The following is a 56,271-nucleotide window of genomic DNA, read 5'->3' on the forward strand; positions in this document are numbered from 1 at the left end:
GATAGCGGAGCTATCGGGGCGTTTCGGCAACGCCGCGAGGTGCCGTGCCAGGCGCCGCACCCCCGGCCATGATCCACCAGACACCCCCTAGCCCGTCCGGCGTCGTCCACCTCCCTGTCGTGGTCGCGTCGGCGAGCGCTGGTCCCTTTTTCGGTGGGGGAGTGTGGGAGCGCGTTCCGGGGGTATGCGCGGGAGGTTGATGTGGCGCTTCGGCAGTGAGGCGGACCGGATGTTTCTGGCTGTGCGAAATGAGGACCAGCGGCCTCGTGTGGGCTGCGGGATGACGGCTTCGGCCGTGTTCGATGGGAGCGAGGACATTGCGTCCGCCCGGGCCATGGCCCGGGATTTCCTGGCATCGTTGCAGGCCGTGTACGGGGTGCCGGTGTGGGCGCGGGCGATGGGCGCGGTCCAGCTGGTGGTGAGCGAGCTGGTGACCAATGCCCGCAAGTACGCGCCGGGGCCCTGCTCGCTGACGCTGGCGGTCGATGACGGGGCGGTGGAGGTCACCGTGTGGGACAGCGGTACGACGCTGCCGCTGGTCCTGGCGCCCGACCCGGCGAGGATCGGCCGGCACGGCCTGGAGATCGTCATGGCGGTGTGCCGCAGCTTCGAGGTGCACCGCGAGCCGGTGGGCAAGCGCATCAAGGCGTCCATTGCCCTGGTGGACGACGAGGCCGGCGAGGCGACGGCCACCTGACGCGACGACGCGGCCGCGCGCCGGAGCCGCTGCCGTACGGATCGCGGCCGGCGCGGACGTTCCGTTGCCCGCCGGACAGGAGAGCGCCGTCTTGGTTCCGGGCATCCGGCTTGGTTCCGGGCATCCGTCGCTATACACCGCCTTACCCCGGGGTGGCCGCCGGGCACAGGGGAAGCGGCAGTGCTCACGAGGGGAATGAGAATTCCCGCATAAGTTTTTTGTAAACAGATGCATCGCGGGTGTGTGGGCCGGTCGGCACGGGGCATTCGATGGCTCGGAGGTTGATAACTATGGTTCCCCTGCTTCTCGTTCTTCTGCTGGCTCTGATCCTTTTCGGTGCGGGTTTCGCGCTGAAGGCACTGTGGTGGATCGCGGTGATCGTGCTGGTCGTATGGCTGGTCGGGTTCATCGCCCGTCCCAAGGGTGGAAGTGGCCGCTGGTATCGCTGGTAGCCACAGGCCGGCCGTCAGCGCCATTCGGCGTGTGGGCTCCATACCGTGAGAATCGGTATGGAGCCCACACGTATGCCGATGCGAAGAAAAGCCGAACTGATGCGGAAAGCCGCATGGCGGCCCGGAAAACGACTCCAACGGCATATTGGCCCGTGCGCGGAGTTCCAATGTCGGCACGAACCCGACCGGGCGGCGTGTGAGCCGCGCCGCGGGCTCGGGCGACGCCCCGGGGTGTAGCCGGGACGGGCGGGGCGCCCGACGCGGGGAACGCGGCCACCACGCTGCTACGGGCCCCGGCCTGGTAGCCCAGCAGCGTCGAGTACGGTCCGGCGGTCGCGCGTCGGCGCAGTCGCGGGACGTGCCGGCCGAGCCCACCGCTGCCCGCCGACGTCATCAGCAGATCCAAGGCGCGGCCCTGCGCGTCCGCCGTCCGCGGCGCGATGCCCGCACCGTCCGGCAACGCGTCCGGCAGCCCCAGGGCGCGTGTGACTCTCAGCGATAACTGTCACGGAGGGGGGAGTCTGACCTGGCATCCAGCGATAAGCGACAGCACGCGACCGCGAGTGGCGACCTTCACCAGTGGTTGGCGGAATACCGCGCTGGTTGGCAGCGCTGAGCTCGATCCAGCAAGCGGCCGGCTGAACGCGGCCACACCGCCGGAGGCCCCAACGCGTCTCTACGCAGATAGACCGGCGAGGAATTGGGAGATCAGGCCGTACACGATGTCGGGTTGCTCCAGGTGCAGGTCATGATGGGTCTCGCGAACGCTGACGGACATGGTCGGGACGCGGCGGCGCATCAGTTCATCGACCCGTGCAGGCGGGATGAAGCTCGACTGGGCCAGCATGAGCAGAGTGGGGCAGGTGACGCACTCCCACTCGTGCACAAAGGAGTGCTTGGCGGCGTCCTCCACGGACTGAACCATCACGTCCCGGTCGAAGCGGGGCCACCATTGCCCACCGCGTTCCTCCAGGCCGTCCGCCCAGCCCATGCCGACCGCTCCGCCGCCGAAAAACTGGACCGCAGCATCGCGCGAGGGGAAAGAAGCGGGCCACGAGTCGAACCACCGGCGGATGTGAGTCGGCCATTCGGGGTCGGGAGCGGCCACGTCGGCTTCGATGGCCACCAGCGCGCGGACCAACTCAGGATGCCTCGCGGCGGCCAGGATGGCCGCGTGTCCACCCATCGACTGTCCGACAAGGACAACGCGCTCCAGGCCCAGCTGGTCTGCCACGGCGACGACGTCATGGACGAAGGCCGCCCTGGTGACGTCAGGAGGGAAGCGGTCGCTGGCGCCTTGACCGCGTTGGTCGACTGCGACCACCCGATACGCAGAGCTCAGGCGGCCTGCCAGTACATCCCACTCACCCGCATGGCCGGCCAGCCCGTGCAACAGCACCAGCCCTGGCCCGTCCCCGCCCCAGTCCCGGCATACAAGCCGCACGCCCTCCCGCTCAACCACACGCTCGGTCCACGTCACCGCGGCACCCTAGCGCGCGGAGATCTCCCCGCGAAACCTTCAACAAGGCGGCCGCCTCCAGGACCGGGAAGCCGCCGAGGTCTCAGACCGGGCACACCATGCCCGTCCGGTCCGACCTCCACGTCGCCATCCACCGACGTGTCGAATCCGTCCCGCAGGCCAGCTGTCCCGTCGCGTTGAGTCTGTCCGTGGATCTTGTGGTGGGCCGCGGGGTTGCCAGGTGGAGTGAGAGGGCTTGACGCGGGATTCTCAGTGCGCATGGTTTCCGCGGAATCCGGGGCGGTCGGCTCGTCGCTGTCTGGGCAGTCGGGCGCCGGGGGGTCGTGGCGCCGGGAGGTCAGGTGCGGAGCAGGTCGGTCGAGACCGCCCACAGGCGCTCGGCGGCAGCGGGATCGAGCGCCCATTCCTTGACGCCGTGCGGGTGTTGCGCGAGGTCGGCGTCGTTCGGCACGGTGTAGGCCTCCTGCGAGTCGTCGAGGTAGTGGCCTCCGAAGTGGGCGAACTGCGGGGCGACGGCCGCGACCATGGTGGTGGCGGCTCCCTGCTGGACCGTTTTGTACCTGAAGACTCCGGCGGCCTCGGCTGCGTCGAGTGACTGTTTCTGCTGCGCGGTGAAGTTCCGTTGCAGACCCGTCGCGACGCCGCCGGGGTTCACCGCGTTGGCGACGATGCCGTCGGACGCCCACAGGCGGGTCGCTTCGACGGCGAACAGGGAGTTCGCCGTCTTCGACTGGGCGTAGGCGATCTGCGGGTCATAGCTGCGCCGCTCGAAGTGGAGGTCGTCGAAGTCGATGCCGGAACGCATGTGCGCCGTCGAACTGACCGAGACGATCCGTGCCCCGTCGCGCTCGGACGCTCCGAGGGCCAGGGCGCGGTGCAGCCCGATGGCGAGTGCGAGGTGACCCAGATGGTTCGTCGCGAACTGCAACTCCCAGCCCTCACAGGTCCGTTCGAGGCCACCGGTGACCACGCCCGCGTTGTTGACCAGCAGGTGAAGCGGGCCGCTCCATGCGTCGACGAACGACGTGACGGTGGCCCTGTCGGCGAGGTCCAGACGGACGACGCGGGGGCGGATCCCTCCGGTCGAGCTCTCGATCGTTCCGGCGACGGCAACGCCCCCAGCCGTGTTCCGCACGGCGAGCGTCACTTGTGCCCCAGCTGCGGTCAACGCGCGCGCCGTCTCGATTCCGATCCCGGAGGAAGCTCCCGTCACGATTGCGCGGATGCCGGTGAGGTCGACGCTGCGCACCACCTCGTCCGCCGTGCTGGAGGCAGTGAAGGTCGTGGAGAGAGGTTCGCGAACCGTCATACAGCCAGGCTATACACACTAGACTGAACTTGTATAGCTAGGTTCCCGCTCCTATGCTCGCCCCATGAGCAGCCCCGCGGCCGGCCCCCTGTCGTCGCCAACCACCGATACCGACCGTCGGACCACGGTCCTGGACTCCGCTCTCGCGACGTTCGCTCGATTCGGCTACCGGAAGACCTCGATGGAGGAAGTGGCGCGGGCTGCGCACATCTCCCGCCCCGGGCTCTACTTCCTCTTCTCCTCGAAAGAGGCACTGTTCCGTGCCGCCGCGACCCAGGCCCTGGAACGCGACATCGCCGTGGTCGAAGACGTCCTGGCCGATGCCGACCGCCCTCTTGCGGAACGCCTCGTCGAAGCCTTCGACCAATGGGCGGGCCGCTACGTCGGGCCGCCGGCACGCGATATCGCCCTGGTCGTGGCGGACAACCCCGACCTCCTCGGAGAGATCGCACAGACCGCTCCACGACGTTTCGAGGAATTGATCACCGATGCGATCGCCGCCGAGTCAGGACAAGAGACGGCCGCCCCCGTCGCACAGACGATGATCAGCGCATCGATCGGCCTCAAGCACCAGGCCGCAACGCGGGAGTCCTACCTTGAGCGCCTGAAGGTAGCCATCGAGCTCCTGGTGCACTGAAGACATGCGGCGTACCGCTTGTGCCCAGAGCCGGTACCTCCGGCCCTCGCGCACAGCCGCAAGCGGCCGCGGCAGGAACGATGAGAACGCGGCCTACGGAGTGAGATCAAACCACCTGAGCGAGACACGACGCCCCGCCCGGCACGCGAAACGGTGAGCATCCGACAGCGCGGATGACGCGGAGTGACAATCCGCCATCAGCCATGCGACAGGACATTAGCCGCTCCTCATCAGTTGGCGACTACCGACGGTCAGTGACAAATACCGCTGCGAAGTGACAGATATCGCTGCGAGTCACAGGCGCGTGACCAGCGGCCCGTCACCGGATGGCTTCCGGGTGTGGCGAGCCAGTCGACACCCCACGCCGCGTCTCCCCGCACGGCGAGATCTCCGTCAAAGAAGACCCCGCGCGTATGCAGGGCCGGCCCCTGGCGCACCATCGCGGCCACTTGGGACACCGCACCGTACACATCGCGTGATCGGCCCTTCGCCTCACCCGTGGACCCTCGCATGTGTTCTGCTGCCTGGTGGATACCTCGCCGATCCATGCCTCCCCGGGACGTCGCGTGGCGGGCCCGGGCGGCCCGGCGCGCCCCGCACCGGTACCCCGCTCGGTCCATGGGCGGCCGCGGTGACCTCGCAGGGACGGCTCGCGGCCGTCCGAACGGACGAAGAAGACACTTCAGCGGACGAAAAAGACGCTTCAACGGCCGAGGCTCACCTATGTGGCCCCCCACCACGCGCGCCCGGTTTTCACTGGTTTGTCGCAGGGCAGTCCGACAGCATGGACCAGGAGGCCACGAGCCGGGCCGCTGTTCCCGACCCGTTCGCGTGCGGACGAGAAGGGATCCACACACGCCGGGCAGCAAGGCAGCGCCATCTCTGGAAGTGGACGCAGGACGGATACACATGGCCATGGGACTGAACGAGGCGATCAGCCTCGGCGTCGAGGAGGAGTACCTGTTGCTCCATCCCGTCACCGGCACGCCCGTGCCCCTGTCGGAGGAGGTCCGCCAGGAGGTGGGCCTGAAGGCGATCACGGACGAAGGGGAGGTGCAGCCCGAACTCCTCCAGGCGCAGGTCGAGGCGGCGACGCCGGTGTGCACCGACCTGACCCAACTGGGCGGCCACCTCCTGCGGTTGAGGCACGCCCTGGGCGAGGCGGCCGGCCGGCACGGGTGCCGACTGGCCACGGTGGCGGCGGCGCCGTTGGACAGCCCGGGTCCCGACGTGCCGGTCACCGCCGATCCGCGTTACCGGGAATTGCACCGACGGGCCGGGCTGCTGGTGGACGAGCAACTGATCAACGGAATGCACGTCCATGTGGGGGTGCCGGACCGCGACACCGCCGTCGCCGTGCTCAACAGGATGCGGGCCTGGCTTCCCACCCTGACGGCCATGTCCGTGAACTCGCCTCTGTGGCACGGCAACGACACCGGATTCGCCAGCTGGCGCACCATGGTGTTCAACCGCTGGCCCGTGGGCGGGCCCCCACCGCACTTCACCGACCTCGGTGACTACGAGCGACGCATCGCCGCTCTCATCGCCAGCGGGGTGATCATGGACACGGGCCAGCTGTACTGGGGAGCACGGCCGTCCGAGCGGTATCCGACCGTCGAAGTGCGCTGTCTGGACGTTCAGCTCGGTGTGGACGAAGCCGTCATGTTCGCCGGCATCGTACGGGCCCTCGCCGCCACCGCCATCGACGCGTACCGGGCGAAGGAGGCGGAGCAGGTGGCCCCGCCCGAGCAACTGCGAGCGGCCACGTGGCAGGCGGCCCGCCACGGCCTGACCGGTACGCTCCTGGGCCCCCGGGGCAACGCGCTGCCCGCAGCGGAAGCCGTGTCGATGCTCCTGCACCACATCGCCCCGTCCCTGGCGGCCCGCGGCGACGACCAGTACGTACTTCCCCAGGTCCAGCGTCTGCTGCGAGACGGCACCGGGGCCGAACGTCAACGACAGGCCGTGGCCTGCGACGGAACGGCCGGCCTGATCGCCCTCATCACCGAAAGCACATCCGACTGACCCGCGCCCCTCCGGCTTGCGTTCCCGGGCAGTTGACCACGCCGCTGGTGGATGGCGGCTCTTCGTCCAGGAGGCGGGGCGGCGCAACCGGCGTGAGGCGGGGGCGGCGCAATCGGCGGACGGCCGTCCCGCACGAGCCGAGCCCGGCCTGTTCCGAACGAGAGGCCCTGGCCGCCCGGCCCCGCTCGTCGTCCGAAGCCGACTGAAGCCGGTTGGAGCCAACTGAAACCGACTGAAGCCGACTGAAGCCGGTTGAAACCGAGGTGATGCCCCGCTGAAACCCGCCCCGCGCACTCTCATCACCACAACGCGGCGAACAGAGCCGCAGAAGACAACGAGTCGCGGGAGCACACCATGCAGAAGTTCGACATCACCACCCCGGTCACCGCCTTCCTCGCCATCCCGGCCGGCCGTGTCCGGATCGTCGCGGCCGACCAGGCCCCCGTCGCCGTCGAGGTGAAGGCCGCCGACGCCGCCAAGAGCCGCGACGTGAAGGCCGCCGAACAGACCACGGTCGTCCACTCCGACGGAGTGCTGCGGATCGAGACCCCGGTGAAAAACCAGTACTTCGGCGCCACGGGCTCCCTCGACGTGACCCTTCACCTGCCCGCGGGCTCCCGCGTCGAGGCCACGGCGGGCAGCGCCGAGTTCCGCACCGTCGGCCGGCTCGGCGACGTGACCTTCGACGGCGCCCACGGCACCGCTCAGATCGACGAGGCCGCGAGCCTGCGCCTCACCGTCCACGCCGGAGACGTCTCGGTCGGCCGACTGGCCGGGGACAGCGAGATCAGGGTGGCAGCGGGAGACATCCACATCGCCGAGGCCCTGCACGGCACCCTCACCCTGCGCACCGAATCCGGCAAGATCTCGGTCGGCGCCGCCCACGGCGCCTCCGCCACCCTGGACGCGGGCACGTCCCACGGCCGCATCCACAACGCCCTGAACAACACCGAGGGCGCGGCCGCGGAGCTGAACATCAACGCCACCACCGCGTACGGCGACATCACCGCCCGCAGCCTCTGAATGGCAGGCACACCACATGCGCCGTCGCCGCGCCCGCGGACAGCCCGGTGCCGCGCGGGACAAGCGACTCGGGCGTGGAGGCAGTACGGCGAGGCCCCACATGGGGCGCCGGACCTAGGGGGTGTCTGGTGGATCATGGCCGGGGGTGCGGCGCCTGGCACGGCACCTCGCGGCGTTGCCGAAACGCCCCGATAGCTCCGCTATCACGACGTTCCGGCGCCTTGCGATGCACCGCACCAGGCGCCGCACCCTGACCGACCCTGATCCACCAGACACCCCCTAGCCGTACGCTCCCGGGCCCCGTACCCGATGAGCCGCCGTACGCTACGACACCGCGGCTCACTTCTCTGCTCGGGTGTCCACCGGCGCTCCCGCCGCACGGCTGCGCAGGTCCGCCGTGCAGGCGCCCACCACGGCGACGGCGGCGAGGCACAGCAGACCGCCACTGACGAGGGCCGCCGTCCCCGAGGTGGCGTCCGCGACGAGGCCGCCGCGCATGTTGCCGACATCGGGGCCCGCTTGGCCGACCATCTGTTCCACGGCGCCCGTGCGGCCCAGCAGTTGGTGCGGCGTGTGCTTCTGGATCACGGTGCTCCGGGACACGACGGAGACGGTGTCGGCGGCCCCGGCCACGACGAGGAAGGCCAACCCGGCCCATGGCTCGGATGACAGCCCGAACAGGGTCAACGCCACGCCCCACGTGGCGGACCCGGCCAGCATGACCAGGCCGGGGCGGGGAAGCCGGGTGAAGGTTCCGGAGAAGACGGACGCGGCGACGCCGCCGACGGCCAGGGCTGTGAGGAACAGCCCCAGCGTGCGCGGGTCACCACCAAATCGTTCGGCGTTGACCAGGGGGAACAGGCTGATGGGCATCGAAAGGACGGTGGCGGCCAGGTCCGTCAGCAGGGCCCCGCGAATGACGGGAGTGCGGCCCAAGAAGGCGAGACCGTCCACCACTCCGCGCAGGCCGGGCCGCGCGGGTTCGGCGCCGGGCTTCATCCGCGGCAGGCCGAGCGCACCGTACAGCGCGGCGACGAACGTCAGGGCGTCCAGCAGGTAGCAGCCGCCAACTCCCAGCATTCCCACGGTCATTCCGCCCAGCGCGGGACCGATCAGCATGGCGCCCTGGAAGGAGACGCGTCCCAGCGCGAGGCCCGCGGCGAGTTGATTCTCGGGCAGAAGGCGAGGAAGGAAAGTCCGCGAGGCAGGACCGCTGCCCGCGACGAAGCAGGACTGGAGCGCGAGCAGTCCCAGCACCCCGGCGCCGGGAAACCGTCCGAGGACGGCCTGAAGCGCGAGAAGAAGCGAACACACGGCTTGGCCGCTGGTCGTGAGCAGATAGAACGCCCGGCGGTCCACCCGGTCGACGAGTGCTCCGGCGAAGAGTCCGAGGACGACGAGCGGTATCGCCTGTGCCAGTCCGACGGCGCCGGTCCAGGCGGTGCTCTTTGTCGTCTGCCAGATCTGGAACATCACGGCGACGAGTGTCATCTGACTGCCGAAGCCGGACAGCGTCTGGCCCGTCCACAGCCGCCGGAACGCTGGGGACGAGCGTAACGGGGCCACATCGATCAAGGCGTGTTTGAGCCCCCCGCGGGGCTTTGGGCCAGGTTTTCGACGACCCACTGGTCGACCTCCAGGATGAACTTGAGGGATGGATGCCCCGGCGGGACCCGTCACGGGAAGGCGTACGGGCGGGAGCCCCGGCGGCCCGCCCCGGGGCGAGGGCCGGCCCCCGCGGGGTGCGGGCGGGGGCCGGCCGGCAGGGCTCAGCCTTCCTGCCGTCTCTCGAAGTCGCGGCGCAGGGCATCGAGGCTCTGGGCGGCCTCGGTGAGGTCCGCCTTGCGCGCACGTGTCGCCGCCGTGTACAGGCGGCCGATGGCTTCCTTGCGGCGGCCGAGGCCCTTGCCCTCGATCAGCGCGGCGACGCGTTCGGCTTCCGCGCGCGGCACTTCACCGTGCTCGCCGCCCTGTTCGTAACGGGCGATGGCGGCCTCCGCCTCGGCCAGCGCCTTCGGGAACTGTTCCGCGTCGGCGAGCACCCGGGCACGGCGGTAGTGTACGGCGCCGGATTGTGCCCACGGCTCGAAGTCCGGTTCGTCATCCGGCACTTGAGTCACCATCGCCTCGGCCCGGGACAGGTGGTCCAGGGCCGTGTCCAGCGCGTCGGCTCCGTGGAACAGCATGCCGAGCCGCGCGAACTCGCACATCATGTGCGCGATCACGGACGGGTTCGGCGCCTCGGCGTGCGCGGCGAGGGCGCGCTCGTACACCGTGCCCGCCGCGTCCCAGCGGTCGGCCATCGCGAGCGCGGTGGCGGTCTCCGCCACCACCATGGTGTAGAGCGCGCTTTCGTCCTCCCACCCGGCGACGGTGTCCGCGAGCCGTAGGAACTCCTCGGCCGAGGGAAGGAATTCCTCCAGCTCGCGCAACCCGCGCGCCAGCAGCAACCGGGTCTGGGCGAGCAGCCGTTCGTCGACGCAGGAGGCCGCTTCGTCGCCGAGGACGGATTCGAGTACGGCGACGGCATCGGCCTGCCGGCCGCCGCGGGCCAGGACATCGGCGAGCTGGAGCCGCGCATCGGCGGCCTCGCCGTGCTGGGCGTCCTGGTCGAACCGGGCGGCCGCCTCCGAGAAGTGGCGTACGGCTCCGGCGAAGTCCCCGAGGTGCGATGCGGCACGGCCGAGCAGCGCGTGCGCGGGACCCAGCGCGAAAGGCGTGTCGTCGTAACGGACCGCGCCCGCCATCGCCTGGTGCATCAGCTCCTTGGCCTCGGCCGGTTCGTCCAAGGAGACGAGGAACTGGGCGAGCAGGGCGCGCGGGCGTATCGCGCGCCAGGGCTGGGCGGAGGCCTCCACGTCCTTCAGTGAGGCGCGCAGTTCCGCAACGGCGCGCTCGGTGTCGCCCCTGCGGCCGGCCAGGTCCGCGACGAACTGCCGTGCGCCGGCGACCTGATGAGGGACGGACAGGCGTTCCGCCTCGGTGTGCAGAATCCGCGCGATGGCCTCGAACCGTTCCACGGCGGAGCCGGCAGGATCGGGCAGCTGCCTGCGCAGGTCCTGGTACGCGGCGAAGGTGCAGGAGTACAGCACCGAGAGGTACGCACGGACGCGTTCCGCGTCACCGTGGGCCGCGGGCGCGACGTCCCCTTCTCCTCCTTCTCGCCCTTCTCCGCGGCTGCCGTCCGTGAACGGGTCCTCGTTCCTGAGGCGTTCCGCAGCGCGCAGGGCTTCGTCGACACCGGCCCGGATCGTCTCCTCGGCCAACCGCTCGGCGCCGTGGCCCGTGCCGTCGCCGTGCTGCGGAGCCCCGCCGTCAGGGACGTCGTCAAGGGCAGTGGACCAGGCGAGCACCCGAGTGCGAGCGGAGAGCGCGTGCCAGTCCATCCCCAGCTGCTCGAACAGCGTGGCCGCCCGCTCCAGTTCACTGATGCTTTCGGCGACGCGGTCCTCCCGCGAGAGCGCGTACGCCCGATGTTCCGCGAGCTCGGCCCGCAGCAGGTCCGCCGGGCCGAGCCGGTCGTCGTGCGCGGCGGAGCCGTCGGTGAGCCGTTGGTCGACGCGCAGCCACAGCCGAGCGGCGCCAGGATGGCCCACGCTCACCAGACGCCGTGCCTCACGAACCAGAGCCGTGAACTCCTCGGGAACCTCAAGCCCGGCGGCGGGCTCCTGGACGGCTGCCGCGTTGGCCGGCGCCGCGGAGCGCGGCAGGAAGGCACGCAGCCCGAGCGGCAGCGGTGCGTCGAGCAGCGGGCGCTGCGCGAGGCGCAGCCTGCGGTGCTCTCCCACCGTCGTGGTGCCGTTGCGCGCGTCGAACGCCTCGGCGAGGCGGTCCGCCTCGGTGCGCACCCGGGTGAGGAGTTCGCCCATGGTCCAGTTCCGGCCGGGCGGTCCTGCCACGGCGGTGCCGGCGTGACCGTCCGCCACGAGACGCGCGAGCAGTACCTGTGTGCCGGTGAGGAAATTGAGGTGGGCCAGCGGGGCGCCGGCCGCCTCGAACAGTGACCGGTTCTCCGCGAGGATTTCCAGGCCCCGGCCCTCATTGCGGGACAGCGCGCAGAACTCCAGGTGCAGGCCGACCTCGTCCTGCATGCCGGGATTGCCGCGGACCCGCCGGTAACCGGTGAGGTGATGGGAGCGGGCCTCGTCGACACGCCCGGTACGCAGCAGCGGGAGCAGGGCGCGTGCCTGGCTCATCTGCGGTTCCTCGGTGCAGTGCATGCCCTCGTCGAAAACCGGACGCCAGGTCTCAAGGGCTCCGCCGTCATCGCCCGCCAGTACCTGGTGCACGGCGAAGTGCCGGGTCTCGCAGGCCTCGCAGTCGCTCAGCTCGGTGCGCGGGCGGGTGGCCCACAGCTCGTAGGCTTCCGGCACGCCGACGCCCGTGTGCGTCGCCACGTGGTAGCGCATGGCCGCCACCGGCTGCATGCCGTGATCGGCCGCCGCATAGCGCGTGCGCATCTGGTCGATCCAGCCGTTGACCGCGGCCAGCGGCACCTCCGGCACCTGCAACAGGGAGGTGGTCACCCACTTGAAGCGCCAGAAGATCTGGTGGGTCTCCCACGGGCTGAAGGCCTCGGGAGCGGTGTCCCAGAGCTTGAGCAGCCGAGCGAAGACGACGGGCGACTTACGGTGTTCCCCGGTGAACTCGTACGCCGCCATCAGCTCAAGGAGAGCCGTGACGAGGACGCCGGGTTCCTCGAACGGCTCGGCCACCTCGACAAGTTCCTCGGCGGTGATGGTGCGTTGCCCGCCGTGCGGGCGGTCGTTGTTCTCGCGCAGGGCCTCGACCACGGCCTCGGGGGTGTCCAGCATCTACAGTTCCTTCCGAGGCTCGGAGCCGGGGGCCGCCGTGCCGGGATGGTGCATGGCGTGGGTGAGCAGGCCCATGAAGGCCCGGTTGAGCAGGGCGCTCTCGCTCGCCCGCAGCGGGCGGCGGCTGAGCAGCAGGGCCTGGCCGTACAGAGCCTCCGCCGTCGTGACCGCGAGGCCCCGTTCGGTGATCGTGACGGCCTGGCGGACCAGCGGGTTGAGGTGGTTCAGGACCAGCTGGGCGCGTGGGGACTCCTGGCGCAGCGAGCCCAGGATGTCGGCCCACAGGCCGTCGCTTTCGGCGGCGAGACTCGACCGGGTCCGCTCGTGGCGCGCCTCCCGGTTGTCCAGGAGCAGCGCGGGCGCGGTGACGGGCTGGAAGTCGCGCAGCACGACATCGCAGTCGTGGGCGGCGATGGTGTCACGGGCCACGACGAGGAACGCCGCGGCGCGGAGTTCGGCGGACGGGTCCACGGCGTCGAGGTGGGCCGTGACGGTGGCCGGGTCGAGATCGGTGACGACCGTGCCCGGACGGACCTCCGGCAACCGGTGGACGAGGTCGCGGTCGTAGGTGTAACCGCCGTTGACGACGCCGAGACCGGCGGCCGCCGCGATGGGGGCGACCTGGCGGAACTCCTCGACGCTGCGGGTCACCAGCAGGGCCGGATGAGTCCGCGCGAACTCCTCCAGCGTGACATTGCCGTCGGTGGTCTCGAACGGCAGCCACGGCAGCACGATGTGCAGCAGTTCGTCGTCGTAGCGTGCCAGCGCCTTGACAGCCAGGTGGTGTGTGTCGATGAAGCGGTGCAGCAGGGACGGGTCGCTGGCGGCGAGCCCGGTGAGCCAGTCGCGGATCCGCTCGCCCAGGGCGTCCCGCACCGCGGACAGTGTGCCGTCCTCGTACAGCGCCTCCCTGGACGCGGTCGGCCGCAGACTGGTGGTGTCGACCACGCACCGTACGAAGAACGCCCATTCCGGGAGGAGTTCGGGTGCCTGGTCGGTGAGCAGCATGCCTTTGAGATGTACCCGGTGGCCCGCTCGCTGCGCCGGGCTCACCGGTGTCGGCAGCACATATGCGACGCCTCGCAGGCCGGCCGCGGGGAGGTCGAGCTCGATGGTGTCGAGCGGCGTGAAGTCGAACAGGGCGCGACCGTACGCGGTGAATGCCTCGCGCCGGGCCAGCGGGGAGCGGTGGCTCTGCACCCAGGGCGGTGTCTCGTTTACCTTGTGGGTCTCACCCCGCGGTCCGACGACGGTGACCTCGTGCCGCAGCAGACCTCCGTAGTGCCGGGCCAGGGAGACGACCTGCGCCGGACTCGTCCACTCCGCGGTGTCCGCGCGCGGCACGAGCCGCACCGTGGTGCCCGGCTCCGGCACGGCGGAGGCGGGCAGAGTCCGGATGGTGTAGCGGCCGTCGGAGTGGCCGCGCCATTCGACGGCGGGCGCCGAAGGGTCGGCAGCGGTGCGGCTGAGCACCGTGATCTCGTCCGCCACGACGAAGCACGCGAGCAGTCCGATGCCGAACTGGCCGATGAACTCCCCACGCGCGGAGTCGAGTCCGGCGCCGTCAAGGCCGCCTTCGGAGGTGCGTTTGGAGCTGCGGCCGATGGTGGCGAGGAAACGGTGGACGTCGGCCTCAGTCAGTCCGATGCCGGTGTCCGTGATGGTGAGGGTGTCGCCGGTACGTACCGTGATGCTGCCGGCCGAACCGGGTTCGAGCAGCTGCCGGGCGGTGATGGCGTCCACCGCGTTCTGCAGCAGTTCGCGCAGGTAGACGCGCGGGCTTGAGTAGAGGTGGTGGGAGAGCAGGTCGACAAGGCCGCGCAGATCGACCTGGAAGGTGTGGGCTGTCTCGGAGTTGGGCACCTGGTGAAGTCCTTCGTCGGGGGCGCCCCGGGCGGCGAGAACACCGGCGGGGGTACGGTCGCGGGGGCGGGGAGGCTGCTGGATGCGTGGAACGCGTCCGGCGGGAGACCGACGGTCCGACGGCCGGGACGTCGGGTGGGCCCGTCGTCCCGAACGCGTCCCGCCGGGGAGCCGACTGGCCGGAAGGTCGGCTGATGGGCAACTGGCGTTCTGGGCACGGCCGTTGAGGCCCGTGCACTGCGGCACCGGCACCTGGCGTGCGGGGCGCGGCGCGAGGCTCGCGGAGCGGGACGTACCCAGGATCGCGTCGTATGGGTATGAGTGGGCGTCCCGGTTCAGCCGGGGTCCTGGCCCGCCGGCGTGCCGGTGCGCCGCCGGCCCGGGTCAGCGCCGTGCCGACCTGCGCTGCTCCCGGTAGGCCGCCGCGGGGTCGTCGTCGAGGTAGTGCCAGGGCGATGCGGTGACCCGGCCCTCGCTGGCCTCGAAGCACTCACGTGCGCCGACGTGATCACTGGCCAGCGAAAAGGCCATGGCGAAGGTGTTGACGACCTCAAGCCACCCTCCCGAACGGACGAAGTCCGGGTGACGGTAGGAGTGATCGGCGGCTTCCCGCAGCGAGGCGGTCGTCGCGGCGCTGCGCATGTACGCACCGCGCGAGCCCGGATCGTGGTCGATCCAGTGCTCGATGTGCGCCGTGGCGACGAGTTGGCCGAGCAGTGTTCCGCCGGGAGCTCGCAGCGCGGACTCGCGGGCGAAGGCGTGCATCTCCTCGTGCGATCCGCCCCACTTGTCGCAGACCTGCTGCACATGCTGCTGATGCGCGCCCAGATGGTACGGATCACGCCGCACGGCCGCCTCGAACCTGCGCCGTGCGACGGCCGGGCCGACCTGGAGGCCACGGCCGGTCATCTGAAGGCCGAGCCAGGGCGAGGTCCACAGCGGCTCGCGCTCCGCCGACTCGTACAGCCACTGCTCGGCAGTGCGCAGCCGGGAGTGGAACAGTTCGAACTGGGCGCGGGAGACCTGGGAGGCCATGGCGCGGGTGCGCGCCTCCCACCCCCAGCTGATGTAGCGGAATCCCCCTACGAGCCGGGGGAGTGGCGCATCAGGTTCCGCTTCGATGATCCCGGAGATCCAGCGCTCGACTCCGGCCGTGTCGCCGACCGCCCGCACCAGCTCCGTACGGTCCTCGCTCTCGGGCCGCGCTTCGAGTACGTCCCGGACCGTCGGCCAGTCCGCCGCCGCGGCCGCCTTCCGCACCCGCTCCACATCGGGATCGCCGGAGTCCCGCTGTACGCGTGCGATGGGCCGTCCGGCCCACTTCCCCAGCGTGAGCCCCCAGTCACGGAGCACCGCCATGTCCCCACCCCTTGTTGTGTGCGAACGGGGAGTTCGGACCCCCCAGGTCACTCCCTCGTGTCGTAGTGAATATCACGCACCACCGACAATCGCACGTTTGTTTCCCGCGTCGCGGAGGGTGACGCCACCGGGGGCGACGACCAGGATCCGGCCCGCACGGGGGCGGACGGACAGGGGCGGACGGACGGGAGGGACGCGGAGTGGCTGCGCCGGGTCGTGGCGGGTGTGGAGGTCGTCGGGTGGTTCGAGGACGGGGCCGGCCACTGACGGCGGTGCGGACAGGGAACGTCAGAGCGGTCCCGGGTGCTTTTCGGGGGCGCCGTCGAGGGGCGCGGTGATGGCCAGGAGGGCGGTGTCGTCGTCGACACCGGTGCCGAGGCTGTCGAGCAGGTCGCTGAGGGCCGCGATGAGGGTGGTGGCGGTCGTGGGGGCCAGGGATTGCGCGAGGTCGAGGAGCGCTTCGTCGCCGTAGCGGGCGCCGGACGGGGCCGCGTGGGCTTCGGTGAGCCCATCGGTGTAGAGCAACAGGGTCTCTCCGGGGCGCAGGCGGACCGTGGTGGTGGCGATGTCGGCGTCGGGCAGGACGCCGATGAGCTGGCCGCCGGGTGTGGGCAGGTAGTCGGCGGTGCCGTCGCAGCGCAGCAGAACCGCGGGCGGGTGACCGCCGCTCGCCAGAGTGATGTGGAAACCGTCGTGTCCGTCGGGGGTGAGCAGACCGAAGATCACGGTGCAGAACCGAGGGTCGATGCCGTTGTACTCGTGGTTGAGAACGGTGTTGAGGTTGCCGAGCACGGCCGCCGGATCAGGGTCGTAGACGGCCGCGGCGCGCAGCGTGTATCGAGCGAGCGATGTGACGGCTGCCGCGGCCGCGCCCTTGCCGCACACGTCACCCAGGAACATGCCCCATGTGCCGGAGCTGAGGGGAAACAAGTCGTAGAAGTCGCCTCCCACCCGGTCGGGAGAGGCGATGTGGTAGTACGCGGCGATGTCCAGGCCCGGCACGTCCACCAGGGCGGGCGGCAGCAGGGTCCGTTGCAGCGTCGTGGCCAGGCGCTGCAGACTTGCGCGTTCATGTTCTGCTTCCTGACGGGCCCGCAACAGCTCGGCCTCGTAGGCGCGACGCTCGGCCGCGTCGAACACGGTCGTGCGGATCAGCAGGGGTTGCCCGTCGCTTCCCGTCCTGACGATGGAGGTCACCAGGACCGGCAGACGTGTGCCGTCGGCGGCCCGCAGCTCCAGGGCGATGCCCCGGACCTCGCCCTGCATCTGGAGCAGAGGGGCGAAGTGGGTCTCGTGGTAGAGCCTGCCGCCGACGGTGAGCAGGTCGGTGAAACGCTTGCGGCCGACGAGATCCTCGCGCCGGTGGCCCAGCCAGTCGAGCAGCGTGCGATTGATCTTGGCGATCCGGCCGTCCATCAGGGTGGACACGTAGCCGCAGGGGGCGTTCTCGTACAGGTCCTCGACACTGTCTTCGAGCAATGCCGAGAACGAGCCCCGGTCGTCCCACAGCTCCTCGCCGGGGCCGTGCTCCCCTTCGCCACCATGCGCTCCGTCGGCCCCGTGGTCGCCGCCATCGGGGTCCGCGCCGACGCCGTGCTCTCCGCCGATGCCGACGCCGTACTCTCCGCCGATTCCGTGTTCCCCACCATCGGGGTCTGCGCCTGCCCCGGGGTCTGCGTCGACCTGGTGCTCCCGGCCATCGTGGTCGGCGCCGACCCCGTGGTTCTCGCCGCTTTCCTCGGGGCGCCCGGTGCCGTCGTCGGGTTCGCACATCACAGCCCGGCACCTCCCGAGGCGCACCCCGCACGGGCTTCCGCCGCAGGTGCGGTCGCCGTCGGCAGAGGGCAGCACCCGGCGGCGTCCGGGCTCGCGAACGAACCGCCCGCGGTCTCGCCGAGGGCGCGCGCAACCGGTCGGAGCACCGGTCGGAGCACCGGTCGGCCCGGTCGGCCCGACATCCCTTGGCGGTTCCCGCAGCTCACCTCCATGTCGGCCATTTTCCCTCCAGGTCGCGAACACGTGCACGTTCTCGGGCATGCGGAGGACTGAGCCGACCGCCTTCCGCGCCCCCCGGCGGCCCTTGCCGAGGGCGGCCGTTCAGCCGGTTCCCGCTCGGCCCGCTCGGGAAACAACCGGGACGGCGCGAGGGGACATGGGGCTCGGCCTGCGGGTTGCCCCGTGGACATACCGCCAGCTGGGGCATCGGCTCGGCGGTACGGTCGGCCGACGGAACCCCCAGGTCCGGAACGGCTGGGAGCCCGGGGGCGCGGGACTTTCCGCGGCGGACGAAAGCTGGCCGGGACGTGCCCGGGATATGGAGGTGCGCGGTTCCCTGCGCCCACAGGCACGAACCCGACCAGCACGTGCCGCCTACCCGGGATGCGGGCATTCATGGCATATCCGTGGAACAGAGCGCCACAATTGAGCCAGTTGTTGCGGCCGTTGACGCCGGGCTCATCGGGATGGGCGCCCCGGCATCGTGCGGCCGCAGGGCCGGGTCAGACCTCGTACGGGGCAGACCTCGTACGGGGCAGACCTCGTACGGATCAGACCTCGTACGGGGCCGGAGAGCGACGGCGTCCCGCAGGCCCGCCCTGTCATCGCACCGTACCTTCAGCACCCCGACCCGCAGGTACGCGAGGAAGCCCACCTGGCGACAGCCGACATCACCGCATCCGAGCCGGAGGACCCCGCCCTGGATCCCAGGCACCGGGCCGGTCATCCTCGCCGGCCACCACTCCTGACCACGACTACCACGATTACCGGATGCCCGAGCCACCACAGCCCTCGGCAGTCGCGCGCGTAAGCGCATGCCTCGTTCAGCTCCTCCGGGCCCGACAGGACGCGGCGAGCAACCGATCCGGTAGCGCCCGGCAGCCATCCGGTAGCGGCCCGGCACGACGCCGCGAGCAACCTACCCGGTGGCGCCCGGCAGCCAGCCGGTAGCGGCCACCACCTCACGCGCTATGTCGACCACGGCACGCCCGTCCGTCACCACTCGCATCGTGTCCGCAGGCATCTGCTCATCCAGAATCCGCGCCTTGCGCGCGCTGCCCTCCACCTCGTGCTCCAGCTCCGAGCCTCGTTCCCGACCGGTCAGCCGCTCGCGGGCCGTGGCATCGGACGCGGTGAGCACCACGCGCACGATCCTGATGTCCGCACCCATGGCGCGCCGGAACATGCCCTCGTTCTCGGCCAGAACGCTCACCGTGTGCGTGTAGACGAGCCGGCGGTACCCGAGTTCGGCGTAATTCGTCCAGAGCGCCGTCAGATTGCGCTCGGCGATCCTGCGGCGAGGGTCCCCCTCCGGAGCGGGATGGACCTGGCCCATCATGTCTCCCTCGATCACGCAGTGAGCAACCCTCGCGGCACGCAGACGCGTTGAGACCTCCCACCCCACCGTCGTCTTGCCGACGCCGGCGCGCCCACCGATGAGCAGTACCTCTGCTTGATCCATGACCGCACCTTGCCACCGAGCAGTCGAAGCACGCGAACCGATGCTGCGTGGTTGGGGGAGGCGGGGCCGGCCCTGTGGCAGTTCGGGGGTGTCGGGCGACGCGGGCTGGTCTGCCTGCGTCAACGCCCCCACAGGTACGGCGACGTCGGCGCGAGACAGCGAGCGATCGAGCCAAGTGGCCGGATGGAGCGCGCTGTTCGGGCCTGGTTGTCCGCGGACTCCCACGAAATTGTCCGCGATTGGTAACGGAGGCATCCCCCAGCCCGGGTGACTCGTCCTGCGGGGTGGTCGGACGGCGACCGGGTTCGGTGCGGGACAGTGTGAAAGAGGCGGACATGGCGCGGCACGGCGGTGGGCGGGGCTGGTACGGCAAGGTGACCGGGGCGGCGGTCGGGGTGACACTGCTCGCCACGGGCGCTTCGGTGTGGACGGCGCAGGCCGGCACCGCGGACACCCCCTCGCCCAAGGCTTCGGCCTCCGTGGCCAGTGACAGCAAGCCCGTCGAGGAGACCATCGCCCACTCCTCGGATGCGGGGCCCCACGGCATCAACATCACCATCGACGACGGTCCCGACCCGGTGTGGACTCCTCAAGTACTCGACGTGCTGCGGGAGTACGGCGTGAAGGCCACGTTCTGCATGGTGGGGACGCAGGCGCAGGCCCATCCCGACCTCGTGAAGAAGGTGGTCGCCGCCGGCCACCGGCTGTGTGACCACTCCGTCTCGCACAACACCACCATGGACAAGGCGCCCGAGTCCTACCAGTCGCAGCAGATACTCGACGCGGAGAGCATGATCACCAAGGCGTCCGGCGGCGTACAGCCGATGTACTACCGGGCGCCCGGCGGGGCCTTCACGCCCTACAGCCGCCACCTCGCCGCCTCCCGGGGCATGCGCCCGCTCGGCTGGAACGTGGACAGCAAGGACTTCGAGCGACCGGGCACGGACGCCATCGTGGCCACCGTGGAGCGGGAACTGCCCGGCGGTCCCACCGTCCTCTTCCACGACGCGGGCGGCGACCGCGGTCAGACCGTGGCGGCGCTGCGCCGCCTGCTTCCCCGGCTCAAGGCGGAAGGGCACTCCTTCGGCTTCCCGGTGCACTGACCCGGGCCCATTCCACCCCGGCCGGGGGCGGCACGGCGGTGAGCCGGACGCGGTTGCGGACGCCGGCTTTCCCGTCACGCGCTCCGACGGACCGACGATCGACGCCGCCTCCGGCGTCATAGCGGGGCCCCACGGCCTGGCGCTCGCGCACTGCGACCGTGAAGGTCACCGACGCGGCAGCGAAGAAAGCCTCCGTCAGGGTCTCCTCCATCGTGTGGTTCTGAGCGTCTTTGCCGCGGCCTCGGGCAGCTGAAGTAGGCCTAGGGGGTGTCTGGTGGATCATGGCCGGGGGTGCGGCGCCTGGCACGGCACCTCGCGGCGTTGCCGAAACGCCCCGATAGCTCCGCTATCACGACGTTCCGGCGCCTTGCGATGCACCGCACCAGGCGTCGCACCCTGACCGACCCTGATCCACCAGACACCCCCTAGGGGTCCCCGAGTTGGGCCCCCCTACGCCTCCCGCTGCCGCGGTCCCGTATCTGCACGGGCTTGCCCGGCGGGAAACCGGCACCTCCCGACAGGCACACGTGCGATCGCGCCCTCAAGGCGTGACGGGCCCCAGTCGCAGTCGGCGAACCGGCCACGGAGGTGACTGGGACGCGCCGAACCAGACCCGGACGTCCTGACCGGTACGGACGGGCAGCGCGGGATAGTCGTTCTCGGCGTGCTCGGTGCGGTGCAGCGCGTGCCCCGGACCGAGATGCCGGGCGGCATACGCGGCGAAGGACGCGGCGTCGGACGGCTGGCAGACGGTGGCCCGCACCTCGCGGGCACCCGGCGCCGCGTCGAAGCCCGGCCCGCGCAGCAGCAGGACGTCATCGCTGTCGACCATGGTGGCGTTGGCGGCGTCACGGTGCTCACGCCAGAGCGGACCGGTGTAGAACGCCTCCAGAGCACGGCGGCGCCGCGTCATGTCGGGGAACGAACGGATCCAGACGAACCGGTCGGGGTCGTCGAGATCACGAAAACGCCCTCCCACCCGGATCCCGACCGCCTCCTGGCCCGCCACGAACTCGCGCTCGAACAGGTCGATCAGGGTCTCCCGGGCGCCGGGGCGCAGAGTGTACTGCCGCAGTTCGACGATGCTCATGTCGACGACGCTCATGCGCAGGGACCACCGGTGCGGGTCAAGTCCATCGTCCAGTTGAGCTCCCAGGTGAGGCCTTCGTCGGCGGAGAACTCCTGCTCCCAGCGGGCCGCGTCCGGCCCGATGCGATACCAGGTGAAGTGCACCCGGACCGGGCGGCCGTCATAGGTGTCCTCGCCGTAGAAGTCGCCCCGGTCGCCCGTGAAACCGCCTACGACCGGCGGGTCGAGGCGACCGGTGCGGCTGTCCGACCAGTGGATCGACCACTGCTCGGTGTCGCGGTCGAACAGCCGCAGGGTCACGCCCTGGCGCCCCAGGGTGGGGAAGGTGATCTCGTCAATGTTTCCGGCGCCCCCGAACAGCGACCGGATCACCGAATGCCCGGGGAACTCCACCCACGTCTCGGGCCCCGGGCCCAGTGGTGTGGTCAGGCGGCGGTTGGTCACGTCCCAGGAACCGTGCAGGAAGTCGAAGTCGTTCATGCGCCGCAGGTTAGGAGCCCTTCACTGACACCTCATGTCAGTGAATACTCCTCGGCATGCGCGCGAGCCGACTGGTCACCCTGCTCCTGCTGCTCCAGAACCGCGGTCGTATGACGGCCCAGCAGCTGGCCACGGAACTGGAGGTGTCCGTCCGTACGGTCTACCGGGACGTCGAGGCGCTGAGCACCGCCGGTATCCCGCTGTACGGCGACGCCGGGCACGCGGGCGGCTACCGGCTGGTCGACGGGTACCGGACCCGCTTGACGGGCCTCACCGCCCAGGAGGCGCAGGCCGCCTTCCTGGCGGCGCTGCCCTCCACCGCCGCCGAACTGGGCCTCGGGGAGGCGCTGGCGACCGCCCAGTTGAAGCTGCGGGCCGCGCTTCCGGCCGAACTGCGCGAGCACGCCGGGCTGATCCAGCGACGCTTCCTGCTCGACGCCCCGGGCTGGTACGGCGATGGCGACGACACGCCGCATCTGTCCGGGGTCGCCGCCGCCGTGTGGGCACGGCACGCGGTGGTCCTGCGCTATCGGCGCTGGCGGGCGCCGGAGGAGATCGAGCGGCGGGTGGAGCCCTACGGACTCGTACTCAAGGCCGGGCGCTGGTACCTGGTCGCGGCGGGCCCCTCGGGCATCCGCACCTACCGGGTCGACCAGATCGATGAACTCCGGCCCCTGGACGAGGAGTTCGCCATTCCGGACGCATTCGATCTGGCCCGCCACTGGGACGCGTCCGTGGCGGACTTCCGGGCCGGGCTCCACACCGGCGAGGCCCTGGTGCGGGTGACTGCCGAAGGGGCCCGTCGACTGGGTGTGACCCCCGCGGATGACGGCGGATGGACGCGGGCGCGGGTGCCCATCGAATCGGTCACCCACGCCCACCAGGAGTTTCTGCGGCTGGGCACCGACATCGAGGTCCTGGAGCCGGCCGAACTCCGCGACCGCATCGCGCGGACGGTACGGACCCTGGCGGCGCGCTACGAGGAACCGCCCCCGCAGGCCGCCGCCCCGCGGGCCACCGCCTCAACGACCGCCGCCCCGCAGGCCGCCGCACCTCCGGCCGCCGCCTCGACGACCGGGGCCCGTGTCGTGCCGCCGTCTGCACAGGCCCCGCAAGCCGTGGCCCGCCCGTTGTCCGAACGGCCGGGGTGACAGCGGTGCATGCCGTGCCCGTCTCGTGCCGGGGCGCGGATCACCCGCCGGGCGGCCCCGACCCTGGCCGTCGAAGCCATGCCGCAGGAAGGCCGCCGGGCTTCGACCACCGGGCCGGAGGGAGACCGCCGGGCTTCGGCCACCGGGCTCGCCGCACTGAAGAGTGTCATCGCCGCCCCCGGTAGGGTGGAGGCGTGACGTGGCCCGGCCCCGCCCCACGTGGCCAATCCCTAGGTGCAGAGGTGTGACCAGCGCATGAAGCGACGTGGACGGCTGCGGAGCACGCTCGGACCGCAGGGTGCAGCAGGACTTGCCCACCGTGCGGCCGACGCCCTCGGCGCGACAAGTCCCGGACGGAAAGGCACCGTTGCCCGCCTGATGCGCGTGGCCGCCGAGCACGACGCCGTGTGGCTGGGTGCCGCCGCCGTACTGGGAGCGTCGGGCGGCCGCAGCGCACGCCGGGCCGCGCTGCGCGGCATCGGCTCCGTGGCAATCGTCGCGGCGATCAACCACGCCTTGGCGAAACCGGCGGCCCGCAGTTCCCGGCCCGTCCTGGACGCGCTCCCCCAACTCTTCCCCCGCCCGAGCACCGCTTCCCTGCCCTCCAGCACGATGGCGTCGGCCGCCGCCTTCGCGTCGGGCGTCGTCCTGGAGTCCCCGCGTTACGGCCTGGCCGCGCTGCCGTTCGCCACAGGTCTCGCCTACGTCCGCGCGCGGGGCGGCCTCGACCACCGGCGCCGTGCGGCCGCCGGAGCGCTCGTCGGAGTGGGAGCCGCCCTCCTCACGTGCCGGTGGTGGCCGGTGAAGCCGGAGGCTGCGGCCGCCGCCGCACCTCCGCGCCGGCCGGCCCCCGCGCTCAAGGAGGGCAAGGGCCTGCAACTGGTGGTCAACCCGTCCTCGGGGATCGCCTGGTCCAAGGACACCGTCGAGACCCTGCGCGCACTGCTTCCCGAAGCCGTGATCACGGTCTTCGAACCGGGTGACGACCTGCTGGCCCTGCTCGACCAGGCAGCCGTGCGAGCCGTCGCGGAAGGCGGCGCGCTCGGCGTGTACGGCGGCGACGGCACCGTCAACGCGGGCAGCGCGACGGCCGCCCGCCATCACGTGCCCCTCGCCGTCTTCCCCGGTGGCACCTTCAACCACTTCGCCGCCGACCTCGGAAACCAGACCATGGACGATGTCGCCCGTGCGATCCGGGCAGGCGACGCGGTCACCGCCGACGTGGGCCGCGCATCGTCCCCGGCGCGCCCCGGCATGCCCCCCGAGGCGGGCACGCAGACGGCTGCGCAGACGGATGCGCAGGACCATGCCACCGACACGTTCCCGAGCGGTGACGAACAACAGCTCTTCCTCAACACGTTCAGCATCGGCGTGTACTCGGAGCTCGTCCACGCCAGGGAGCGCCTGGAGAAGCGCATCGGGAAGTGGCCCGCGCTGCTCGTGGGCCTGGCCAAGGTCCTCGCCACCGGCAGCCCGCTCTCGGTCGTCATCAACGGCCGGCACCGTCGCATCTGGCTGCTCTTCGCGGGCAACGGGATCTACCACCCCGCCGGCTTCGCGCCCACGTACCGCACCCAGCTCGACGACGGACTGCTCGACGTGCGCGCCGTGGAAGCCGGCACCCCGCTGGCCCGCACCCGGCTGCTGCTCGCGGTCCTGACCGGCACCCTGCACAGTTCCCGGGTGCTCACGACCGCCCAGGTGCGCCGGCTGGAACTCGAAGTCCTGGAAGGCGAACCGCACTTCGCCTACGACGGCGAAGTCACCGACGCCACATACCGGCACCTGGTGCTCGACAAGCTGCCCCAGGCGGTCACGCTGTACCGCCCCGCCGACCAGGACCAGTGGCTGCGCTGAGACCCGCGGAAGGCCTCAGCGTGTCGGCGCCGACGGTCGTGCGCGGTGTTGCGCAGCTCACACGCATGAGGTGAGCGAGCGGGGGCACAAGCAGTTCACGGTCCGCGCGGTCGGGAACCCCCCCTCCTTGACCCGGACTTGCGTGCCCCGCCATCCCCCTCCCCCCGGGGATGCGCGGGGCCGCCGTGCGTTCGCCCCTCAGACCGTCGCTCCCCGGCCTCAGACCGTCGCTCCCCGGGATCAGCGGCCCAGCACGTTACGGACCACCGTCCAGAGGACCGCCGTGCCCAGGACCAGGCGGACCCCACGCGGGCCGAGCGGGTGTCGATGGAGGTGTCCGCGCAGGCGCGCCACGGCCCACCGGCCGTATGCGTACGCGCCGTAGGGAAGGGCGGCGCAGAGAGCAGGATTCGCGCGGAGTGCCGCGGCCACGTCGCCGTGCAGGAGCGCATACGTCATCCGAGTGCCGCCACACGCAGGGCAGTTGAGGCCGGTGACCCAGTGGAACGGGCAGCGCGGCAGCAGCTGCGCGGAGTCGTACGGGGAGTGGCCGTAGAGGTAGACGAGGCCGGCCGCGGCGGCAGCGGTGAGAACGACCGGCGCCAGTGCCGACGGCACAGGCGAACGGCGCCCAGGGAACAGATCCCTGGGCGCCGCTCGACGCAGAGGCCGTTCAGCCACGCAGCACGCGACCGTCCGAGTCCGTCTTGTCGCTGACCAGGAAGAGGATTCCGTCGATCAGCGCCCAGACACCGAGACCACCGCAGGTGAAGAGCTGCGCCAGGGCCATGCCGGTGTGCCCGGTGTAGAAGCGGCCGATGCCGAAGCTGCCGAGGAAGAGCTGGAGTACACCCGCTACGATCTTCGACTTTTCCGAGTACGGGCGGCCGTAAGGGTCGTAGCCGTACGGAGTCGGGGCAGGCGGCAGCCCGGCGGCCTGCGGAGTTCCGTACGGGTTGGGGTACTGCTCGCTCATATAGGTGTTCACTCTCAGAAATGGCCGAAGTCCGGGACGTACCCGGGTGTTTGTTCGATCACCTTAGCCTTTGCTTATCCTTCATCAAAAACAAAGCCGACCGTTGCCTTTCCGGTCGGCAGTGGACTGACAGCAGGTCAGCCGCCGTAGCGCTGCGCACGACGCCCTTCGCGCGCGTGAGCATCGCCGTTCGCCCCGCTCCCGCGGCAGGTTCGGCCCCTTCCGGGTCGCCCGTCGCGCTGCTTCACCCATGCCGTCGTAGCGTTTGCGCCATGTGCTGGAGTGCGACGGCCGATCTCTCCGCCGGTGTGGGCATCGCAGCCGTAGGGCTCGCTTCGGTGATCTCGGCGGCTCGGCGCCCCTTCGACGTGCCACTGGCCGCGCTGCCTCTGCTGCTCGGGGCCCACCAGATCATCGAGGCGGCCGTCTGGTACAGCGAGGGCGGCGCCGGGCCCGCCACCCTCGCGTGGGCCGTCATCGCCCTCCCCCTGCTGGCCGTGTGGGTGCCGGCGGCCGTGCTCTGCGCCGCACCACCCAGCGCCCGGCGCCGTCTGCTCGTCCCGCTGGCCGTGGGGGCCGCGACCGGTGCCGCGCTCGCCCATGCGCTGGCGACCCGCACCGTGACGGCCGAGATCCGTGGGCACACCATGGGGTACTCGCTCGGACTGCCGCACCCCGAACTGATCGTACTCGGCTACCTCTTCGCCACCATCGGCTCCCTGCTCCTGTCCGGCGACCGGGGCCTTGTCCTGTTCGGTGTCCTGGTGGGCGTCGCGGCCGCGATGTCGTTCACGCTGTGGCGGCAGGAGTACATCTCGACATGGTGCGCGTCCGCCGCGCTGTGCTCGCTCGTCCTGCTGTCCTGGATCGGGCGCCGCCGCCCGGCAACTCCACGGCCGTCAGGCGTCCCTGGCGGGGGCCGGAGCAGCGAAGACGGTACGAGCAGGTCAGGGCGGGGGCCGTGCGGGTAGCGGGCGGGGCCCGGGGCGCAGGTCGACCGCCGCGCAGCGCCACCTCCGACCGGGGACGCTGGGCGCCGCGGAGAGGGCAGGCGCAGGCCGCCGGTCCACTGCCGCTCGGCGCGCTCCGTGTGACCGGGGACGCTGCGGATGGAGCGGGTCGCGGGCCGGCGGTCCACTCCACCCCGCTCGGCGCTCGGACGGACCTCTGCCGCAATGTGCTCAGCGGGGGACCGCGGTCCACTCCACCCTGCTTGGCCCCCGGACGGACCTCTGCCGCAACGTGCTCAACGGGGGTCGGCGGCCCACCTCACTCGGCGCTCGGACGGACTTCCGCCGCAACGTGCTCAGCGGGGGTCGGTGGTCCACCCCGCTCGGCGCTCGGACGGACTTCCGCCGCAACGTGCTCAGCGGGCATGACGGACCAGGCGGATACGGATCGGCCCACGTACCGCCGTCGGATCGATCGGGCGGCCGGACTGGGTGATCTCCACCCGGCCGTCGGACACCAGCCTCCGCGCCGCGCGGCGAGCCGGCTCCATGAGCGCGCGCCAGCCGTCGTCATCCCCTTCGTACACCGCGCGAGCGGCGTCGGAGGGACAGATCGAGGCGTCGGGGCTCCGGGATTCAAGGAGCTCAAGGATGGTTCGTTCGAGACGCTGCTCGGTCTCGCGCTCGTTGTCCGCCACTCAGCCAGTCTCACCCCCTGCGCGACCTGACCGCAGCCCGGGATCATCCGCGTCTCAGGGGGGCGGCCGCCCGTATGGCGTCGCCCGCTGCCGTCCGACGATGGCGCGGCGGCGGCGCCGCTCGCGTTGGCGTTCACCTTCGACGGACCTCGCCGCCCTCCGAGCGGGATTAGAGGGCTCCGAGTGCAGCGGGCGGTCCCGTCGATGCGGCGGGTGACGACCGGCGGCCCTCCGCGCCGGCCCGCGAGCCCGGCGCGCTACGTCACCCCGCGGCCATGTCCGGGCCCGGCAGCAGGGTCTCGTCGAGGTGGTAGCCGAGTTCCCGCAACCCGCGCGCGATGGCAACCGCCCGGCGGTGGAGTTCCGCGCGTTCCGGGGACAGGTCGGTCTTTTCCGCCGGGCCGGCCTCGGGGTCGGGTGGTGCAGGAGTGGCGTCCTGCACCGCGTCCCACGCCTCGCGCGCCACGCTCTCCGCCACGTGGTCGTCGACCCGGCCGCCCGCAGGTGAAAGCCCACCTGGTGCAGGTTCCGTGACACCGACGGATCCCGGTTCCGTGACGCCGAGGGGTCCGGCTCCTTCGTCCTGCCGCGTGCGCGCGGACGTACGGCGCACATAGTCGTCGAGCGCACGGCGGGCCTCTTGGGCATCGGCCGATTCGTTCCCGTTGTGTTCCGTATCCATCGTCATGGAACGCAAAGTAACGCCACCCTGTGGGGGCCGCCGCGCACCACACGCGCAACGCCCGGGGGCGGTGGCCCGCCGGAGACGCGCCGCACCCGCTTTTCCGTGGCGTGTAGACCTGCCTGGTCATCGGCTCTGACGCCCTCGCCGGGCATCCCAGCCGCGAGAGAAACAATGAGACCGCAACAAGCTATTACCTATTGCCGCCGTGATAGATTTTGTAGCGGTCGGTCGACTGGACGGTTGACTCTGACTGCGCGATGGATCGGTCGGCCGGGCGTGTGGCTTGCTGTGCTGCACTGGTCCGACACGGAGAGGCATCGCCCGACCGGGCTCGGGCTCGGGCGCGGGCGCGGCAGGGGCGGATGGGCCGCCACGTTCGAGGACGGAGAGGGGAGTGGCTGTGACGGCCGTAACGACCGGAACGAGGGGCGGGCGACCCGACAGCGCCGTCCGCGCGCGAACGGGACGATCGGAGAGCGCGGCCGCGGTGCGGGGACTGCCGGTGGTCGAGGCGCCCGCTCGGGTGACGCCCGCCGACGCGCGGGAGCTCTCCCGGCAGTTCTTCGAGCGCCTGGCGGTGCTGGAGGAGGGCACGGAGGAGTACCAGTACGCACGGAACACGCTGATCGAGATGAACATGTCGCTCGTGCGGTTCGCCGGCCGCCGTTTCCGTCAGTTCGCGGACGAGATGGAGGACGTGATCCAGGTCGGCATGATCGGCCTGATCAAGGCGATCGACCGGTTCGAGCTGTCCCGCGAGACGGAGTTCGCCACGTTCGCCGTGCCGTACATCGTGGGGGAAATGAAGCGGTTCTTCCGCGACGCCACCTGGGCCGTGCATGTACCGCGGCGCCTTCAAGAGCGCCGCAGCGACTTGATCCGCGCCCGTGAAGAACTCGAAAACCGCCTGGACCGCTCGCCCACCGTGCAGGAATTGGCAGCGCTGATGGGCCTCAGTGTGGGCGAGGTCGTGGAGGCACAACTGGCGGCCAACGGCTACAACTCCTCCTCCCTGGACGCCGCGCTCACCAGCGACACCCAAGACGGCGAGGCCGCGCTGGCGGACTTCATCGGGGCCGAGGACCCCGCGATGGAACTGGTCGAGGACTTCCACACCCTGGCTCCGCTGCTGGCCGGGCTCTCCGACCGCGAACGCCGGCTGCTCCAGCTGCGCTTCGGCGCCGAACTGACGCAGAGCGAGATCGGCGCCGAGCTGGGTGTTTCCCAGATGCAGGTCTCCCGCCTGCTGGCAGCCACCGTTGCCAAGCTGCGGAGAGGCATGCTCGCCACCACTGCCGAGGAAGAAGCTGCCGCCGCCTGAACTGCCCGGCGCACACTTTGCGGGCCGGAAGCGTCACGTCCCGCGCGGCGGAGCTGAAACCTCCCCGTCGTTTCCCCGACGCGCGGGCCGACAACAATTTTTCCCGTCCAGGCTGGCCGGAACTCCTTCTCTCCGGCCTGACGTGTTTTCCCCTACGCCCCCGACGCTGAGGAAGGTTTCGCGCGACCGCGTACCTTTATCTTCGGGAAAGCGGAATGTGATGTAGGCGCGCTTGTCGCTTGGCCAGACGTGGCCCGCCACAAACCACACAGGTGGCAACCGCAACCACACAGGTGGCAACCACACAGATGGCATGAGAAAGGGGCCGGACCCGACAGATGGTCGGGCCCGGCCCCTTTCGGCAGGGTTCTTTCTCGCCGTGTCGGCCGCGTTCGGCTACCAGCGATACCAGCGGGCGCTGCCGCCGCGAGGACGGGCGACGAACCCGACGAGCCACAGGACGAGGACCACGATGGCGATCCACCACAGAGCCTGCAGAGCGAAGCCCGCACCGAACAGGATGAGGGCGAGCAAGAGAACAAGAAGCAGGGGAACCATAGCTATCAACCTCCAGTCCGTCGTGTGCCCCGGAGCTCGATCGCTACACGCTTGAAACGACAAGTGTCGCGTTTTCGGACTGCGACAGGGAGGCGATATGCGGTGCGCCGACGTTGTCTGAAAGGCATGTGATGCGCAGTGGTCCCTCCTGGTTTAGACCCGGCGAATGTGGCCAGGAGTATGTATGTCAACGGTGTGCCACGGATTTCTGGGAGTGATCGTTGTGTCGGGTGATGAAAAGACTCAGTCGAAGGTCGAGCAGGCCAAGGGCAAGGTCAAGGAGACGGCCGGCCGGACGGTCGGCAACGAGCGCCTTGAGGCCGAGGGCCGCGCCGAGCAGGCCAAGGGCGACGCCCGCCAGGCCAAGGAAAAGATCAAGGACGTCTTCAAGCACTGACCCGCGAGGGAACGATGATGGGGCTCAGCCGGGACTACCGGCCGAGCCCCATTCGTCTGCCCCGGCCGAGCACGGCGCCCCGGCCGAGGCACGGCGCACCGCCCATCGGCAGGTCTGTGTTGTTCCGCGTACCGGGTCCTCGACGTGGCGGCCCTGGCAGGGGACGTCCCCCGCGGGCGCGGATAACTGCTGCGCCGTGCACGGCAGTTGGGATGCCCGGGGGGTTGGAACGAATCCACCGGGTGGTGGGTGACGAGCCATTCGCGAGGCTGCCATGCCTGGTCGGTGGCGTGCGGGCAGTGTCGGTGCCTGCCTCTACCGTGGGGGCATGATTGATCGTGCGCCGCTGCCGCCCGTCCTCCGTGACCTGTTCCCCGACGGGGCCGCCGAACGGTATTCGCTGTCCGCCCCGCTCCCGCCGGGCAGGCTGATCGTCCCGGCCGGAGCCGAGGGCCACGCCCCGGTCTTGTGGTTGAGCGACGGACCGGCGCCGGTCGGGCTTTGGGAGGAACTACAGCGGGAGCACCCCGAGTCGGGGCTGTGGCCACTGCTGCTGACGCATCCGGTGGGTGACCCGGACTTCCGGCCCTGGGCCACAGGCGAGCTCAACCCGGGCCGGGTCTCCTCGCCGGACCCGGACGATCCTGCCGCCGTCCTGCGGGCCCTGTGGAACTCGCCGGCCGTGGCCCGCCCCGATGAGTCGCAGGCGGCGGCGCAACGCCTCCAGATGCTGGAGCCATACGGCCAGGATTGGCCGGGCCTGGCCTCTTCGCCGTGCCCGGCGGCGGAAGACGATCCGGCGGCGGAAGATGATCCGGCTGCGGCTGCGGCTGCGGCTGCCGTGGCAGGCTGGCTGCTGCGAAACGACCCGGACCTGCGGATCGGACTCGTCCGCGCGGACAGCGGAGCCGATGCGCTGAGCGCGTGCGGATGGACCGGAGCGAGCAGCCACGCGGACACCGGGGCGATCTCCGCCGTCCTGCGCAGCTGGGAGCAGCGGTACGGGGCCCGACTCGTCGAAGTCGGCCTCGATGGCCTGCGGTTGAGCATGACGGTGCGGCTGGACGATGTGGACGATGCGTTGCCGGTGGCGGCGGAGCACATCGCGTTCTGCCCCGGCATGGTCATCCGGGGCACCGAGAGCCTGATCGATTATGCGGACGAAATGCTCATGGAGCAGTGCTGGTCGTTCTGGTGGAACTGACCGTACGCGGCAGGGCCTCGGCCGCCCACCGCGGACCCGCTGATCCACGTTCCTGAGCGCGACTTGACGACCGTCGACCGCATCAGTGTGCGTTTGACCGTCAACCAGAACGGCACCCGAGGCGGCCGTCGCTCCGAGGCTGTGTCAGTGGCTCAGGTGTTCACGGCAGGCGCGCACGACCGAAGGGTCGAAACCGGTTCCTTGGGCCCAGGAGCATAGGGCGCCGGCGTCGTAAGCAGGCTTGGAGCGGGGTCGGTGACGATGGAGTGGGGGCGAGGGCTCGGAGCCTTGGGAGGTCGCGCGGTTTCTGGCGTGCTGACGGGCCGGCGCGGCTCCCGGTCGCGGGCGGGCAGGGGCCGGTTGCTCCTCGATTGTTCCTGCGCCGCTGCCCGATGAGGCGTCGGATGAGGCGTCGGACGAGGGCACGTACGCGGGCGCCAGAGCTTCGCGTGCGTGTGGCTGGACCGGGTCGGGCCAGGCCGTTCCGGAGGTGACGGACGTCAAACGGCCACCGTCGGGTGCGAAGGTGTGCTCGTGCGATGCGGACTTGTGGGGCACGGTGACACAGCCCGAAGCGAGCAGCACACCACAAGCAGCAAGGAGCCAACCAGGACGGCGCATCAGGCGCCGCTCGAATGACGCAGTGCCAGGGCGGGGGAGGCCGGGCGGTGGTCGATCTGCCCATCCATACCGGAGCGCTTCCCCGTGACGTAATGCCGGGCCACGTGTGGGGTGCAGCCGTGCAAGCGGTACTTCTGTTTGCGCCAGCCCGCCCAGGGATTCGCTGCCACTGCCGCCACTGAAGACTGCCGACGGCTTGCGAGCGCAGCCGGGTCGCTTCCGTACGGCTCGACATCCATGGACGGCACCGCTGTCGGCACCGCTGTCGGCACCACTGCCGGGACCGCCACGGCCCGCGCCGGCCGGGCGGCCTGAGCGGTCGGTTCGGGGATCCCCGCGGTCATCGTCTTGGCCCCTGCGCGCATCAGCACCCTCCGGAGATCTCGCACGTGAAGTGCTCTTCGTAGCGAGTGACTGGAGTTCAAGTCCAGCCGAGAGCGGGCTGGTTCACCCCAGGGCGTGAGAACCGTGATCATCGGAGCGGGGGAGGGTGGCATGGCCGTAACGCGCGGCTGAAGGCTGAGGACTGAGGACTGAGGGCTGAGGGCTGAGGGCTGAGGGCTGAGGGCTGAGGGACCGCCCGGCTGTCGTCGGGGTGCCTCCTGGGCGATCCCCGTGATGGCCGGGCGGTCCCGGTCGAAGGTACGGCACCGCCGGGATCACTGAGCCGGACGGGTCCAGTCGAAGGTACGGCCCGCCGGGATCACTGAAGACGGCCCCGGCACCTCGGCACCTCGGCACCGCAGGCCAGTCCTCCCGCCCACGCCCTGGGCCACCTCCGAAGAAGAGTGGCACGGGGTGACACGTCAGCCGGTTCGAGGTGGGGTCAGCGGCCGGTACGGCCGTCGATGAGTTCGCGGAGGATGTCCGCGTGCCCCGCGTGTCGGCCGGTTTCCTCGATCATGTGGGCAAGTGCCCAGCGCATGCTGTGAGTTGCGCGGCCCGGGCGCGGCCGGGGGACCGGTGCGCCGAGATCGGTGTGCCCGTCGAGGACGGCGTTCGCGTGTCCGACCGTGGTGCGGTAGCGGGCGACGACCTAGGCCACGCTGTCCGTCGGCGCGGCGTGGAACGTCGCTTGCCAGTCGGTTATGTCGTCGCCGAGGAACGTCGAACGCTCCACGTACGTCAGGTGGTTGAGCAGACCGAGCAGGTTCGTGCCCGAGGACACCATGGCTGTTCGCGCCTGCGGCTCGGAGGCGCCCTCCACTTTCGCGGCGACCGACATCCGCAGGTAGTCGAGGAATCCGCGCAGGACTTCACTCTCGTTGCTTCCGGTCCGGGGCGGCGGCGTGTCGCGGCGGCGGTCGCGACGCCTGGCGCTGGGCAACGGGCTCTCCTTGCGTGAAGGCGGCCAAGGCGGTCAGTGCGATCAGTGCGGTCAAGGTGTCAGGCGATGCGGCGGACGACGAGGACGTGATCGGTGACCTCGGCGGTGCGGCCGTCGGGCCCGGTCGCGATCCGGCTGGGTGTGTCGGCCCGTTCGACCGTCCAGGTCCGCGGGGCCAGGCCGAGGCTCGCGGCGACCTCCCGCGGGGTCGGGTAGTGGATGTCCGGGTCCTGGTTCCACGACCACGGCGCGGCCGAGCCGTGGTCGACGACCAGCAGCCGCCCAGCCGGGCGCAGCGCGTGCGCCGCCGCCCGCAGGACGGCGGCCCGGTCCAGGTCGCATGGGCTGTGCAGGTAATGCGCGCAGATCAAGTCGAATGCGCCCTGGGGAAAGGACGTATGCAAGTCCGCCCGCACCGTGGTGACGCGGTCGGCGAGGTCGTGTGAGCGGGCGAGGGCGGCGAGCCGTTCGAGCGCCACGGCCGAAATGTCGGCGGCCGTGACCCGCCACCCCAGCCGGGCGAGCCACAGTGCGTCGCCGCCGTCGCCACAGCCGAGGTCCAAGGCGTCGCCGTGCGGCAGGCCCGTCACCGTCTCGGTGAGGCGCGCATTCGGCTGGGGGCCGGCGTTCACCGGTCGCGCCGAGTGGACGCCGTCCCAGAACGCGATCGCTTCGTCGGTGCTCATCAAGTCTCCTTGTGTCGGGGTGCACTCAGCCTTGCCGGGCCCCCTGGGATCGGCACGAAAACTTGCGGTTACCGCAAGATGGTCCGATGGACCGAAAGACGGACGACGAAGTACTGGACCTGGTGGGACCGCGCCTTCGGGCGCTGCGTCGCGAGCGCGGAATCACCCTCGCCGCCCTGGCGGAAACGACCGGCGTATCGGAGAGCACCCTGTCCCGGTTGGAGAGCGGACAACGCCGGCCGAGCCTGGAATTGCTGCTGCCGCTGGCCCGCATCTATGACGTTCCATTGGACGACCTCGTAGGCGCCCCGCGAACCGGGGACCCCCGGATCCACCTCAAACCGATCAGGCGATTCGGGATGACCTTCGTGCCCCTGTCCCGGCGGCCGGGCGGAGTGCACGCGTTCAAGATGATCATTCCTGCCCGGCCGGAACCGTTGGAGCCGGCCCCGCAGACCCACGACGGTTTCGAATGGCTCTACGTACTCAGCGGACGCCTGCGCCTCGTCACCGGCGAACGCGACTTGACGCTACCGCCCGGCCAGGCAGCAGAGTTCGACACGTCCTTGCCCCACTGGCTGGGCAGCGCCGACGGCGGCGCGGTCGAGGTGCTGATCCTGTTCGGGCTGCAAGGATTGCGCGCCCACGTACGCACCGACCAGCCCGGGTCGTCGTCCCAGGCCGAGACCTGACGGCGGCCCCGCCTCCCTCGATGGACGCTGTACGCGGTGCCGTGGCCCGCGTCGCACCACATGGCGGGGCAGCCGGGCCAAGGTGGCCGGGAACATGGGATTCAGCGAAGTGGAGGAAAAAGAGCCCCGACCCACCGCGCCCATGCGTGGCTTGCCGCTGAACCCACGTGCCCCGCCAATCCGCCGCGCCCACGCGCGGCTTGGTCGGCAGTGCGGTCCGGCCGGGGTCACTTGTTGGTGATGTTCCACGTGCCGTCGCCAGTTGCGGCGGCATTGTTGAGGGCCGTCCACGCGGCATTGTCGAGGTTGAAGGCGTCCTGGAGGTACGCGGAGATCGCGTCCGCGACGAGGGCGACGCGGGCTGGGTTCTCGTCGGTGGTCTCGGCGACCATCTCGCCGGCGAGGCCGCCCAACGTGTGCTCGCCCTCGGCGATGGCGAGCAGACTCTTCGGGGCCGGGCCGAGGTGATAGGCGTCGGTGAACCACTCCGGCCCTCGGGTGGAGAGCTGAGACTGGTCCCTGCCACCCGCGATGACCAGGGTCGGAGCGGTCAAGGTGGAGTAGTCGGGCCTCATGAACGGAAGGTGTTCGGCGGCGAACGGGGTGAGGGTGTCGCCCGTTCCGGCCGCAGTGATCAGCGCACCGGCCGAGACCGCGGGGTGGGAAAAGTCCTCCCCGGGAATCCCGTCGGCGTCGAGCACGCGTGTGCCGAGGACCGCGCCGGCGGTCTGGGCGCCCCAGGAGTGGCCGACGACCGCGACGCGGTCCCGGTCGGCCCGGATCTCCAGATCGCCTGCCTGGACAAGGATGGCGCCGAGGCCGTCGAGAACCGCGTGGAGGTCGGCGATCCGGACGCGCCAGATGGTGGCGAAACGCGGGTCGTCCCACGTGATGCCGTTGCGGCGGGAGTCCAGGTGGGTGGGCTGTACGACAATGAATCCAGCGGCCGCCCACCGGTCGACCAGGGGCTCGTATCCGTCCATGGACCACGCGTTGCCGTGGGAGAAGACAATGACGGGAAGGTTCCGGCCCGTCAGTGGGGCAGTGACCTTCACCTGGAGGTCGACGCTGCGGCCGGGCGCGGGAACAGTGATGGGCTTGACCGCGACGATCCGCTGGTCGAGGTGGCTGGAAGGCATGGGGAACCTGTGCTTTCTTCAGGGGGGCGCCCTGCCATACTTTGGCGGAACGCCGTTCCGTCAAAGTAGCGGAACATTGTTCCGCGAGTAAAGGGAGTCCTCGTGCCAGAACCAGTCGGAGTGCGCCAAGCGCAGGCACAACGCACCCGTGGCGCCGTGCTGGCGGCCGCGGCGGCAGTCTTCGTGGGCCAGGGCGTCCAGGCCCCCATCCGCGACATCGCCGAACGCGCAGGCGTCGGCGTCGGGACGATCTATCGACACTTTCCGACCCGTGCGGACCTCGTCACCGCCGTCTACCGGCATCAGATCGACACCTGCTCCGCACTCGCGCCCCAACTCCTGGAGGAATCCGCCTCCCCGTTTGCCGCCCTGACCCGCTGGGCGGACGCATTCGTGGATTTCCTGGTGACCAAGCACGGCCTCGGTGCCGCCCTGGGGTCCGGCGATCCGGGCCTGGAGAACCTTCACACCCTCATGCTCGACACCCTCGTCCCGGCCTGCGCAACGCTGCTCGACGCCTGCGTCGCCGCCGATGAACTCGCCCCCGGCACCACGGCCTACACGCTCATGCGCGCCATGGGAAACCTCTGCATCACCGGCCCGGACTACGACCAGGCCGACGCCAAGCGCATGGTCGCGCTCCTCCTCGCCGGATGCCGTCGCGAGGTGTAGCGACAGCGACCGCCCACCTGTGGGGCGCCACATCGCGATCTCAGGCTCTCGACGCGCGCCCCAGGTGCCGCTGCGATCCCCGCGGCGTCGGACGGGCCGTGTCGCGGAGGTGTCAGTCGTCAACGAGCAGTCGTCAACGAGTAGTCGTCAACGAGTAGTCGTCAACGACCGGTTACCGCGTGGTCGGGTCCTCAACCGCACGCCGCGCTCCTCCGCGCCGACTTCGACGTGCCAGAAACGTACAAGACTGGCGGATCTTGTGGGTGCCAGTCTTGGGTCACCGGCCGGAGGGGCCGCGGGAGTTGGTCCGGGTTGACCGAGAAGGTGGGTCGACCGGTCTTGAGGAGGGTGCCGTATGTCCAGGTCTGTTGTTCCTGTCAACATCGCTGACAAGCTGTCGCAGTTCAGCGACCTGTGGTCGCAGAAGAAAGTGGCCGTGCTCAATGACTACGAGGTCAAACTGGCCAAGCTCAAGGGGGAATTCGTCTGGCACAGTCACGAGGACACCGATGAACTGTTCCTGGTCATCAGCGGGCGGCTCACCATCCAGTTGAGGGATGCCGATGTGGTCCTGGAGCCGGGCGAGTTGTTCGTGGTGCCTCGCGGGGTCGAGCACTGCCCGGTGGCAGACGAGGAGACGGCGATCCTGCTGCTTGAACCGGCGGGAACGATGAACACCGGCGATGTGGGAGGGCCCATGACAAAGGCCGCGGAAACCCTCAGCTGACTCTGAACGGTCAGCGCTGTGGGGGAGCGGGGGACAGGGAGCGGGGCGCGGGGCGCGGAGAGCCAGCCGGAACCCGGATGTGGACCCGGGTCCGGAACAGGCGCTACCGCCGGCCCCACCAAGCCGGGGACACATTGATCCCCCACACGTCGCCCGCTTGGTGAATCGTCTGATCGTCGACATCGTGGTTGCCGCCCCCGTACGGGTCGGGATCGGCAATGACGTGGATGCGCGCACCGGACTCCGTCACGCGATAGCGATGGACGTCCCCTGAAAGGTCGTCGGGCTCGACGGTGTGCCCCAAAGACAGGATCACGTCCCGCAGGGGTGCGAACCGGACGCGGGGTGCGAATTCCCCGTACTCTCGCGCCAAAGAGGTCGGCACGGAAGAGCCGTAGAGCAACCGGTGGGTCTGCACGCTGATCCCGAAACAGGGTTGGGAGCTTTCACCATCCGAGAAACTTAGCTCCACCAGCCCGTAATCCCGGCGCAGCGGGCCATTGCCCGGATCATCGAAGTAGTCGGGCCCCACTGCGGCTTCCCATACGGCAGGACTGGATCCGATCCCGGCTCCGAAGACGTCGCAGCGCGTGGCGACGTGTGCGTAGAAGTCCAGATCGGACATGGGTCGATCTCCTTGGGGCCCGCCATAGGTGTACGGACCGAACCCTAACGGCAGCAATGCCCCGTACAAACCCGTGCCGACTGGGTCGATCGGCCCGGTCGGCACGCGGCGCGGGGCGCGTGCGTGCGTGTCTGTCGGGGCACGGGGCTGTCCCTCCGCGAGACGCCGATGCACCACGCCCCGCGCGACGACGCCTCAGGCCACCACGCCCCGCGCGAGCACGTCTCAGGCAACCACTCCCGAGCTCAAGGACGGCGGCAGGAACCACAACCGCCGCCCCGTTGCTTCCGTACTGTCCTCGATGTGTCCGGTCGGCGGGGTGAAGGGGCCCCAGGCGAAGGCAGGCAGCCAAGGTTCCGGTGGTGCGCTCCATGACAGTCCGCGGATCTGTGCCAGGGTGCGCCTCCCGGTGAGGGCACGGAACACCTCCAGGCTTGCTCCGCGCACGGTCGCGGCGGGATCGCCGTCGCCGGCCGACCATCGGTGGCCGGCCGTCTCGATGTACAGCGATGGCAAGCGGTGTGCGGTCACCGACATCGTGAAGCCCATCGTGGCCAGTTCCAGTGTGTCGGCGAAGGCGGGGTGCTCATGAGGTGCCGGGATGCCCAGAGCGCCGCGGATGTCGAGCTCGTGCGAGAAGGCATCGAGGAGCATCATGCCGCGCCGCAGCCAGGGGGTACGTTCCCACACGTCCGGCACCGCCGCACCCAACTCCTCCCACTCGGCGAGCAGTTGGGGGAGAAGGGTTCCCGGCGCCGGAGCCGGCGGCCGGCCGATGCCGTGGGGTACGTCGGCGACGGCCAGCCGGCACACCTCCAGCAGATGCGCGACGACGTCCCGCACGTTCCAGCCCGGACACGCGGGAACCGGCCACTCCCACGTCCCCGGATGTGCCCGCGCGAGTTGGGTGATGTTCTCACGGCAGGAGCGGTAGGCGAGATCCCAGAAGGGCTCGGACCGCTGTTCCGGCGTCATGCCGGGGCCCCTTGGAGCACGCTGCCGGCCAGGCCGGCCTGGCGGGCCGATACGTGTCCCGCCTGGTACAGCCAGCGAACGCTGTCGGTCATGGTGTCGAAGATCGGTCGGGGGAGGATGCCGTACGTGGAGGCATTGGCGTCGACGGGCGCCGCGTGCAGGCAGGTGTAGAGCGCGCCGTACTCGGCCGGGATGTGCCACGGCCACACTCGTTGCAGTACGTCTGCGAACACCATCAACGGCAGCATCGGGCGTGGCGGCAGGAACAATGCCGGGAGTGCGCGTCCGGTGACTCGCCGGACCGCCTGGAGGTACTGACGGGTGGTCAGGAAGCGTCCGGGGCCGAAGTGTCGCTCGCGTCCCCCCGCCGGCCTGGCGAGCACGGCGGCATGCAGTTCGGCGACGTCCCGCACGTCACCCACCGGAAAACCGCCGCCCGGCCATACCGGCAGCATGCCGCGCAGGGCGTTGCGCAGCCTGGCGCTCTGGTCGCCGAGATGTGGATCGTGCGGGCCGAGCAGAGCCGGCGGATAGGTGATCACCACAGGCGCCCCCTCCTCCTGGTGCAGACGGGCAACCGCCTCGGCAACCGACTTGCTGGCGAGGTAGGCCTCGCGGGGCATGCCCGGCGGGGTGTCCGCCCGGACCACGCCGTTCGCGGCGGGAAACATCGCGCCCACGGTGGACACATGGACGATCGGATCAGCCCCGGCCCGCACGGCGGATGCCAGCACCAGCTGCGTGCCACGCACATTGGTCGCCCGCATCTCGGCACGCCGCCTGCTGTCGAAGGAGTACACCGAGGCCGCGTGCAGCACGGCGTCAGCCCCGTCCACCGCTCTGGCGACAGCGGTCCTGTCGGTGACATCCCCGACCACCAGCTCCAGGGCGGCCGGCTCCACACCCAGCGGTCGCAATGCCCGCTCCACCCTGGACGGATCGCGGACCAGCAGCCGTACCCGCGCGCCGGACCGGACGATGGCGGCGACGGAATGAGCACCGACGAAGCCGGTGCCACCAGTTACGCAGACCAGCATGGCCGACCACCCCTTCGTCGCGCCGAGCAGCGCACATCCGCACCGGGCCGATCTTCCGCAACGGTCATACATCCCCCGACCCACACATCACAGAAGAGAGGCGCCTGTCACTCACGCCGACCATCACTGCGGCAACAGGGTGTCTCCTTTCATTGTGGCGACCCATCGTCTCTATGCCTTCTCCTGCGTTGCCACCTGCGGGCGTCGCCCGAAACGATCGCGGGAGTGTCGGGGGTGGGGGCATGTAGTGAGCGGTTGACTCCGGATTGACGCGCCCATGGGGCGGACGCTCGCAGGTCGACCACAAGCCGATTGCGGTGAACACCGCCTGCACCGGGCCCGGTTGTTACGTCGCACCCCCGTCTCAGGGGAGGCGGACCTTGCGCAGGAACGGGACGAGGAGCCAGGGGCGCCGGCCCCAGACCCGCAGTGAACCTGTCATGACCGCTCGTGCGTGCGGGACGCGATGGAAGAGGACGAGGCTCAGGGCAGCGGGCTCGAAGTGGACGCGTACGTCGTTGTCGCGGCTCGGCTCCTCGATCCAGACCTCGCCCGTGTCCAGGACCATCGTGACGGGTGATGTGTGGGCCGAGCGGAATTCCACCGCTATGCGGCCCCGGTGCTCCGGTCTGTCGCAGTCCAGGATGTGCCCGGCGCCGTTGCGGGCGATCTCGATGAGAAACAGCTCGAAGAACAGCGCTGCATACTCGGGCGGTATGCGCCAGGGTGCGTCCACGGCGCGCGCGATGTCGCGGCCGTGCACGAGCAGTTCGTTGGTCAGGTGGGCCAGCAAGCCGGCCAGGGGGATCCGCGATCCGCCGAGCCAGTCCATGGTTGTGGTGGGGTCCGCGGTGGTGGTCAGACGCAGGATCTCGCCGATCGAGGCACGGAGCCTGTCCACGACCCTGCCGGGATCGCGTTCCTGGTAGGCATCGAGGAGCGCCGGGTTCAACCCGGTGTGCATGGTGTCGACCGTTGCCGCCGCGACCTGCTCGCGTACGGCCGGCAGCGGAAACGATGTGTCGCCGGGCACCATCGAGGAGGCGTTGAGCCAGGCGATGCCGGCGACGTGGGCCGCCGTGTCCATCACACTCCACTCGGCCGTCGCCATGGCTTGCGGATCCGCGTGCGCGACCAGGGTGCTGAAACGCTCGGCGGCATCCGTGATCGCGTCCCGTGCGGCGTTCCACTTGTCGGGCGTGATCCTCGTTTCCGCGACGGCCCGGTGTGTCTGATACCGCGATCGCGCCACCTCTCGCCCTCCGGCCGTGTGAGGCTTGCCAGTTGTGTGCGGTTCAGTGTGCCGGGGCGTCAGGTGGTGTGCTTCTTCGGTCGTGCCGCCGTCACCGCGTGCCGCAGCTGCCCAGGAGACAGCTGGCTCTGCCCGGCCTCGTGACCGGGCATCCACGACGAGAGTGTCCGGCACCCCGGACGAGCGTCACCGGCACCCCCGGCGGGGCGGGCGGGGCAGGGCACGCTCGAAGTAGTCGGTCGCCTCGTCCCACACCGACGATTCCTTACGCCGGTGAAGGTGACTCGGCGCGTTCGTTCGCGCGGTGTGCGAGGTCCAGCACGCTGAGGGGAGGAGGGACATGGCCAGAGTGACGGGTGCTCTTCTGACGGAACTGCCTGGCACGGCCCTTCGCGTCGTCCGGGTGGGTGGCACCGTACTCGGCTACGCCCTGGTGTTCGGCCCTGGCGCGCTCGGCGCACGGATGCGGCGGCGCCCGTGGAAACGCGCCGGCACGTGTCTGTCCGGGTTGCTCACCTCACTCGGCCCCTCGTACATCAAGATCGGCCAGCTGCTGAGCACACGGCGCGATCTCCTGCCCGCACGCGTGTGCACGGAGCTGGGCCGGCTGACCGACGCCACACCTCCGCCCCGGCGCGCCCTCCTGGAGAGCGCCGTGCGCGCTGCGTACGGGGACCGAAAGTGGCCGTTCGCTGAATTCGGCTGGACACCTGTGGCCACCGGGAGCATCGCGACTGTCCACGTCGCCGTCACGCTCGACGGCCGACAGGTCGCGGTGAAGGTGCGCAGGCCGGGCATCGGCAAGGTGATGCGACGCGACTTCCGGCTGACCGCGCTGGCCATGGGCGCCATGCAGCGGCTGCCGCAACTGAAGTCGATGCCCTTCAAGGTCATGCATGCGCAGGTGGGTGGCGCGATCCTGCGGCAGTTGGACTTCGACGCCGAGCGCACGGCGCTCGGCAGCCTCCACGCGAACCTGCGGGAATTCCCCTGGATACGGATCCCGGCGCCGCTGCTCGACCTGTGCACCGAGGACGTCCTGGTGATGGAGTACGTGGAAGGGCTGGCCTGCACCGCGCCGGAGCAGTTCTCCGCCACGGCGCGCCGGGCCGCCGCGCGCAGGGTGATGTCCGCGGTCTACGAGATGCTGTTCGTGGACGGCCTCGTGCACTGTGATCTGCACCCGGGAAACCTCTACATCCAGGACGACGGCGCCCTGGTGATCCTCGACGCCGGCTTTGTGATCAAACTGTCCGAGCGGGTACGTGCCTCCTTCGGGGACTTCTTCATCAACATGGCGATGGGCAACGGACCACTCTGCGCCGAGATCATCATCGAAAGTGCGGCGAGTATCGCCGAGGGCTGCGATCTCGGCGGATTCCGTGCCGAGCTCGCAGCCCTGGTCACGGAATCGGCCGGGGTCCGGTCCAGTGAATTCAGTCTGGCGAAATTCGCCGGAAGACTCTTCGATATTCAACGGCGTTTCGGCCTGTATCCGGTGCCCGAGTTCGCCTTTCCACTGCTGTCGCTCCTGGTGGTCGAGGGAATCGTTCAGGGTCTCGATCCGAAACTCGACTTCCAGGCGGAGGCCATGCCCATACTCCGCCGAAGGAACATGCCCCGCGTTGCGCTCGGCTCATGAGAAGAAAGGTGTGCCCATGGATGGGAATCCGGGAGTTCGCGTTCCGCTGATCGACGAGGCCGACGCGACCGGACGGGTGGCAGAGCTCTACGAGCGGGCCAAGAAAGTCACCTCGCTGGACTTCGTGCCCGACATGTTCCGGCTGGTCTCGTCCCGGCCGGAACTGCTCGAAACGATGCTCGCCGGCTACGACGGCGTCTTCAATCACGGCAACCTGCCCCGGCAGACCAGGGAGCTCATCTCCTCCTGGACGTCGAAGGTGAACCAGTGCCCGTACTGCGTCGGGACGCACAACTTCTTTCTTCAGGTGTTCGGCGGCAGCGAGGAACTGGCGCATGCGATCGACGCCGCGGACTCGCCCGACGACCTTCCGGTGGACGAGCGCACCCGCGTCCTGCTGCACCTCCTGACCAAGCTCAGCCGCAACGCCTACCGGATCACGGACGAGGACTGGCAGAAGGCGTTGGACGCGGGCTGGACCGCCGACGACCTGCTGGAGGCGTTCTTCTGCGCGGCGCTGTTCAACTTCATCACCCGCCTGGTGGACGGTCTCGGCCTCGGCACCACGGTGACCAGGAGCCGCATATCGCAGCAGGAGGTCCCGGACGATTCCGGACCGGCCGGTCCCGCGGCATGAGAAGGGACCGTTCATGACTGCCTCCCGCGCCGTTCTGATCACCGGTGTCTCCTCGCTGAGCGGCCTCTCCTCGGGTACCGGCAGGGCCCTCGCCCTCCGGCTGCACCGCGCCGGGTGGCCGGTCTACGCCAGCGGCCGCAGCCTGGAAGGCCTCAAGGACCTGGAGCAGGAGGGCATCACCACCCTGCGGGTCGATGTGACCGACGAGGAGTCGATGATCGCGGCGGTCGACCGGATCACGGCCGAGCACGGCGCGGTCGGCGTGCTGATCAACAACGCCGCGTACAGCCTCAACGGCACGATCGAGCAGACTCCCATGGACGAGGTCCGCCGGCAGTTCGAGGCCAACGTCTTCGGGCTCTCCCGCATGACGCAACTGGTGCTGCCGGGCATGCGGAAGCAGGGGGCGGGCCGGATCGTCATCATGTCCTCGATCTTCGGGCTCTTCGCGACCCCGGGGCGCGGCTACTACGAAGCCACCAAGCACGCGCTGGAGGCGATCGGCGACTCGCTCCGTCTTGAGGTGCGCCGCTTCGGCATCAAGGTCGTGGTCATCGAACCCTCGCCCATCCTGGGCGCCTTCGTCCCGACGACCGTGGGCGACCTCGGGCTCGCTCCCGGGTCCACCGACAACGACCCCTACGGCGATTTCTGGGAGCGGTTCGTCGTCTGGCACGGCGCCTACCGGGAAGTCGAGCATCCGACGGGCCGCGGCCGTCTGTCGCTGCGTTCGGGCGACGTCGCCGCACTCGTGGAGAAAGCGATCACCGTGCCTCGTCCCCGCATCCGCTACCGCCTCGGGATCCCGGTTCGGCTGCTGCGGCCCCAGCGCGTGATCTTCGGAGAACGGGCCTGGGAGAAATTCGTCCGCGCATTCTTTCCGACGCCGTAACCGGCACCCTTTGCAAAAAGTGGATGTGCATGCGGTTCCGGCGCTGCTGGGCAAAACGAGAGAAGGCGGCAGCCCCCGGCGCAAGGAAACTGGAGACATGGACAACAGCGTCCAGGGAATCCTTGCACCACCGCGACATGGAGAGGCTGGCTCGGTATGCGCAAAATCCTGATCGTCGGCGCCGGGCAGGCTGGGCTGCAGCTTGCACTCGGGCTGCAAAAGCACGGTTACGACGTCACCGTGATGTCGGCGCGCACCGCCGATGAAATCGAGCACGGCACCATCATGTCGTCACAATTCCAATTCGACAGCACGCTCAGGTTCGAGCGCGAACTCGGAATCTACTTCTGGGAAGGGCAGGCGCCCCACACCCCCCTCACCAGCTTCGCGGTGGGTGCCGAGGGCCCCCGCCCGGTCGTCGAGTGGGTCAGCCCCCTGAAGAGGCCGGGCGCCGACGTCGACCAGCGGCTCAAGATGGCGCGCTGGCTGCGGCTGTTCGCGGAGAATGGCGGCAATCTGATCATCAAAAGCGCCACCGTCGCGGACCTGGACACCATGGCGGGCGACCATGACCTCGTCGTCGTCGCCGCCGGGAAAGGCGCACTGGCGCAGATGTTCCAGCGCGACGCGTCCCGGTCGCCCTTCACGGCACCGCAGCGGATGCTCTCGGTCGTCTACGTGAACGGCTACCGGCCCGATCCGGCCGGCCCCGGCGACCACACGGTCGAATTCCACCTGCTGCCCGGCAAGGGCGAGATGATCGTGATGCCGGCCCTGACCGTCTCGGGCCCCTGCCACATCCTGTTCTTCGAGGCCCTTCCCGGCGGACCGCTGGACGTCTTCGCCGACATCACCTCGCCCCAGCAGCACCTGGAGCGCTTCGTCGAACTGCTTGAGCAGCATGTGCCGTGGGCGCGCGACAACTACACCAAGCTGGAGCTCACCGACGCGGGCGCCACCCTGCGGGGCGGATACACCCCCGTCGTCCGTCATCCGGTGGCGATGCTGCCCTCCGGCGGCCTCGTGCTGGGGGCGGGGGACGTCGTCGTGGCCAACGACCCCATCACAGGGCAGGGGGCGAACATGGCCGCCAAGTTCGCGGCCGTCTACCTCAAGGCCATCCTGGAGCACGGAGACCGGCCGTTCGACGGGACGTTCATGAAGCGGGCCTTCGAGTCCCTGTGGACGCTGCACGGGCGCGCGACCACGGAATGGACGAACATCACGCTGCTGCCGCCGCCCCCGCACATGCTCGAACTCCTGGGGGCCGCCGGTCAGTTTCCCGCGATCGCGCAGCGCTACATCGAGGGCTTCGACGACCCCAACGACCTCGCCGAATGGTTCATGGACCCCGACAAGGCCGCCGCCTATCTCGCGGAGGTCGTCGGCGCCGCGACCGGATCAGGGCGCTGACGTGCGGGCATCGCCGCGGCACCAGAAGAGAGCGGGAAGCCGCGGCAGGCGCAGCGTCCCGCCGCCGGGCCTGGGCACACGTCCGCAACGGATTATGGTAAAGGAATGAACAAGAAGCGCAGTTACGGCGAAGGGTGCCCCGTCTCCCACGCGCTGGACCTCGTGGGGGAGCGATGGGCCCTTCTGGTGGTGCGCGAGCTCCTGCTCGGGCCCAAGCGCTTCCGCGACCTCAAAGACGGTCTCTGCGGCGCCAGTTCCAACATCCTCACGATGCGCTTGCGCGATCTGGAAGAGATCGGTGTGCTGCGCAAGTATCGCGCCGGCGCACCGGTCAGCGGGCCTGTGTACGAGCTGACCGACTGGGGCCGTTCCCTGGAGCCCGTCCTGTTCGCGCTCGGTAACTGGGCGGTCGCGTCCCCCTTCTGGGACCGGCACGCCCCCTCGACCGTGGACTCCCTGCTGCTCTCCTTGCGGTCCCAGGCCCAGTTCCTCTTCGCCGCCGGAGCGCCGGTGGCGGGCACCTGCGACATGCGCATCGACGACGACCGGTACATCCTGCGCTTCGGTGACACCGGACTCGATGTCACCCGCGCCGTCGCCTACGAGCCAGACGCGACCGTCAGGACCGATGCCCACACCCTCAAAACGCTGATCGCCGGCGACGAAACGCTCGACGACGCCATCGCGGCGGGCCGCATGACACTGGGCGGCGACGAGCGGTTGATCAGGTCCCTGATGAAGTAGCGCCCCGCGGCGGAACGCCGGCCGGAGGCCGCGCCGCCGCACAGCCCGGCAGTGAACCGGTTGCGCGCGCCCCGCACTCTGATCTGTGGTACAAAAATTGAACCAGATGCTTCAAAGAACTAGTGTGATGTTGTGGCCGTCGGCCACGCAGCCTCCCGAGGGAGAGAGCACCATGCAATCCGTCGAAGCCGGGGCACTCGCACCCCACAAGGGCTGGACACTGGCCCTCAGCTCAGTGGGCGTCTTCATGGCCGCCCTGGACGCTCTGGTCGTCACCACCGCCCTGCCGGTCCTGCGCACCAGCCTCAACGCGAACGTCGGCGACCTTGAGTGGACCATCAACGCCTACGTCCTGACCTTCGCCTGTCTCCTGCTGCCGGCCGCCGCGCTCGCCGACCGCTTCGGACGCCGCCGGGCGTTCGCGGCCGGGCTCGTGATCTTCGCGGCGGCATCGGCCATGGCGGCGCTCGCCCCGAGCGTCGGGGTGCTGATCGCCGCCCGGGCCGGCGAGGGGCTGGGCGCCGCCGTCATCATGCCGATCTCGCTCACCCTGATCAGCGACGCCTTCCCGGTCGAGAAACGCGGCGCGGCCATCGGCATGTGGGGCGCGGTCTCGGGCTTCGCCGTCGCCATCGGACCGGTCATCGGCGGCGCGGTCGTCGACGGGCTCAGCTGGCACTGGATCTTCTGGTTCAACGTCCCCATCGGCCTGGTGGCCGGCCTGCTGTCGCTGATGCGGCTCACCGAGAGCTACGGGCCACGCCAGCCCCTCGACCTCTACGGGCTTGCCCTGGCCTGCGTCGGCTTCTTCCTGCTCGCCTGGGGTCTCGTACGGGTCAGCAGCGTCGGCTGGAGCAGCTGGCAGGTCATCCTCTCGCTGGTCGCGGGAGCTGTCGTGGTGGCGGCGTTCCTGATGCTCGAAGGGCGCAGGAGCAGGCCGATGGTGCGCCTCGACCTGTTCCGCAACAGGGCCTTCAACACGGCGAGTTGGGTCACCTTCTTCATGTACGCCGGCCTGTTCGGCGCGCTGTTCCTGATGTCGCAGTTCTTCCAGTCGGGGCTCGGTGACAGTCCGCTCAGGGCGGGCCTGCACCTGCTGGCCTGGACGGCCGTGTCCATGTTCATCGCTCCGGTCGTCGGCCCGTTGGCCGACAAGTACGGCAACCGTCCCTTCATGGCCATCGGCATGGCCCTGCAAGCGATCGGGTTCGGCTGGGTCGCGATGGTCGCCACCCCCGGAGTCGGCTTCGGCGGCGTCCTCGCGGGACTGCTCGTCGCCGGCATCGGCATCGGCATCGTCTTCCCGACGGTCGCGAACGGCGTGATGACGTCGGTGGGTCCGGACGAGACCGGCATCGCCTCGGGCACCAGCGCGACGCTGCGCGAACTCGGCGGTGTCTTCGGAGTCGCCTTCACCGCGACCGCGTTCGCCCACACCGGCAACTACACGTCCCACCAGACCTTCATCACCAACTTCAGCCATGCGCTCTGGCTGTGCGCGGCCTTCTCCGCGGCCGGCATCTTCGTGGCGCTGGCATACCCCGCGCACCGCGCTCCCACCTACGCCGCCGTGCCACCCGCGCAGCCGGCCGAAACGGCTGTTCCGGCGGCCCGTGACTGAGGCACGGCGCGTCCCGCAGAACCGCAACCCGCTCCACCCGCAGGACCCGCTCCACCCGCAGAACCCGCTCCACACGCAGGACCCGCTCCACGCGCACCACACGCAGGACCCGCAGAACCCGCTCCACACGCAGGACCCGCACCACACGCTTCACACGCAGAACCCGCAGCACCCGAAGCACCCGAAGAACCCGAACAAGAACGAGGTAGGAATCATGACCACCCAAGCCCAGAAGCAGGACGAGGCCGCCATCCTCGACGTCGTCAAGGGCGTCTACCAGGCCTGGAACAACGCCGACCCGGACGCGTTCGTCGCCGAGTACTTCGAGGACGCCAGCGCGGTCCTGCCCGGCTCGTACCTGAAGTCGCGCCAGGAGATCAGGGACGCCATGGCGTTCTCGTTCAACGGGCCGCTGAAGGGGACGCGGTCGGCCGACAACGTGCTGGACGTCCGCTTCCTCAACGACGAAGCGGCCGTGGTCATCAGCCGGACCGGCATCCTGATCCCCGGCGAGACCGAGGCCCCGCCGGAGCGCACCGCGCACGCGACGTGGGTGCTGGCCAAGAAGGACGGCGCATGGCAGCTCGCGGCCTACAGCAACAGCCCCTCCGTCGGGCCCGGCCAGCGCTGATCACGAGCTGAACGGCTGTGCCCCGCCCCCGTCCCGGCCGCCCGGGACGGGGGCCACGCCCGGACCGGTCTCCGGGCGTTGAACGCCCGGAGACCTCACACCCGCGCCCGACCGCCTCGTCAGAACAGGCGTTGCCACCGGCCATGCCTCCTCGGCGGGCGACACGCCACGACAAAGGCGTGGACGGCCGGCGCTTGAGCACACGAGGTGATCATGAGCTCTGACATGCGCGGTGGCGTGCTCGTCATCACGCACGGATCAACACTCGACGGTGTCATCGAGCACATCAGGACCGCGGCGCGGGCCGGCATCGGTACGGCATGGCTGCCCCAGGTCTTCGGCAACGACGCACTGACCACGCTGGCCGTCGCCGGTCGCGAAGTACCCCGCATCCAGCTCGGCACCGCCGTCGTACCCACCTACCCCAGACACCCCCTGGCACTGGCCGGGCAAGCCCTCACCGTGCAGGGAGCGACGGGCGGCCGGCTGACGTTGGGCATCGGTCCGAGCCACCGAGCCACCATCGAGGGGGCCTACGGGTACTCCTACGACCGGCCGGTACGCCACGTGCGGGAATACCTGAGGGCTCTGGCGCCGCTCCTGCGCCAAGAAGCCGTCGACTACCGCGGCGAGACACTGACGGCGGTCGGCGCCGTCGATGTGTCAGGGGCGACACCGCCGTCGTTGCTGCTGGCCGCGCTCGGCCCCGCGATGCTGCGGCTCGCGGGCGAGCGGACGGACGGCACCGTCACCCAGTTCACCGGGCCGCGCACGATCGCCGACCACGTGGTGCCGACGATCACCCGTGCCGCGAGCCGGGCCGGACGGCCGGCGCCACGCGTCGTGGCGGGGCTGGCCGTGTGCGTGACCGAAGAACCGACAGCACGGCGTGAGCTGCTGGGGAACATCTACACGGCCGTGGGCACCGGCGGGGAACCGAGCTACCGGGCCATGCTCGACCGCGAAGGCGTCGCCACGGCGGTCGACGTCGCACTCGTCGGCGACGAGGCGACCGTGGAACGCGAACTGCGGCGGTATGCCGAAGCGGGTGCCACCGAATGCATGGCGACCCTGTTCGGAACCGACCAGGAGAACGCACGCAGTCTGGAGCTCATCGCGTCCTTGGGCTGACGTCTCTCGCAGCGGCCTGCCCCCCCACACACGTGTCCGGCACCCGCACCGGTGCGAAGCATCAGCTTCGCCACCCGGTGCGGGCGCCGTCCGGCGTCAGGGGAGCCTGAGGACCGGGTGGTAGACGTCCAGCCACACGGCCAGATCGAGGGTCCGCTCCAGGCCCAGCCGCGTCAGCCGGTCCATCCCGGCGGCGTCACGCTCCGTCGCGGCTTTGAGCCAGCCGCGGTCGACCAACTCGAAGAGTTCATGACCCCGGCGCGTCAGCAGGTCCTTGCCCTGCTGCTGCAATTCCCGGCTGTAATACGGGTCCTGGGTCGAGGGATACGGGCTCTTGGGCCGCCACGCGACCGACGCCGGAAGCATGTCCTTGGCAGCCCCGCGCAGCAGGCTCTTCTCCCTGCCGTCATAGGTCTTCAACGACCAGGGCGCGTTGTAGACGTACTCGACGAGCCGGTGGTCGCAGAACGGCACGCGCACCTCAAGGCCGACCGCCATGCTCATACGGTCCTTGCGGTCGAGCATGTACCGCATGAAGCGGGTCAGATGCAGATAGATCATGACGCGCATGCGGTACTCGACGTCATCCTCGGACCCGAGGCGCTCGACCTCCCCGACGGCGCTGTCATACCTCTCCAGCCGGTACTCCTCCAGTTTCAGCTCGGCCACCAGCTGCGGATTCAGTCCGGTGGCGTCCTTGTCGAAGGGGCCCACGCTGACCGCGATCCACGGGAACGCCCGCGCACGCTGGATCGCGGGCACATGCATGTGCCGGTACCCGCCGAACAGCTCGTCGGCCGCCTCTCCCGAGAGGGCGACGGTCGACTTCTCGCGGATCGCCTTGAAGAGCAGATACAGCGAGAAGTCCATGTCGCCGACTCCCAGCGGGGCGTCCCGCGCCACCAGGGCGGCCCTGCGGACGTCGGGGTCGGCCAGCGTCCTGGGGTCGAGCACGATGTCGGTGTGGTCCGCGCCGACGTGCTCGGCGACATCGTGGATGAACGGGGTGTCGGGAGCATCACGCAGATCGTCCGGTACGAAGTTCTCCGCCTGGCCCGTGAAGTCCACCGCGAAGGTCGGCACGCGTTCGCCGGCGAGGTGGGCGGCGGCCAGCGCGGTGAGAGTGCCGGAGTCCAGCCCGCCGGACAGCAGCAGACAGCGCGGCACATCCGCGACGAGCTGCCGTCGCACGATGTCGTCCAAAAGCTCGCGGACCCGTCCGACCGAGGTGTCCACGTCGTCGGTGTGCGGAGCGGTCCGCAGACGCCAGTAGGTGCGCTCGCGCACGCCGGCCTCGTCCACGGTGACGATCGTGCCGGGCTCGACCTGCTGTATGCCCGCCCAGATCGCGTGCCCCGGCGTGAAGGCGTACGACAGTGCCTCGCGCAGCCCGTCGGCGTCGACCACGCGCTCGGCCAGCGGATTGGCCAGAATGGCCTTCTGCTCCGAGCCGAACAGCACGCCGTCCGGGGTGCGGTAGTAGTAGAGCGGCTTGATGCCCACCCGGTCGCGGATCATCACGAGCCTGCGCTCCCGCGCGTCCCAGATGGCGAACGCGTACATGCCGTTGAGACGGTCGGCCAGTTCCGCTCCCCAGCGCAGGTACCCGCGCAGGACGACCTCGGTGTCGCTCGACGTCGTGAAACGCTCGCCCGCCCGGACCAGCTCCTCGCGCAGCTCGACGAAGTTGTAGACCTCGCCGCTGTAGACGAGCGTCACCTCACCCTGTCCGGTGCGCACGGTCATCGGCTGCGCCCCGCCCACCAGGTCGATCACGGCCAGCCTGCGATGGCCGAGTGCGGCGTGCCGGTCGATCCACGCGCCGTCGGCGTCAGGACCCCGGCACGCCATCGTCCGGGTCATCGCGTCCAGTGCCTCCCGTTCGCGCGTCAGGTCGCGGCCGAACGAGACCCAGCCGGTGATGCCGCACATGTCTGCCTCCTGCGGTCGTCAAAGGTGGTCGTCAGTGCACGTCGGTGCACGTCAAAGGGGGGCGCTCCGCGGCGGGTCACCCGGAGTCACGCAGCAGCGCCGCCGCGCGTTCGGCGATCATGACGACGGTCAGATGCGTGTTGGCGCACACCATGCTGGGCATGACGGACGCGTCCACGACATGAAGGTTCTCGGCCCCGTACACCGCGCAGCGCTGATCCACGACCGCGCCCGAGTCGTCGGCCGGGCCCATGCGCACGGTCCCCACGGGGTTGTAGGCGCTGTCGACCGCCCTCTCGATGTAGTCGCGCAGCGCCTCGTCGTCACCCATGACGCGTTCGTCGAGCGCGACCAGCTGCTCGCCCTTGTCGAAGATCTTCGGCGAGCTCGCCAGCTCCCAGCAGCCCCTGACCGCGTCCGCGAGCAGACCGTAGTCGCGCTCGTCGGAGAGATAGCCCAGGTCGACGCGGGGCGCGGCGAACGGATCGGACGCGGCCAGCGTGACGCGGCCGCGCGAGTGCTGGCGGCGCAGTACGACCATGACCCCGAACACGGCCCTTGCGCCGGCGACCCGGCGCAGTTCGGGGAAGTGGAGCGTGAGGTCGAAGCGGTTGACCATCGCGTAGTACTGGTCGTTGAACCGGCTGTCGGTGGTGCGGGTGACGATCTGCCCGGTCGACTTGCCCTCGTTCTCATAGCCGGGCTTGGGCGTCATGAACACCCCGATGCGCGGCTGGTCGGTCAGCCCGGCGCCCACGCCGGACAGGTCCGCACGGACCGGCAGACCGAGCCCGCGCAGGTCTTCGCCGGGCCCGATCCCCGAGCGGAGCAGGATCGCAGGCGAAGCCACGGCTCCGGCCGAAAGGATCACCCGCCGCGCCTTGACGGTCTCCCACGGACCGCCGTCCACGGACAGCACGACGCCCGTCGCGCGCTCGCCCTCGAACACGACGCGGTCGACGAGGGCGCGGGCCAGGATCGAGAGGTTGTTCCGCCCGGAGGCAGGCCACAGGTACGACGTCGCCGTCGAGACGCGCGTCCTGGGGTCGCGCCGGTTGGACGGGATCGGGCCGACGCCGGTCGAGGCGGGGTCGTTGTGGTCCTCGGCCCAGGGGTGTCCTGCGGCCAGACAGACGTCGAGGAACGCCTGCTGAACATCCGTCAGTTCCTCGGGGCGCCAGCGTCTGACGGGCACCGGCCCGCCACGGCCGTGGACGTCACGGTCGCCGAAGTCCAGGTCGTCCTCAAGTCCGCGGAAGACCGGGAGCACATGCTTCCAGCCCCACAGCGGGCTGCCGCTGTCGGCCCACTCGTCGTAGTCCTGGGGTGTCCCTCTGATCACGACCGTGTTGCCCACGGCCGATGAGCCACCGGTGACCTTCCCGAGCGGGAACATCACCCGGCGATCGCGAGTGAGCTGGGTGGTGAAGCCCCAGCTGTGCTTCACGAGCGACATCGCGTTGGCGTCGAGCAGGTCGTCCGGAGTCGTGGCCGGGGTGGCGTAGTGGCGCCCCGCCTCGATCAGCAGCACCCGCCGGGCGGGGTCCTCGCTGAGGCGGGCGGCCAGCACCGCTCCGGCGCTGCCGGCCCCCACGATGATGTCGTCGTAGATCACCGATGCCGACATGCGCGCCGCCCTCACCGCTTGCGGGCCACGCCGCACCACATGGGCAGCGGCTCGGGTCCCGGGGTGCCCTGCGGTGGCCGCCACAGCTCGGTCCGCACCACCCCGGGCGGCATCACGTCCATGCCGTCGAAGAACCGCTCGACCTCGGAACGGGTGCGGCGCACCACGGAATCGCCCGTCTGCTTGTCCATCTCCGTGAGCATCGCGTTCAGCGCCACATCGGTGTCGTCCTTCGCGAAGTGGGAGAGCGCCAGACAGCTGCCGGAGGGTACGGCGGCGAGCAGATCGGCGGGGATCCGTCCGGGCCCGTCGGCGTCCTCGACGAAGTGGAGCACGCCGAACAGGATGAACCCGACGGGCTGGGAGAAGTCCAGTACCTTCGCGGCCCTGTCCAGGATGTCCTGCGGATCGCGGAAGTCCCCGTCGAGGAAGACGGTGTCGGGGTCGCCGGCAAGCAGGGCCTGCCCGTGTGCGGCGACACTGGGCTCGTTGTCGACATAGACGACGCGGCAGCCGGGCGCGGCCCTGCGCGCGGCCTCGTGCGTGTTGCCCATGGTGGGCAGCCCGCTGGCCAGGTCGAGGAACTGCCGTATCCCGCAGTCGCCGGCCAGATGTCCGACGATGCGCCCCAGGGCGTCGCGGGCCGCGTGCAGGTCGACGCGCACCCCCTCGGCACCGCCGGGCTCACCCGGCCAGTTGACGAACGCGGTGTCGCCGACGGCCCGGTCGGACGCGAAGTTGGCGGTCCCCCCGAGCAGATAGTCCATGATCCGCGCCGTGTTGGGGATCAGGGCGTTCACCCCGACCGGCGCCTCCTCATGGCGCGGCGCCGATGAATTCTCCGACATGCTCCAGCCTCCTTCGCGCCGCGGCACCCTGGCTCGCGGCCTTCACGACACCAGCGTGACCGTGCGGAGGTGGCTGCGGCTTCTCACTCCGTGCCCCGCATGCGGAAGGCGCCGGGCAACGCCGGAGTAGTCCCCGGCATCCCTCGAAAGCGACGCTTGACGAGGGGAACCCGGAACTCTGCCGTCTCCCCGGCGACGTGTGCCCGCTACGCGTCGCGCTTCCCGCAGCCCATGTCAGCGAGGGTGATGTATGACGCCGCAATACGATGACATCGTCGTCGGCGCTGGTTCGGCCGGCGCCGTGCTCGCCGCGCGACTGAGTGAGGACGCGTCGCGCCGTGTGCTCCTGCTCGAAGCCGGCCCCGACTACCTGATGCCGCACGCAACACCGGACGACATCCGTACCGGCAACGCGATGTCCTTCCACGACCACGACTGGCAGTTCAAGGCGGACATCCACGAGGGCCGCAGGATCCGCTTCCCGCGGGGCAAGGTGACCGGCGGTTCGTCGGCCGTCGGCGCCACGGTCGCGCTGCGCGGACTTCCCGGTGACTACGACGAGTGGGCGCGCGCCGGAAACCCGTCATGGTCCTGGCAGGAGGTGCTGCCCTACTTCCGGCGCCTTGAGGACGACCTGGACTTCGGCGGCGAGTACCACGGCCAGAAAGGCCCGTACCCGATCCGCCGCTGGCGCCCCGAGGAGCTGGTGCCAGGACAGCTGGCCTTCGTCGAGGCCTGTCTCGACGCCGGCTTCCCCGAGGCCAAGGACCACAACCATCCCGAGGCGACCGGCGTCGGCCCGATCCCCTCGAACCGGCGCGACGGCCTGCACCGGGTCACCACCGCGATGGCCTACCTGACACCGGCACGCGAGCGTCCCAACCTGGACATCCGGGCCCGCACCGTCGTCGACCGGATCGTGTTCGACGGCGATCGCGCCGTCGGGGTGACGGCGTCCGAGGCCGGCGGCGGCTACGAGACGATCAGTGCCCGGCGGGTGATCCTGGCCGCGGGCGCCGTGGCGTCGCCGACGATCCTCCTGCGGTCCGGCATCGGCCCCGCCACCGAGCTGCGGGGGCTGGGCATCGACAGCCGTGCCGACCTGCCCGGTGTCGGCGCGAACCTCGTCGACCACCAGCGCACCGGCGCGTTCCTGGCGCCGCGCCCCGGCGCCTGCGATCCGTCGCTCCCGTTTCTGCAGGAGATCCTTCGCACCACGGCGTCCGGCTCCGACGAGACGAACGACCTCCAGTACTACATGGTGAACCACTTCGACCTGACGCACTTCCCGGAGCTGCAGATGCTCTCGGGAACGCAGATGATCCTCGGGGTCATGGTCGTGTCGCAGCGGCCGCGCTCCCGCGGCAGGCTCGCGCTGACCTCGACGGATCCGCTGGCGCCGCCACGGATCGAGCTGAACTTCCTCTCGGACGGCGGCCGGGAGCTCGACCTGCTGGTGGAAGGCGTACGCACCAGCTGGCGCCTGGCCAACCACCCCGGCATCCGCAGCCTCGGGCAGGGCTTCGTCGTCCTGAGGGACGCGGTGATCGACAACGACGACATGATCCGCCAGTACGTCAAGACCAGCCTCGACAGCGCCTATCACCCGGTCGGAACCGTACGCATGGGACCGGCGGACGATCCCTCGACGGTCGTCGACGAGCGGTGTTCGGTGCACGGGCTCGACTCCCTGTACGTCTGCGACGCCTCGGTGATGCCCAACACGGTGCGGGCCAACACGAACCTCACGTCGATCATGATCGGTGAGCGCACCGCCGACTGGTTGCGCGCGTAGCCGAACACACGAAACCGGCC

At 70.2% G+C, this 56,271-nt stretch carries 49 protein-coding genes and 1 pseudogene; 24 read left to right on the forward strand and 26 right to left on the reverse strand.

The features are described 5' to 3' along the window. The first annotated feature begins 280 nt into the window (after window positions 1-280). Together ACGFW5_RS19960 and ACGFW5_RS19965 are read left to right on the forward strand one after the other, a co-directional pair. Window positions 281-697, forward strand: a complete 417-nt coding sequence (locus tag ACGFW5_RS19960; RefSeq protein WP_393835583.1) for an ATP-binding protein — start codon at window positions 281-283, stop codon at window positions 695-697. A 290-nt stretch (window positions 698-987) separates the two neighbouring features. After that, window positions 988-1,149 carry a hydrophobic protein gene (locus ACGFW5_RS19965; RefSeq protein ID WP_161252934.1) on the forward strand — a complete coding sequence of 54 codons (162 nt, stop codon included), beginning with the start codon at window positions 988-990 and terminating at the stop codon, window positions 1,147-1,149. 676 nt (window positions 1,150-1,825) lie between these two features. On the opposite strand, the gene ACGFW5_RS19970 is transcribed toward ACGFW5_RS19965, so the two are convergent. After that, window positions 1,826-2,629 carry an alpha/beta fold hydrolase gene (locus ACGFW5_RS19970; protein WP_393835584.1) on the reverse strand — a complete coding sequence of 268 codons (804 nt, stop codon included), beginning with the start codon at window positions 2,627-2,629 and terminating at the stop codon, window positions 1,826-1,828. Window positions 2,630-2,966: 337 nt separating this feature from the next. Continuing rightward, a complete protein-coding gene (locus tag ACGFW5_RS19975; RefSeq protein ID WP_393835585.1) occupies window positions 2,967-3,938 on the reverse strand; it encodes an SDR family NAD(P)-dependent oxidoreductase in 972 nt (323 codons plus the stop codon). 64 nt (window positions 3,939-4,002) lie between these two features. Here ACGFW5_RS19975 and ACGFW5_RS19980 point away from each other — a divergent pair, with 64 nt between their 5' ends. From ACGFW5_RS19980 to ACGFW5_RS19990, 3 genes are all read left to right on the forward strand, one after another. Next, a complete protein-coding gene (locus ACGFW5_RS19980) occupies window positions 4,003-4,575 on the forward strand; it encodes a TetR/AcrR family transcriptional regulator (protein ID WP_393835586.1) in 573 nt (190 codons plus the stop codon). 909 nt (window positions 4,576-5,484) lie between these two features. Beyond that, entirely contained in the window at window positions 5,485-6,600 is a 1,116-nt protein-coding gene (locus ACGFW5_RS19985; protein WP_393835587.1) for a glutamate--cysteine ligase, read from the forward strand. A gap of 354 nt (window positions 6,601-6,954) precedes the next feature. Further along, window positions 6,955-7,623, forward strand: coding sequence for a DUF4097 family beta strand repeat-containing protein (locus ACGFW5_RS19990; protein WP_393835588.1), 669 nt, complete (start codon window positions 6,955-6,957; stop codon window positions 7,621-7,623). A 339-nt stretch (window positions 7,624-7,962) separates the two neighbouring features. On the opposite strand, the gene ACGFW5_RS19995 is transcribed toward ACGFW5_RS19990, so the two are convergent. From ACGFW5_RS19995 to ACGFW5_RS20020, 6 genes are all read right to left on the reverse strand, one after another. Then, window positions 7,963-9,249: an MFS transporter gene (locus tag ACGFW5_RS19995; RefSeq protein WP_393835589.1), complete on the reverse strand. Its 1,287-nt coding sequence runs from the start codon at window positions 9,247-9,249 to the stop codon at window positions 7,963-7,965. 143 nt (window positions 9,250-9,392) lie between these two features. Next, a complete protein-coding gene (locus tag ACGFW5_RS20000; protein ID WP_393835590.1) occupies window positions 9,393-12,437 on the reverse strand; it encodes a hypothetical protein in 3,045 nt (1,014 codons plus the stop codon). Beyond that, window positions 12,438-14,300, reverse strand: coding sequence for an HSP90 family protein (locus ACGFW5_RS20005; protein ID WP_393835591.1), 1,863 nt, complete (start codon window positions 14,298-14,300; stop codon window positions 12,438-12,440). It abuts the gene before it with no gap. Between the two features lie 384 nt (window positions 14,301-14,684). Continuing rightward, window positions 14,685-15,659 (reverse strand): hypothetical protein, encoded by a 975-nt coding sequence (locus ACGFW5_RS20010; protein WP_393835592.1) that lies wholly within the window; start codon window positions 15,657-15,659, stop codon window positions 14,685-14,687. Window positions 15,660-15,947: 288 nt separating this feature from the next. Further along, window positions 15,948-17,432, reverse strand: coding sequence for a PP2C family protein-serine/threonine phosphatase (locus tag ACGFW5_RS20015; RefSeq protein WP_393835593.1), 1,485 nt, complete (start codon window positions 17,430-17,432; stop codon window positions 15,948-15,950). Window positions 17,433-18,573: 1,141 nt separating this feature from the next. Further along, window positions 18,574-19,116, reverse strand: coding sequence for an AAA family ATPase (locus ACGFW5_RS20020; RefSeq protein WP_393835594.1), 543 nt, complete (start codon window positions 19,114-19,116; stop codon window positions 18,574-18,576). Window positions 19,117-19,451: 335 nt separating this feature from the next. Between ACGFW5_RS20020 and ACGFW5_RS20025 the strand changes: the two genes are divergently transcribed. Then, on the forward strand, window positions 19,452-20,219 hold the full coding sequence (locus tag ACGFW5_RS20025) for a polysaccharide deacetylase family protein (protein ID WP_393835595.1): 768 nt from the start codon (window positions 19,452-19,454) through the stop codon (window positions 20,217-20,219). Between the two features lie 541 nt (window positions 20,220-20,760). Here the strand turns inward: ACGFW5_RS20025 and ACGFW5_RS20030 are convergent. Beyond that, window positions 20,761-21,324, reverse strand: a complete 564-nt coding sequence (locus ACGFW5_RS20030) for an NIPSNAP family protein (protein WP_393835596.1) — start codon at window positions 21,322-21,324, stop codon at window positions 20,761-20,763. Then, window positions 21,321-21,788, reverse strand: a complete 468-nt coding sequence (locus tag ACGFW5_RS20035) for a hypothetical protein (RefSeq protein ID WP_393835597.1) — start codon at window positions 21,786-21,788, stop codon at window positions 21,321-21,323. The genes ACGFW5_RS20030 and ACGFW5_RS20035 overlap by 4 nt, the downstream gene beginning before the upstream one ends. Window positions 21,789-21,844: 56 nt before the next feature. Here ACGFW5_RS20035 and ACGFW5_RS20040 point away from each other — a divergent pair, with 56 nt between their 5' ends. Next, window positions 21,845-22,939 carry a helix-turn-helix transcriptional regulator gene (locus tag ACGFW5_RS20040; RefSeq protein ID WP_393835598.1) on the forward strand — a complete coding sequence of 365 codons (1,095 nt, stop codon included), beginning with the start codon at window positions 21,845-21,847 and terminating at the stop codon, window positions 22,937-22,939. Window positions 22,940-23,194: 255 nt separating this feature from the next. Beyond that, the gene (locus tag ACGFW5_RS20045; RefSeq protein ID WP_393835599.1) at window positions 23,195-24,796 is read left to right on the forward strand and encodes a diacylglycerol/lipid kinase family protein; all 1,602 of its coding nucleotides are present in this window, start codon (window positions 23,195-23,197) and stop codon (window positions 24,794-24,796) included. A 240-nt stretch (window positions 24,797-25,036) separates the two neighbouring features. Here ACGFW5_RS20045 and ACGFW5_RS20050 read toward each other — a convergent pair whose 3' ends face one another. Both ACGFW5_RS20050 and ACGFW5_RS20055 read right to left on the reverse strand, forming a co-directional pair. Next, entirely contained in the window at window positions 25,037-25,414 is a 378-nt protein-coding gene (locus ACGFW5_RS20050; RefSeq protein WP_393835600.1) for a DUF2752 domain-containing protein, read from the reverse strand. A gap of 55 nt (window positions 25,415-25,469) precedes the next feature. Continuing rightward, entirely contained in the window at window positions 25,470-25,790 is a 321-nt protein-coding gene (locus ACGFW5_RS20055; protein WP_393835707.1) for a TM2 domain-containing protein, read from the reverse strand. A 254-nt stretch (window positions 25,791-26,044) separates the two neighbouring features. Here ACGFW5_RS20055 and ACGFW5_RS20060 point away from each other — a divergent pair, with 254 nt between their 5' ends. Continuing rightward, complete coding sequence (locus ACGFW5_RS20060) at window positions 26,045-26,743, forward strand: DUF6629 family protein (RefSeq protein ID WP_393835601.1); 699 nt, start codon at window positions 26,045-26,047, stop codon at window positions 26,741-26,743. A gap of 395 nt (window positions 26,744-27,138) precedes the next feature. Here the strand turns inward: ACGFW5_RS20060 and ACGFW5_RS20065 are convergent, their stop codons facing one another. Both ACGFW5_RS20065 and ACGFW5_RS20070 read right to left on the reverse strand, forming a co-directional pair. Then, entirely contained in the window at window positions 27,139-27,420 is a 282-nt protein-coding gene (locus ACGFW5_RS20065; RefSeq protein ID WP_393835602.1) for a DUF3253 domain-containing protein, read from the reverse strand. 262 nt (window positions 27,421-27,682) lie between these two features. Continuing rightward, entirely contained in the window at window positions 27,683-28,108 is a 426-nt protein-coding gene (locus ACGFW5_RS20070) for a hypothetical protein (RefSeq protein ID WP_393835603.1), read from the reverse strand. A gap of 484 nt (window positions 28,109-28,592) precedes the next feature. Here ACGFW5_RS20070 and ACGFW5_RS20075 point away from each other — a divergent pair, with 484 nt between their 5' ends. Further along, complete coding sequence (locus ACGFW5_RS20075) at window positions 28,593-29,426, forward strand: SigB/SigF/SigG family RNA polymerase sigma factor (protein ID WP_393835604.1); 834 nt, start codon at window positions 28,593-28,595, stop codon at window positions 29,424-29,426. 396 nt (window positions 29,427-29,822) lie between these two features. On the opposite strand, the gene ACGFW5_RS20080 is transcribed toward ACGFW5_RS20075, so the two are convergent. Next, window positions 29,823-29,984: a DUF5670 family protein gene (locus ACGFW5_RS20080; protein WP_393835605.1), complete on the reverse strand. Its 162-nt coding sequence runs from the start codon at window positions 29,982-29,984 to the stop codon at window positions 29,823-29,825. Between the two features lie 184 nt (window positions 29,985-30,168). Between ACGFW5_RS20080 and ACGFW5_RS20085 the strand changes: the two genes are divergently transcribed. Further along, on the forward strand, window positions 30,169-30,381 hold the full coding sequence (locus tag ACGFW5_RS20085; RefSeq protein WP_393835606.1) for a CsbD family protein: 213 nt from the start codon (window positions 30,169-30,171) through the stop codon (window positions 30,379-30,381). Window positions 30,382-30,709: 328 nt separating this feature from the next. Next, window positions 30,710-31,585, forward strand: a complete 876-nt coding sequence (locus ACGFW5_RS20090; protein WP_393835607.1) for a DUF4253 domain-containing protein — start codon at window positions 30,710-30,712, stop codon at window positions 31,583-31,585. A gap of 620 nt (window positions 31,586-32,205) precedes the next feature. On the opposite strand, the gene ACGFW5_RS20095 is transcribed toward ACGFW5_RS20090, so the two are convergent. From ACGFW5_RS20095 to ACGFW5_RS20105, 3 genes and pseudogenes are all read right to left on the reverse strand, one after another. Continuing rightward, entirely contained in the window at window positions 32,206-32,376 is a 171-nt protein-coding gene (locus ACGFW5_RS20095; protein ID WP_393835608.1) for a hypothetical protein, read from the reverse strand. Between the two features lie 656 nt (window positions 32,377-33,032). After that, window positions 33,033-33,533 (reverse strand): annotated as a pseudogene (locus ACGFW5_RS20100) (DinB family protein). Window positions 33,534-33,592: 59 nt separating this feature from the next. Continuing rightward, window positions 33,593-34,219, reverse strand: coding sequence for a class I SAM-dependent methyltransferase (locus ACGFW5_RS20105; protein WP_393835609.1), 627 nt, complete (start codon window positions 34,217-34,219; stop codon window positions 33,593-33,595). A gap of 86 nt (window positions 34,220-34,305) precedes the next feature. Between ACGFW5_RS20105 and ACGFW5_RS20110 the strand changes: the two genes are divergently transcribed. Then, a complete protein-coding gene (locus ACGFW5_RS20110; RefSeq protein ID WP_393835610.1) occupies window positions 34,306-34,911 on the forward strand; it encodes a helix-turn-helix domain-containing protein in 606 nt (201 codons plus the stop codon). Window positions 34,912-35,138: 227 nt separating this feature from the next. Here ACGFW5_RS20110 and ACGFW5_RS20115 read toward each other — a convergent pair whose 3' ends face one another. Then, the gene (locus tag ACGFW5_RS20115) at window positions 35,139-36,050 is read right to left on the reverse strand and encodes an alpha/beta hydrolase family protein (protein WP_393835611.1); all 912 of its coding nucleotides are present in this window, start codon (window positions 36,048-36,050) and stop codon (window positions 35,139-35,141) included. Window positions 36,051-36,152: 102 nt separating this feature from the next. Between ACGFW5_RS20115 and ACGFW5_RS20120 the strand changes: the two genes are divergently transcribed. Continuing rightward, the gene (locus tag ACGFW5_RS20120) at window positions 36,153-36,722 is read left to right on the forward strand and encodes a TetR/AcrR family transcriptional regulator (protein WP_393835612.1); all 570 of its coding nucleotides are present in this window, start codon (window positions 36,153-36,155) and stop codon (window positions 36,720-36,722) included. A 355-nt stretch (window positions 36,723-37,077) separates the two neighbouring features. After that, window positions 37,078-37,449, forward strand: coding sequence for a cupin domain-containing protein (locus ACGFW5_RS20125; RefSeq protein WP_393835613.1), 372 nt, complete (start codon window positions 37,078-37,080; stop codon window positions 37,447-37,449). A 103-nt stretch (window positions 37,450-37,552) separates the two neighbouring features. Here ACGFW5_RS20125 and ACGFW5_RS20130 read toward each other — a convergent pair whose 3' ends face one another. The 4 genes from ACGFW5_RS20130 to ACGFW5_RS20145 all read right to left on the reverse strand — a co-directional run bounded on the left by ACGFW5_RS20130 (window position 37,553) and on the right by ACGFW5_RS20145 (window position 41,338). Then, window positions 37,553-38,074: a hypothetical protein gene (locus tag ACGFW5_RS20130; RefSeq protein WP_393835614.1), complete on the reverse strand. Its 522-nt coding sequence runs from the start codon at window positions 38,072-38,074 to the stop codon at window positions 37,553-37,555. Between the two features lie 225 nt (window positions 38,075-38,299). Continuing rightward, window positions 38,300-39,049 carry a maleylpyruvate isomerase family mycothiol-dependent enzyme gene (locus tag ACGFW5_RS20135; protein ID WP_393835615.1) on the reverse strand — a complete coding sequence of 250 codons (750 nt, stop codon included), beginning with the start codon at window positions 39,047-39,049 and terminating at the stop codon, window positions 38,300-38,302. Further along, the gene (locus ACGFW5_RS20140; protein WP_393835616.1) at window positions 39,046-40,086 is read right to left on the reverse strand and encodes an NAD-dependent epimerase/dehydratase family protein; all 1,041 of its coding nucleotides are present in this window, start codon (window positions 40,084-40,086) and stop codon (window positions 39,046-39,048) included. Before ACGFW5_RS20140 ends, ACGFW5_RS20135 begins: the two co-directional genes overlap by 4 nt. 364 nt (window positions 40,087-40,450) lie before the next feature. Continuing rightward, the gene (locus ACGFW5_RS20145; protein WP_393835617.1) at window positions 40,451-41,338 is read right to left on the reverse strand and encodes a hypothetical protein; all 888 of its coding nucleotides are present in this window, start codon (window positions 41,336-41,338) and stop codon (window positions 40,451-40,453) included. A 340-nt stretch (window positions 41,339-41,678) separates the two neighbouring features. Between ACGFW5_RS20145 and ACGFW5_RS20150 the strand changes: the two genes are divergently transcribed. The 8 genes from ACGFW5_RS20150 (at window position 41,679) to ACGFW5_RS20185 (ending at window position 50,049) form a co-directional block, all read left to right on the forward strand. Beyond that, a complete protein-coding gene (locus ACGFW5_RS20150; protein WP_393835618.1) occupies window positions 41,679-42,980 on the forward strand; it encodes an ABC1 kinase family protein in 1,302 nt (433 codons plus the stop codon). A 16-nt stretch (window positions 42,981-42,996) separates the two neighbouring features. Next, window positions 42,997-43,617, forward strand: a complete 621-nt coding sequence (locus ACGFW5_RS20155) for a carboxymuconolactone decarboxylase family protein (RefSeq protein WP_393835619.1) — start codon at window positions 42,997-42,999, stop codon at window positions 43,615-43,617. 13 nt (window positions 43,618-43,630) lie between these two features. Then, window positions 43,631-44,509, forward strand: coding sequence for an SDR family NAD(P)-dependent oxidoreductase (locus ACGFW5_RS20160; protein ID WP_393835620.1), 879 nt, complete (start codon window positions 43,631-43,633; stop codon window positions 44,507-44,509). 156 nt (window positions 44,510-44,665) lie between these two features. Next, window positions 44,666-45,922: a styrene monooxygenase/indole monooxygenase family protein gene (locus ACGFW5_RS20165; protein WP_393835621.1), complete on the forward strand. Its 1,257-nt coding sequence runs from the start codon at window positions 44,666-44,668 to the stop codon at window positions 45,920-45,922. 105 nt (window positions 45,923-46,027) lie between these two features. Next, window positions 46,028-46,666, forward strand: a complete 639-nt coding sequence (locus ACGFW5_RS20170; protein ID WP_393835622.1) for a winged helix-turn-helix transcriptional regulator — start codon at window positions 46,028-46,030, stop codon at window positions 46,664-46,666. 172 nt (window positions 46,667-46,838) lie between these two features. Next, window positions 46,839-48,287 carry an MFS transporter gene (locus ACGFW5_RS20175; RefSeq protein WP_393835623.1) on the forward strand — a complete coding sequence of 483 codons (1,449 nt, stop codon included), beginning with the start codon at window positions 46,839-46,841 and terminating at the stop codon, window positions 48,285-48,287. Next, on the forward strand, window positions 48,280-48,918 hold the full coding sequence (locus ACGFW5_RS20180) for an SgcJ/EcaC family oxidoreductase (protein ID WP_393835624.1): 639 nt from the start codon (window positions 48,280-48,282) through the stop codon (window positions 48,916-48,918). Before ACGFW5_RS20175 ends, ACGFW5_RS20180 begins: the two co-directional genes overlap by 8 nt. A gap of 213 nt (window positions 48,919-49,131) precedes the next feature. Further along, window positions 49,132-50,049: an LLM class F420-dependent oxidoreductase gene (locus ACGFW5_RS20185; RefSeq protein WP_393835625.1), complete on the forward strand. Its 918-nt coding sequence runs from the start codon at window positions 49,132-49,134 to the stop codon at window positions 50,047-50,049. A 96-nt stretch (window positions 50,050-50,145) separates the two neighbouring features. On the opposite strand, the gene asnB is transcribed toward ACGFW5_RS20185, so the two are convergent. From asnB to ACGFW5_RS20200, 3 genes are all read right to left on the reverse strand, one after another. Continuing rightward, window positions 50,146-51,981 carry an asparagine synthase (glutamine-hydrolyzing) gene (asnB, locus tag ACGFW5_RS20190; protein ID WP_393835626.1) on the reverse strand — a complete coding sequence of 612 codons (1,836 nt, stop codon included), beginning with the start codon at window positions 51,979-51,981 and terminating at the stop codon, window positions 50,146-50,148. 76 nt (window positions 51,982-52,057) lie between these two features. After that, on the reverse strand, window positions 52,058-53,608 hold the full coding sequence (locus tag ACGFW5_RS20195) for a GMC family oxidoreductase (RefSeq protein WP_393835627.1): 1,551 nt from the start codon (window positions 53,606-53,608) through the stop codon (window positions 52,058-52,060). An 11-nt stretch (window positions 53,609-53,619) separates the two neighbouring features. Next, window positions 53,620-54,456 carry an SAM-dependent methyltransferase gene (locus tag ACGFW5_RS20200; protein ID WP_393835628.1) on the reverse strand — a complete coding sequence of 279 codons (837 nt, stop codon included), beginning with the start codon at window positions 54,454-54,456 and terminating at the stop codon, window positions 53,620-53,622. Window positions 54,457-54,706: 250 nt separating this feature from the next. On the opposite strand from ACGFW5_RS20200, the gene ACGFW5_RS20205 reads away from it, so the two are divergent. After that, window positions 54,707-56,251, forward strand: a complete 1,545-nt coding sequence (locus tag ACGFW5_RS20205) for a GMC family oxidoreductase (protein WP_393835629.1) — start codon at window positions 54,707-54,709, stop codon at window positions 56,249-56,251. Window positions 56,252-56,271 lie beyond the last annotated feature (20 nt).

Origin of the sequence: Streptomyces sp. NPDC048416 (assembly GCF_043200435.1) — a bacterium.
Taxonomy (GTDB): domain Bacteria; phylum Actinomycetota; class Actinomycetes; order Streptomycetales; family Streptomycetaceae; genus Streptomyces.

Excerpts from the sequence above, each read along its gene's own strand:
- ACGFW5_RS19960 (WP_393835583.1), top strand. The coding sequence starts at position 281 with ATGACGGCTTCGGCCGTGTTCGATGGGAGCGAGGACATTGCGTCCGCC.
- ACGFW5_RS19965 (WP_161252934.1), top strand. The coding sequence starts at position 988 with ATGGTTCCCCTGCTTCTCGTTCTTCTGCTGGCTCTGATCCTTTTCGGT.
- ACGFW5_RS19975 (WP_393835585.1), bottom strand. The coding sequence starts at position 3,938 with ATGACGGTTCGCGAACCTCTCTCCACGACCTTCACTGCCTCCAGCACG.
- ACGFW5_RS19980 (WP_393835586.1), top strand. The coding sequence starts at position 4,003 with ATGAGCAGCCCCGCGGCCGGCCCCCTGTCGTCGCCAACCACCGATACC.
- ACGFW5_RS19985 (WP_393835587.1), top strand. The coding sequence starts at position 5,485 with ATGGCCATGGGACTGAACGAGGCGATCAGCCTCGGCGTCGAGGAGGAG.
- ACGFW5_RS19990 (WP_393835588.1), top strand. The coding sequence starts at position 6,955 with ATGCAGAAGTTCGACATCACCACCCCGGTCACCGCCTTCCTCGCCATC.
- ACGFW5_RS20000 (WP_393835590.1), bottom strand. The coding sequence starts at position 12,437 with ATGCTGGACACCCCCGAGGCCGTGGTCGAGGCCCTGCGCGAGAACAAC.
- ACGFW5_RS20010 (WP_393835592.1), bottom strand. The coding sequence starts at position 15,659 with ATGGCGGTGCTCCGTGACTGGGGGCTCACGCTGGGGAAGTGGGCCGGA.
- ACGFW5_RS20015 (WP_393835593.1), bottom strand. The coding sequence starts at position 17,432 with ATGTGCGAACCCGACGACGGCACCGGGCGCCCCGAGGAAAGCGGCGAG.
- ACGFW5_RS20020 (WP_393835594.1), bottom strand. The coding sequence starts at position 19,116 with ATGGATCAAGCAGAGGTACTGCTCATCGGTGGGCGCGCCGGCGTCGGC.
- ACGFW5_RS20025 (WP_393835595.1), top strand. The coding sequence starts at position 19,452 with ATGGCGCGGCACGGCGGTGGGCGGGGCTGGTACGGCAAGGTGACCGGG.
- ACGFW5_RS20030 (WP_393835596.1), bottom strand. The coding sequence starts at position 21,324 with ATGAGCGTCGTCGACATGAGCATCGTCGAACTGCGGCAGTACACTCTG.
- ACGFW5_RS20035 (WP_393835597.1), bottom strand. The coding sequence starts at position 21,788 with ATGAACGACTTCGACTTCCTGCACGGTTCCTGGGACGTGACCAACCGC.
- ACGFW5_RS20040 (WP_393835598.1), top strand. The coding sequence starts at position 21,845 with ATGCGCGCGAGCCGACTGGTCACCCTGCTCCTGCTGCTCCAGAACCGC.
- ACGFW5_RS20045 (WP_393835599.1), top strand. The coding sequence starts at position 23,195 with ATGAAGCGACGTGGACGGCTGCGGAGCACGCTCGGACCGCAGGGTGCA.
- ACGFW5_RS20060 (WP_393835601.1), top strand. The coding sequence starts at position 26,045 with ATGTGCTGGAGTGCGACGGCCGATCTCTCCGCCGGTGTGGGCATCGCA.
- ACGFW5_RS20070 (WP_393835603.1), bottom strand. The coding sequence starts at position 28,108 with ATGACGATGGATACGGAACACAACGGGAACGAATCGGCCGATGCCCAA.
- ACGFW5_RS20080 (WP_393835605.1), bottom strand. The coding sequence starts at position 29,984 with ATGGTTCCCCTGCTTCTTGTTCTCTTGCTCGCCCTCATCCTGTTCGGT.
- ACGFW5_RS20085 (WP_393835606.1), top strand. The coding sequence starts at position 30,169 with ATGTCAACGGTGTGCCACGGATTTCTGGGAGTGATCGTTGTGTCGGGT.
- ACGFW5_RS20090 (WP_393835607.1), top strand. The coding sequence starts at position 30,710 with ATGATTGATCGTGCGCCGCTGCCGCCCGTCCTCCGTGACCTGTTCCCC.
- ACGFW5_RS20105 (WP_393835609.1), bottom strand. The coding sequence starts at position 34,219 with ATGAGCACCGACGAAGCGATCGCGTTCTGGGACGGCGTCCACTCGGCG.
- ACGFW5_RS20110 (WP_393835610.1), top strand. The coding sequence starts at position 34,306 with ATGGACCGAAAGACGGACGACGAAGTACTGGACCTGGTGGGACCGCGC.
- ACGFW5_RS20115 (WP_393835611.1), bottom strand. The coding sequence starts at position 36,050 with ATGCCTTCCAGCCACCTCGACCAGCGGATCGTCGCGGTCAAGCCCATC.
- ACGFW5_RS20125 (WP_393835613.1), top strand. The coding sequence starts at position 37,078 with ATGTCCAGGTCTGTTGTTCCTGTCAACATCGCTGACAAGCTGTCGCAG.
- ACGFW5_RS20130 (WP_393835614.1), bottom strand. The coding sequence starts at position 38,074 with ATGTCCGATCTGGACTTCTACGCACACGTCGCCACGCGCTGCGACGTC.
- ACGFW5_RS20135 (WP_393835615.1), bottom strand. The coding sequence starts at position 39,049 with ATGACGCCGGAACAGCGGTCCGAGCCCTTCTGGGATCTCGCCTACCGC.
- ACGFW5_RS20140 (WP_393835616.1), bottom strand. The coding sequence starts at position 40,086 with ATGCTGGTCTGCGTAACTGGTGGCACCGGCTTCGTCGGTGCTCATTCC.
- ACGFW5_RS20150 (WP_393835618.1), top strand. The coding sequence starts at position 41,679 with ATGGCCAGAGTGACGGGTGCTCTTCTGACGGAACTGCCTGGCACGGCC.
- ACGFW5_RS20155 (WP_393835619.1), top strand. The coding sequence starts at position 42,997 with ATGGATGGGAATCCGGGAGTTCGCGTTCCGCTGATCGACGAGGCCGAC.
- ACGFW5_RS20160 (WP_393835620.1), top strand. The coding sequence starts at position 43,631 with ATGACTGCCTCCCGCGCCGTTCTGATCACCGGTGTCTCCTCGCTGAGC.
- ACGFW5_RS20165 (WP_393835621.1), top strand. The coding sequence starts at position 44,666 with ATGCGCAAAATCCTGATCGTCGGCGCCGGGCAGGCTGGGCTGCAGCTT.
- ACGFW5_RS20170 (WP_393835622.1), top strand. The coding sequence starts at position 46,028 with ATGAACAAGAAGCGCAGTTACGGCGAAGGGTGCCCCGTCTCCCACGCG.
- ACGFW5_RS20175 (WP_393835623.1), top strand. The coding sequence starts at position 46,839 with ATGCAATCCGTCGAAGCCGGGGCACTCGCACCCCACAAGGGCTGGACA.
- ACGFW5_RS20185 (WP_393835625.1), top strand. The coding sequence starts at position 49,132 with ATGAGCTCTGACATGCGCGGTGGCGTGCTCGTCATCACGCACGGATCA.
- asnB (WP_393835626.1), bottom strand. The coding sequence starts at position 51,981 with ATGTGCGGCATCACCGGCTGGGTCTCGTTCGGCCGCGACCTGACGCGC.
- ACGFW5_RS20195 (WP_393835627.1), bottom strand. The coding sequence starts at position 53,608 with ATGTCGGCATCGGTGATCTACGACGACATCATCGTGGGGGCCGGCAGC.
- ACGFW5_RS20200 (WP_393835628.1), bottom strand. The coding sequence starts at position 54,456 with ATGTCGGAGAATTCATCGGCGCCGCGCCATGAGGAGGCGCCGGTCGGG.
- ACGFW5_RS20205 (WP_393835629.1), top strand. The coding sequence starts at position 54,707 with ATGACGCCGCAATACGATGACATCGTCGTCGGCGCTGGTTCGGCCGGC.